53 protein-coding genes, 1 tRNA gene, 1 other RNA gene and 2 pseudogenes (2 of these 57 cut by a window edge) are annotated in these 57020 nt (G+C 66.7%); 28 read left to right on the top strand and 29 right to left on the bottom strand.

Annotated features, from left to right (window positions below; genetic code table 11):
- On the top strand, positions 1–1725 hold the 3' portion of the coding sequence (locus MNAB215_RS10565) for an MMPL family transporter (RefSeq protein WP_077078821.1). The gene continues 534 nt to the left of window position 1, outside the view; only the last 1725 of its 2259 coding nucleotides appear in the window; its start codon lies off the left edge, out of view; its stop codon occupies positions 1723–1725.
- A gap of 162 nt (positions 1726–1887) precedes the next feature.
- Here MNAB215_RS10565 and MNAB215_RS10560 read toward each other — a convergent pair whose 3' ends face one another.
- From MNAB215_RS10560 to MNAB215_RS10540, 5 genes are all read right to left on the bottom strand, one after another.
- Complete coding sequence (locus MNAB215_RS10560; RefSeq protein ID WP_077078820.1) at positions 1888–3039, bottom strand: DUF4185 domain-containing protein; 1152 nt, start codon at positions 3037–3039, stop codon at positions 1888–1890.
- Positions 3040–3046: 7 nt separating this feature from the next.
- On the bottom strand, positions 3047–4081 hold the full coding sequence (locus MNAB215_RS10555; RefSeq protein ID WP_077078819.1) for an aspartate-semialdehyde dehydrogenase: 1035 nt from the start codon (positions 4079–4081) through the stop codon (positions 3047–3049).
- Complete coding sequence (locus MNAB215_RS10550) at positions 4082–5347, bottom strand: aspartate kinase (RefSeq protein ID WP_077078818.1); 1266 nt, start codon at positions 5345–5347, stop codon at positions 4082–4084.
- A gap of 169 nt (positions 5348–5516) precedes the next feature.
- Complete coding sequence (locus MNAB215_RS10545; protein WP_077078817.1) at positions 5517–6530, bottom strand: hypothetical protein; 1014 nt, start codon at positions 6528–6530, stop codon at positions 5517–5519.
- 41 nt (positions 6531–6571) lie between these two features.
- Positions 6572–7414, bottom strand: a complete 843-nt coding sequence (locus tag MNAB215_RS10540; RefSeq protein WP_083746091.1) for a C1 family peptidase — start codon at positions 7412–7414, stop codon at positions 6572–6574.
- 249 nt (positions 7415–7663) lie between these two features.
- Here MNAB215_RS10540 and leuA point away from each other — a divergent pair, with 249 nt between their 5' ends.
- Positions 7664–9526: a 2-isopropylmalate synthase gene (gene leuA / locus MNAB215_RS10535; RefSeq protein WP_165691563.1), complete on the top strand. Its 1863-nt coding sequence runs from the start codon at positions 7664–7666 to the stop codon at positions 9524–9526.
- Here leuA and MNAB215_RS10530 read toward each other — a convergent pair.
- Together MNAB215_RS10530 and MNAB215_RS10525 are read right to left on the bottom strand one after the other, a co-directional pair.
- Positions 9523–11172 carry a chloride channel protein gene (locus MNAB215_RS10530; RefSeq protein ID WP_217348926.1) on the bottom strand — a complete coding sequence of 550 codons (1650 nt, stop codon included), beginning with the start codon at positions 11170–11172 and terminating at the stop codon, positions 9523–9525. The two genes, leuA and MNAB215_RS10530, sit on opposite strands and share 4 nt — an antisense overlap.
- 197 nt (positions 11173–11369) lie before the next feature.
- Positions 11370–12362, bottom strand: a complete 993-nt coding sequence (locus MNAB215_RS10525) for a DEDDh family exonuclease (RefSeq protein WP_077078815.1) — start codon at positions 12360–12362, stop codon at positions 11370–11372.
- 72 nt (positions 12363–12434) lie between these two features.
- On the opposite strand from MNAB215_RS10525, the gene MNAB215_RS10520 reads away from it, so the two are divergent.
- The 4 genes and pseudogenes from MNAB215_RS10520 (at position 12435) to MNAB215_RS10505 (ending at position 16599) form a co-directional block, all read left to right on the top strand.
- The gene (locus tag MNAB215_RS10520) at positions 12435–13664 is read left to right on the top strand and encodes a Mur ligase family protein (RefSeq protein ID WP_077078814.1); all 1230 of its coding nucleotides are present in this window, start codon (positions 12435–12437) and stop codon (positions 13662–13664) included.
- Positions 13657–14364: a type 1 glutamine amidotransferase gene (locus tag MNAB215_RS10515; RefSeq protein ID WP_077078813.1), complete on the top strand. Its 708-nt coding sequence runs from the start codon at positions 13657–13659 to the stop codon at positions 14362–14364. Before MNAB215_RS10520 ends, MNAB215_RS10515 begins: the two co-directional genes overlap by 8 nt.
- Positions 14365–14493: 129 nt before the next feature.
- Positions 14494–15812: pseudogene (locus tag MNAB215_RS10510) on the top strand (MFS transporter).
- Between the two features lie 118 nt (positions 15813–15930).
- Positions 15931–16599 (top strand): C39 family peptidase, encoded by a 669-nt coding sequence (locus tag MNAB215_RS10505; RefSeq protein ID WP_077078812.1) that lies wholly within the window; start codon positions 15931–15933, stop codon positions 16597–16599.
- Positions 16600–16615: 16 nt separating this feature from the next.
- On the opposite strand, the gene recR is transcribed toward MNAB215_RS10505, so the two are convergent.
- Together recR and MNAB215_RS10495 are read right to left on the bottom strand one after the other, a co-directional pair.
- Positions 16616–17227, bottom strand: a complete 612-nt coding sequence (gene recR, locus MNAB215_RS10500; RefSeq protein WP_077078811.1) for a recombination mediator RecR — start codon at positions 17225–17227, stop codon at positions 16616–16618.
- Positions 17228–17235: 8 nt separating this feature from the next.
- Entirely contained in the window at positions 17236–17589 is a 354-nt protein-coding gene (locus MNAB215_RS10495) for a YbaB/EbfC family nucleoid-associated protein (protein ID WP_077078810.1), read from the bottom strand.
- A gap of 97 nt (positions 17590–17686) precedes the next feature.
- Between MNAB215_RS10495 and MNAB215_RS10490 the strand changes: the two genes are divergently transcribed.
- On the top strand, positions 17687–18448 hold the full coding sequence (locus MNAB215_RS10490) for an Rv3717 family N-acetylmuramoyl-L-alanine amidase (protein ID WP_077078809.1): 762 nt from the start codon (positions 17687–17689) through the stop codon (positions 18446–18448).
- Here the strand turns inward: MNAB215_RS10490 and MNAB215_RS10485 are convergent.
- Positions 18445–18882 (bottom strand): SRPBCC family protein, encoded by a 438-nt coding sequence (locus tag MNAB215_RS10485; RefSeq protein ID WP_077078808.1) that lies wholly within the window; start codon positions 18880–18882, stop codon positions 18445–18447. The two genes, MNAB215_RS10490 and MNAB215_RS10485, sit on opposite strands and share 4 nt — an antisense overlap.
- 128 nt (positions 18883–19010) lie before the next feature.
- On the opposite strand from MNAB215_RS10485, the gene MNAB215_RS10480 reads away from it, so the two are divergent.
- Together MNAB215_RS10480 and MNAB215_RS10475 are read left to right on the top strand one after the other, a co-directional pair.
- The gene (locus MNAB215_RS10480) at positions 19011–20351 is read left to right on the top strand and encodes an FAD-binding oxidoreductase (protein WP_245830245.1); all 1341 of its coding nucleotides are present in this window, start codon (positions 19011–19013) and stop codon (positions 20349–20351) included.
- Positions 20348–21658, top strand: coding sequence for a class I SAM-dependent methyltransferase (locus MNAB215_RS10475; protein ID WP_217348925.1), 1311 nt, complete (start codon positions 20348–20350; stop codon positions 21656–21658). Before MNAB215_RS10480 ends, MNAB215_RS10475 begins: the two co-directional genes overlap by 4 nt.
- 6 nt (positions 21659–21664) lie before the next feature.
- On the opposite strand, the gene MNAB215_RS10470 is transcribed toward MNAB215_RS10475, so the two are convergent.
- From MNAB215_RS10470 to ffs, 3 genes are all read right to left on the bottom strand, one after another.
- Positions 21665–23596, bottom strand: coding sequence for a DNA polymerase III subunits gamma/tau (locus tag MNAB215_RS10470; protein WP_077078806.1), 1932 nt, complete (start codon positions 23594–23596; stop codon positions 21665–21667).
- 162 nt (positions 23597–23758) lie between these two features.
- Positions 23759–25051 carry an aspartate aminotransferase type Ic gene (locus MNAB215_RS10465; protein WP_108637743.1) on the bottom strand — a complete coding sequence of 431 codons (1293 nt, stop codon included), beginning with the start codon at positions 25049–25051 and terminating at the stop codon, positions 23759–23761.
- Between the two features lie 52 nt (positions 25052–25103).
- Positions 25104–25200: signal recognition particle sRNA small type (gene ffs, locus MNAB215_RS10460), an RNA gene on the bottom strand.
- A 78-nt stretch (positions 25201–25278) separates the two neighbouring features.
- Here ffs and MNAB215_RS10455 point away from each other — a divergent pair.
- Together MNAB215_RS10455 and lucA are read left to right on the top strand one after the other, a co-directional pair.
- Positions 25279–25367, top strand: a tRNA-Ser gene (locus MNAB215_RS10455).
- A gap of 95 nt (positions 25368–25462) precedes the next feature.
- Positions 25463–26299 (top strand): lipid uptake coordinator LucA, encoded by an 837-nt coding sequence (gene lucA, locus MNAB215_RS10450; RefSeq protein WP_077078805.1) that lies wholly within the window; start codon positions 25463–25465, stop codon positions 26297–26299.
- On the opposite strand, the gene MNAB215_RS10445 is transcribed toward lucA, so the two are convergent.
- Together MNAB215_RS10445 and MNAB215_RS10440 are read right to left on the bottom strand one after the other, a co-directional pair.
- The gene (locus tag MNAB215_RS10445; protein WP_083746090.1) at positions 26300–27043 is read right to left on the bottom strand and encodes an enoyl-CoA hydratase/isomerase family protein; all 744 of its coding nucleotides are present in this window, start codon (positions 27041–27043) and stop codon (positions 26300–26302) included. It lies immediately after the preceding gene.
- A 28-nt stretch (positions 27044–27071) separates the two neighbouring features.
- Positions 27072–27458, bottom strand: coding sequence for a hypothetical protein (locus MNAB215_RS10440; RefSeq protein WP_077078803.1), 387 nt, complete (start codon positions 27456–27458; stop codon positions 27072–27074).
- 137 nt (positions 27459–27595) lie between these two features.
- On the opposite strand from MNAB215_RS10440, the gene MNAB215_RS10435 reads away from it, so the two are divergent.
- The 3 genes from MNAB215_RS10435 (at position 27596) to MNAB215_RS10425 (ending at position 31219) form a co-directional block, all read left to right on the top strand.
- Complete coding sequence (locus tag MNAB215_RS10435) at positions 27596–28093, top strand: lipoprotein LpqH (RefSeq protein ID WP_077078802.1); 498 nt, start codon at positions 27596–27598, stop codon at positions 28091–28093.
- 73 nt (positions 28094–28166) lie between these two features.
- Positions 28167–29852 carry a hypothetical protein gene (locus tag MNAB215_RS10430; protein WP_077078801.1) on the top strand — a complete coding sequence of 562 codons (1686 nt, stop codon included), beginning with the start codon at positions 28167–28169 and terminating at the stop codon, positions 29850–29852.
- Entirely contained in the window at positions 29849–31219 is a 1371-nt protein-coding gene (locus MNAB215_RS10425; RefSeq protein WP_077078800.1) for a CHAT domain-containing protein, read from the top strand. Before MNAB215_RS10430 ends, MNAB215_RS10425 begins: the two co-directional genes overlap by 4 nt.
- A 13-nt stretch (positions 31220–31232) precedes the next feature.
- Here MNAB215_RS10425 and MNAB215_RS30670 read toward each other — a convergent pair whose 3' ends face one another.
- Positions 31233–31547, bottom strand: a complete 315-nt coding sequence (locus MNAB215_RS30670; RefSeq protein WP_077081910.1) for a hypothetical protein — start codon at positions 31545–31547, stop codon at positions 31233–31235.
- A 206-nt stretch (positions 31548–31753) separates the two neighbouring features.
- Here MNAB215_RS30670 and MNAB215_RS10415 point away from each other — a divergent pair, with 206 nt between their 5' ends.
- From MNAB215_RS10415 to MNAB215_RS10405, 3 genes are read left to right on the top strand one after another with little or no spacing between them, the layout of a single operon-like run.
- The gene (locus MNAB215_RS10415; RefSeq protein ID WP_077078799.1) at positions 31754–33079 is read left to right on the top strand and encodes a hypothetical protein; all 1326 of its coding nucleotides are present in this window, start codon (positions 31754–31756) and stop codon (positions 33077–33079) included.
- A complete protein-coding gene (locus MNAB215_RS10410) occupies positions 33076–34224 on the top strand; it encodes a hypothetical protein (protein ID WP_077078798.1) in 1149 nt (382 codons plus the stop codon). Before MNAB215_RS10415 ends, MNAB215_RS10410 begins: the two co-directional genes overlap by 4 nt.
- A gap of 29 nt (positions 34225–34253) precedes the next feature.
- Entirely contained in the window at positions 34254–35312 is a 1059-nt protein-coding gene (locus tag MNAB215_RS10405) for an NAD(P)H-dependent amine dehydrogenase family protein (RefSeq protein ID WP_077078797.1), read from the top strand.
- Positions 35313–35315: 3 nt separating this feature from the next.
- Here the strand turns inward: MNAB215_RS10405 and MNAB215_RS10400 are convergent, their stop codons facing one another.
- The 4 genes from MNAB215_RS10400 to MNAB215_RS29715 form a co-directional block, all read right to left on the bottom strand.
- A complete protein-coding gene (locus tag MNAB215_RS10400) occupies positions 35316–35651 on the bottom strand; it encodes a DUF732 domain-containing protein (protein WP_165691562.1) in 336 nt (111 codons plus the stop codon).
- Between the two features lie 60 nt (positions 35652–35711).
- A complete protein-coding gene (locus MNAB215_RS10395) occupies positions 35712–36395 on the bottom strand; it encodes a GAP family protein (RefSeq protein ID WP_077078795.1) in 684 nt (227 codons plus the stop codon).
- Between the two features lie 92 nt (positions 36396–36487).
- Positions 36488–37792, bottom strand: a complete 1305-nt coding sequence (gene lipL, locus MNAB215_RS10390; protein WP_077078794.1) for an esterase/beta-lactamase LipL — start codon at positions 37790–37792, stop codon at positions 36488–36490.
- Between the two features lie 112 nt (positions 37793–37904).
- Positions 37905–38060 carry a hypothetical protein gene (locus MNAB215_RS29715; RefSeq protein ID WP_165691561.1) on the bottom strand — a complete coding sequence of 52 codons (156 nt, stop codon included), beginning with the start codon at positions 38058–38060 and terminating at the stop codon, positions 37905–37907.
- A gap of 94 nt (positions 38061–38154) precedes the next feature.
- On the opposite strand from MNAB215_RS29715, the gene MNAB215_RS10385 reads away from it, so the two are divergent.
- The 3 genes from MNAB215_RS10385 to MNAB215_RS10375 all read left to right on the top strand — a co-directional run bounded on the left by MNAB215_RS10385 (position 38155) and on the right by MNAB215_RS10375 (position 40218).
- Positions 38155–38328: a CsbD family protein gene (locus MNAB215_RS10385; protein ID WP_077078793.1), complete on the top strand. Its 174-nt coding sequence runs from the start codon at positions 38155–38157 to the stop codon at positions 38326–38328.
- Between the two features lie 170 nt (positions 38329–38498).
- The gene (locus MNAB215_RS10380) at positions 38499–39179 is read left to right on the top strand and encodes a cutinase family protein (RefSeq protein ID WP_245830431.1); all 681 of its coding nucleotides are present in this window, start codon (positions 38499–38501) and stop codon (positions 39177–39179) included.
- 52 nt (positions 39180–39231) lie between these two features.
- The gene (locus tag MNAB215_RS10375) at positions 39232–40218 is read left to right on the top strand and encodes an SDR family NAD(P)-dependent oxidoreductase (protein ID WP_077078791.1); all 987 of its coding nucleotides are present in this window, start codon (positions 39232–39234) and stop codon (positions 40216–40218) included.
- Here MNAB215_RS10375 and MNAB215_RS10370 read toward each other — a convergent pair.
- From MNAB215_RS10370 to MNAB215_RS10360, 3 genes are read right to left on the bottom strand one after another with little or no spacing between them, the layout of a single operon-like run.
- Positions 40215–40604: a hypothetical protein gene (locus MNAB215_RS10370; protein WP_083746088.1), complete on the bottom strand. Its 390-nt coding sequence runs from the start codon at positions 40602–40604 to the stop codon at positions 40215–40217. The two genes, MNAB215_RS10375 and MNAB215_RS10370, sit on opposite strands and share 4 nt — an antisense overlap.
- Before the next feature lie 9 nt (positions 40605–40613).
- Positions 40614–41012 (bottom strand): nuclear transport factor 2 family protein, encoded by a 399-nt coding sequence (locus MNAB215_RS10365; protein ID WP_077078790.1) that lies wholly within the window; start codon positions 41010–41012, stop codon positions 40614–40616.
- A gap of 55 nt (positions 41013–41067) precedes the next feature.
- Complete coding sequence (locus MNAB215_RS10360; RefSeq protein WP_077078789.1) at positions 41068–42210, bottom strand: LLM class flavin-dependent oxidoreductase; 1143 nt, start codon at positions 42208–42210, stop codon at positions 41068–41070.
- Positions 42211–42360: 150 nt separating this feature from the next.
- Here MNAB215_RS10360 and MNAB215_RS10355 point away from each other — a divergent pair, with 150 nt between their 5' ends.
- Positions 42361–42966 (top strand): TetR/AcrR family transcriptional regulator, encoded by a 606-nt coding sequence (locus MNAB215_RS10355; RefSeq protein ID WP_077078788.1) that lies wholly within the window; start codon positions 42361–42363, stop codon positions 42964–42966.
- A gap of 20 nt (positions 42967–42986) precedes the next feature.
- Here MNAB215_RS10355 and MNAB215_RS10350 read toward each other — a convergent pair whose 3' ends face one another.
- Complete coding sequence (locus tag MNAB215_RS10350; RefSeq protein WP_077078787.1) at positions 42987–43373, bottom strand: PPOX class F420-dependent oxidoreductase; 387 nt, start codon at positions 43371–43373, stop codon at positions 42987–42989.
- A gap of 133 nt (positions 43374–43506) precedes the next feature.
- On the opposite strand from MNAB215_RS10350, the gene MNAB215_RS10345 reads away from it, so the two are divergent.
- Positions 43507–44652: an LLM class flavin-dependent oxidoreductase gene (locus MNAB215_RS10345; RefSeq protein ID WP_077078786.1), complete on the top strand. Its 1146-nt coding sequence runs from the start codon at positions 43507–43509 to the stop codon at positions 44650–44652.
- On the opposite strand, the gene MNAB215_RS10340 is transcribed toward MNAB215_RS10345, so the two are convergent.
- Together MNAB215_RS10340 and MNAB215_RS10335 are read right to left on the bottom strand one after the other, a co-directional pair.
- Positions 44653–46107: an aldehyde dehydrogenase gene (locus MNAB215_RS10340; protein WP_077078785.1), complete on the bottom strand. Its 1455-nt coding sequence runs from the start codon at positions 46105–46107 to the stop codon at positions 44653–44655.
- Positions 46108–46116: 9 nt separating this feature from the next.
- On the bottom strand, positions 46117–46875 hold the full coding sequence (locus tag MNAB215_RS10335; RefSeq protein ID WP_077078784.1) for an SDR family NAD(P)-dependent oxidoreductase: 759 nt from the start codon (positions 46873–46875) through the stop codon (positions 46117–46119).
- A gap of 75 nt (positions 46876–46950) precedes the next feature.
- Here MNAB215_RS10335 and MNAB215_RS10330 point away from each other — a divergent pair, with 75 nt between their 5' ends.
- The 5 genes from MNAB215_RS10330 (at position 46951) to MNAB215_RS10310 (ending at position 51228) form a co-directional block, all read left to right on the top strand.
- Positions 46951–47916, top strand: coding sequence for a TIGR03621 family F420-dependent LLM class oxidoreductase (locus tag MNAB215_RS10330; RefSeq protein WP_077078783.1), 966 nt, complete (start codon positions 46951–46953; stop codon positions 47914–47916).
- A 129-nt stretch (positions 47917–48045) separates the two neighbouring features.
- The gene (locus MNAB215_RS10325; protein WP_077078782.1) at positions 48046–48942 is read left to right on the top strand and encodes an enoyl-CoA hydratase/isomerase family protein; all 897 of its coding nucleotides are present in this window, start codon (positions 48046–48048) and stop codon (positions 48940–48942) included.
- Complete coding sequence (locus MNAB215_RS10320; RefSeq protein WP_077078781.1) at positions 48939–50264, top strand: aromatic ring-hydroxylating oxygenase subunit alpha; 1326 nt, start codon at positions 48939–48941, stop codon at positions 50262–50264. The genes MNAB215_RS10325 and MNAB215_RS10320 overlap by 4 nt, the downstream gene beginning before the upstream one ends.
- Complete coding sequence (locus MNAB215_RS10315; RefSeq protein WP_077078780.1) at positions 50257–50592, top strand: hypothetical protein; 336 nt, start codon at positions 50257–50259, stop codon at positions 50590–50592. The genes MNAB215_RS10320 and MNAB215_RS10315 overlap by 8 nt, the downstream gene beginning before the upstream one ends.
- Positions 50593–50664: 72 nt before the next feature.
- Positions 50665–51228, top strand: a complete 564-nt coding sequence (locus MNAB215_RS10310) for a TetR/AcrR family transcriptional regulator (RefSeq protein ID WP_077081908.1) — start codon at positions 50665–50667, stop codon at positions 51226–51228.
- A gap of 18 nt (positions 51229–51246) precedes the next feature.
- On the opposite strand, the gene MNAB215_RS10305 is transcribed toward MNAB215_RS10310, so the two are convergent.
- From MNAB215_RS10305 to MNAB215_RS10295, 3 genes and pseudogenes are all read right to left on the bottom strand, one after another.
- Positions 51247–52449, bottom strand: a complete 1203-nt coding sequence (locus tag MNAB215_RS10305; RefSeq protein ID WP_077078779.1) for a cytochrome P450 — start codon at positions 52447–52449, stop codon at positions 51247–51249.
- 24 nt (positions 52450–52473) lie between these two features.
- Positions 52474–52630, bottom strand: a pseudogene (locus MNAB215_RS10300) (SDR family mycofactocin-dependent oxidoreductase); the annotation flags it as partial.
- Positions 52631–52739: 109 nt separating this feature from the next.
- Positions 52740–56003, bottom strand: coding sequence for a helix-turn-helix transcriptional regulator (locus MNAB215_RS10295; protein ID WP_077081907.1), 3264 nt, complete (start codon positions 56001–56003; stop codon positions 52740–52742).
- A gap of 234 nt (positions 56004–56237) precedes the next feature.
- Here MNAB215_RS10295 and lysA point away from each other — a divergent pair, with 234 nt between their 5' ends.
- Positions 56238–57020: the 5' portion of a diaminopimelate decarboxylase gene (gene lysA / locus MNAB215_RS10290; protein WP_077078778.1), read on the top strand. It continues 612 nt past the right edge of the window; 783 of the gene's 1395 nt are visible here — the first part of the coding sequence; it begins with the start codon at positions 56238–56240; the stop codon falls past the right edge of the window.

The following is a 57020-nucleotide window of genomic DNA, read 5'->3' as shown; positions in this document are numbered from 1 at the left end:
CGAATGGAACTCATCGCGGTACCGGTGAGTTTCCTTGCGCTGGTGTGGGTTTTCGGCGGGCTGCTGGCAGCGGCACTGCCGATGGCCGTGGGCGGATTCGCGATCCTGGGTGCACTCGCGGTAATGCGCGCGCTCGCGTTGGTCACCGACGTGTCAATCTTCGCGTTGAACGTCACGGTCGCGCTGGGGCTGGCCTTGGCCATCGACTACACACTGCTGATCGTCAGTCGGTACCGCGAAGAACTGGCCGTAGGGGTGGACCGCGACGAAGCTCTCGTGCGTACCCTGACGACTGCAGGGCGCACCGTGCTGTTTTCGGCGATGACGGTGGCCCTCGCGCTGGCCGCGATGGTGTTTTTCCCGATGTACTTCCTGAAGTCCTTCGCGTATGCGGGCGTTGCAGTGGTGGCGTTTTCCGCCTTGGCGGCTGTGGTGGTGGCGCCGACCGTGATTGTGTTGCTGGGTGACCGGCTCGACGCGCTGAACGTCTGGCAACTAGGTCGGCAACTGTTCCGGCGCCCCGAACCACCACAGCGGCCCGTTGAACGGAGCTTCTGGTACCGAACCGCCAAACTGGTCACGCGGCACGCGATCCGCGTCGGCCTGGCGATCATCGCTCTGTTGCTGGCGCTGGGCGCTCCGTTCCTCGGTATCAGGTGGGGCTATCCCGACGACCGAGTACTGCCCACGTCATCGTCGGCACGGGTCGTCGGCGATCGAATCCGCGACGGCTTCAACGCGAACGCTGAAACCAGGGTGACGATCGTCCTTCCCGAAACCGCCGGCCTGACGCAGCCGGACCTCGACAGGTATGCCGCGCAGCTATCCCGGGTGACCGACGTATCAGCGGTGTCCTCGCCGACCGGAACCTTCGTCGCCGGTGCGCCCAAAGGGCCGCCATCCGCTCCTGCCGCATTGGCCAATGGCAGCGCTTACCTGACCGTCGAAAGCACTGCGCCGCTGTATACGCAAGCATCCGAGAACCAGTTGGCTCGCCTGCACGCAATTGCGCTGCCGGGCCATCAGGCGGTGCTGATGACTGGCATCGCGCAGATGAATCGAGACTGTGTCAACGGGATTACGTCGCGGTTGCCCTCGGTGTTTGGTTTCATAGCCGTCGTCACGCTGGTGCTACTTTTCCTATTTACGGGCAGTGTGGTGCTGCCGATCAAGGCAGTTCTACTCAATATGCTTTCGCTGACAGCGGCGTTCGGCGCTCTGGTCTGGATCTTCCAAGACGGGCATCTGGGTGCGCTGGGCACCACACCAACCGGAACGTTGGTCGCGAACATCCCCGTGCTGATGTTTTGCATCGCATTCGGATTGTCGATGGACTATGAGGTCTTCCTGCTCTCACGCATCCGCGAATACTGGCTGGACTCGCCCCAAACACACGCCGACAACGACGAAAGCATCGCGCTAGGCCTTGCGCGCACAGGCCGGGTAATCACTGCCGCAGCGCTGTTGATGTCGATCTCGTTCGCCGCTCTCATCTCCGCCGAGGTGTCGTTCATGCGTATGTTCGGGGTGGGGCTGACCATTGCGGTGTTGGCCGACGCGACGTTGGTGCGGGTGCTGTTGGTGCCTGCGTTCATGCACGTGTTCGGCGGCCTGAACTGGTGGGCGCCAAAGCCTTTGGCACGATTGCGCAATCGGACCTCCATTAGCGAATCGGGGCCCGCCAGGACGACCCCACCGGGCGACGCCGTCACCGCAGCGCGCTGACTCAAGCAGCGCCGGCGTCGGGCCTTCCGGGTGGTCGCGCCGAACGCCTCCCCGCCTGAATACGGCCACATACCAGCTGACGGTCAATTGACGCCGTGGGATGTCATGCGCTCGGATCTCGGGCGGACGTACTCGGACCGAAAGCCAAGATATAGCAACCGATCAGGGCTTGAACGGGTTGACCGCGAATTGGATCACCCGGTAGGGGGCGCTCACCCGCGCGCGAGTGTCCCACTGGCTCACGAAGATTCGCAGCTCGTCCAGGGTCGAGCCGGGTGAGATGTACCCGCCGTACGGCTGCGCCAGCCGATTGTCGTTCGGCGGCGGCAGGCTTTCGGCCGGATCGGGCCACTCGTCGTGTTGGACCACGGTGGTCACCGGCGCGCTGCCCAGCGATGTGGGGTCATCGGCCACCCGGACCTCCATGTTGCCGGTGCTGGCATTGAAATAGGACAGCACCGTCTTGCCCTCGACCTGCCGCACGCACATCTCCCCCACCTGGTCGGGCCAGAGCGGCGTCGGGGCCTTGTTCCAGCCGCCGCCCGGCCCGGCCGCCCAGCCCTGCCAGCGGGACCGGTCGGTAAAGGTCTGCGGCGTGGCGCGATACAGCACCACCGACTGGCTGCGGGTGAAGCTGTTGGCCACGATGTACACCCACCCGCTCGGGGAATCGGGCGCGGGGATCGGGTCGTAGTACCCACTGATCTGCGTCTGCGAGCCGCCTTGGAAGGCCGCGTCGCGTTTCGAGCCCGGAACCGTCTGCCAGCCGGCGTGCGCCGGTTCGGCCGTCACCAACCGGGAGTATTGCGGCTTGAGGTCGTTGGTCGTGGTCACCATCAAGTAGTTGCGCCGATTGATCTGCACCACCCCGGCGGGCAGCTGTGAGTCTCCCGGGGGCGCGGCGTCCGCCAGCAGTGGCTTGCTGACTCCGGTCACCCCGGTGTAGCGCACCCCGTCCGGGTCATCGACCGACGCCGTGTCGACGTGCAACGCGACCGGCGAGTACCAGCCGCCGAATCCGACGCCCTGGCCAGCGAAACTGTCGCCGCAGACTTGCAACAGCTCGGCGGGGAACTCGAGGAATTCGCAGAGGTCGGTGGCACCGACGCCGTAATCCTTTGTGGGAGTACCGGTTCCGGCTGTCGGACCGAGCCGCAGCACCTGCCCGGGAGCCAGGGGGCCCAGGATGGGCTGCGGGACAGGCGCGGGCGGATCGGCATGCACAATCCAAACCGATTGCGAGACAAGCAAATACGCTACCGACGCGGCGATCAGCGAGCGGCGTAGAACCGGGCGGGTGCGGGCGGAACTCACCCGCGGGTCACAGTTCGGCGGCCAGCAGCTCGGCGATCTGGATCGTGTTCAGCGCCGCTCCCTTGCGCAGGTTGTCGCCCGAGATGAACAGCGCCAGCCCCCGCCCGTCCGGTACACCCTCGTCGCGCCGGATCCGGCCGACCAGTGACTCGTCGACTCCGGCGGCGGCCAACGGCGTGGGCACATCGACCAGTTTCACGCCCGGCGCCCCGGCGAGCAGTTCGCGGGCCCGCTCCGGTGAGAGCGGCCGGGCGAACTCGGCGTTGATCGACAGCGAGTGCCCGGTGAACACCGGAACCCGCACGCAGGTCCCACTGACCAGCAGGTCGGGAATGCCGAGAATCTTGCGGCTCTCGGAACGCAGCTTCTGATCCTCGTCGGTCTCCCCGGATCCGTCGTCCACCAGCGATCCGGCCAGCGGCAGCACATTGAACGCGATCGGCGCGACGTAGGCCTTGGGCGCCGGGAACTGCAGCGCACTGCCGTCATGCACCAGTTTTTCGACGTCGTCGATGACGGCACGCGCCTGGGTCGCCAACTCCTCCACGCCGGCCAGCCCGGTGCCGGACACCGCCTGGTAGCTCGACACCACCAGGCGCAGGAGTTGGGCTTCGTCGTGCAGCGGCTTGAGCACCGGCATCGCGGCCATCGTGGTGCAGTTCGGGTTGGCGATGATGCCCTTGGGTCGGTGGGCAGCGTCGCGGGAGAAGTTGACCTCCGAGACCACCAGCGGCACGTCGGGGTCTTTGCGCCACGCCGACGAGTTGTCGATCACCGTGACTCCGGCCGCCGCGAATCGCGGCGCCTGCACCAGCGACATCGTCTTGCCCGCGGAGAACACCGCGATGTCCAGGCCGGTGGGGTCAGCGGTCGCGGCGTCCTCCACCTCGATCTCCTGCCCACGGAACGGCAGTTTGCGGCCCTGCGAGCGAGCGGACGCGAAGAACCGGACGCTGGTCGCCGGGAAGTCGCGCTCGTCGAGCAGCCTGCGCATGACCTGACCGACCTGGCCGGTGGCCCCTACAACACCGATGGCAACCATTTATCGACCCGTCCCCGCATACACCGTGGCCTCCTCCTCGCCGCCGAGCCCGAACGCCTCGTGCAACGCCACGACGGCCTTGTCTAGTTCGGTGTCGCGGCACAGCACCGAGATGCGGATCTCGGAGGTGGAGATCAGCTCGATGTTGACGCCGACGTTGGCGAGCGCCTCGCAGAAGGTCGCCGTGACTCCGGGATGGCTGCGCATGCCCGCTCCGATCAGCGACACCTTGCCGATGTGGTCGTCGTAGAGCAGCTGGGTGAAGCCGATCTCGTCTTTGAGGGAGTCCAGCTTGGCGACCGCGGTGGGCCCGCTGTCGCGCGAGCAGGTGAAGGTGATGTCGGTCTTGCCGTCCTCGATCTTGGAGACGTTCTGCAGCACCATGTCGATGTTGACGTCGGCCTCGGCGATGGCCCGGAAGACCCGCGCCGCGTACCCGGGGATGTCCGGGATCCCGACGACGGTCACCTTTGCCTCGCTGCGGTCGTGCGCGACTCCGGTCAGAAGGGGGCTTTCCATGGGTGTGTCCTTGATCGATCCGACGACGATGGTGCCTAGTTTGTCCGAGTACGACGACCTGACGTGCACCGGCAGGTCGTAGCGGCGGGCGTACTCCACGCAGCGCAGCATCAGCACCTTGGCGCCGCAGGCGGCCAGCTCGAGCATCTCCTCGAACGTCACGGTGTCGAGCTTGCGGGCGTTGTGCACGATCCGCGGGTCGGCGCTGAAGATGCCGTCCACATCGGTGTAGATCTCGCAGACGTCCGCGTGCAGGGCGGCGGCCAGCGCGACCGCCGTGGTGTCCGAGCCGCCGCGGCCCAGCGTGGTGACGTCCCTGCTGTCCTGGCTGACCCCCTGGAAGCCGGCGACCAGCACGATGTCTCCCTGCTCGAGCGCGGACTGCAACCGGGTCGGCGTGACGTCGATGATCTTCGCGTTGCCGTGGGTGCCGGTGGTGATCACGCCGGCCTGCGAGCCGGTGAACGAGCGGGCGCGGGCGCCAAGAGATTCGACCGCCATGGCCACGAGGGCATTGGAGATCCGCTCGCCGGCGGTCAAGAGCATGTCCAGCTCACGGGCCGGGGGCACCGGGCACACCTGCTGAGCCAGGTCCAGCAGGTCGTCGGTGGTGTCACCCATCGCCGAGACCACCACCACGACGTCGTTGCCCTGCTTTTTGGTCTCCACGATGCGTTCGGCGACGCGACGGATGCGGTCGGCGTCGGCCACCGACGATCCGCCGTATTTCTGCACGACAAGCGCCACTGTCGCTCTTTCGGTCCGGAGGGAATTGGTCCATCACAGAATACGTGTGACGTCTTCCCTTGATTTGCCGCCCGCCTCGGCTTGCGGGCAGCTTACCGGCGCATTAGCTCGCCCGAAAATCGATTATCCGGGCTTGGCGGACCGAATCTCGACCGGCGCGCGGCGCTGTTCAGTTGAGGTTGGCTACCACGGCCCACGTGGCTATGGCCGACCCGACGGACGTCCAGTAGCCGTAGCGCTTGTAGATCTCGTTGGCCCAGCGCCCTTGGGCTTCGGAATCACCGATACTCGAGGCGACCTGGGGGTCGCTGGCATTGCGGATCGAGCACCACTGCGGCGGGTCCGCGAGGTCGGCCAGGGCCAGCGGCAGCGTGGCGTCGTCCATCTCCTCCGTTCTGGCGTCGGGGTAGTCGCTGACGATCCCGTACGAGTCGTCGGTGTTCGCGAAGCCGAAGTAGTCGACGGTTTCCACGCCGCCCAGGGGTCCGCCGAACGTCAACGCCGGCGGGCGGGTGGCCAGCGGATCGAGCCTTGAGGCGTTGGGCGCGACCAGGGTGTCGAAGGCGGCCGCGTGCCCGCCGCCTCCGATTCCCGGCCCGGTGAACAGCCGTTGGGCCCAGGGCTTGTTCTTGAACTCCTTGGTGCAGTTGAACTTGGCGTTGGTGACGACGAAGACATCGCCCAGTTGGGTGGCCGCCCCGATGCCTCCGGCCGTCCCGGTGGTGATGACGAGCTTCGGCCGGACCTCGCTGACTATCTGCTGCCACAGCTGCACGATCGGTGCCGTGACGCCGTCGGTGGCCAGGTGCAGCTCCGACTTCAGCGCCAGCACCTCGACGTCGCCGATCCTGAACTGGGCCACCTGACCCATGCAGCCGGCCTCGCGGGCCGGCGAGCGTCCCGTGAGCTGAGTCTCGTAGCTCGCCCATCGGTGGGCGTAGGGCTTCCAGCTCGTGCTTGGCATGCCCGGGGTCAGCACGTCGGCAAGGGCCTGTCCCTCCGCCACCGTCCAGGTCACCACCACCACGTCGGACGATGGCAGCGGCGCGTCCGCCGCCCCGCCGTAGGCGACACCGCGGGGCGCCAGCCCGTTCGGCCACGGGATGGGGGCCGGCGCCTGATGCGGCACTTGGTATGTGATGCGTTCGAGGAGCAGATCGTTATTGACCTGTGCTAGCGACATCGTAGTATCCATTCAGCCAATTATGTTGTACGGCAACATTTTTAAGACGCCACCATCTGGATGGCCCAGAAGTCGCTGGCTAGGTGCGCCCCGTTGATGGGCGAATCGTTCGGGCTGGTTTTGGTTCCGGTCAGATACTCGTAGGGCATGTAGAAGTAGCCTTTGTCGCCCCACGACGGCCCCCACGAGTTCCGAACGATCAAGTGGCCCTCAGCATCTGAGTAGCCGACGGCGAGGACGGCGTGCCCGCCGACGGTAGCCTCACCCTTTTTGGGCATCGGCATCACGCCCGTTTGAGCGACCATCGGGGATTCGAAGCTCGCGTACACGGTGAACCCGAAGACGACGGCCAGGTTCGAGGCGATCGCGTCCTTCAGAGCCACCAGCGTCTGGATACCCTCGTACTGCACGGCCTTATCCGTCTCGGCCTCGACATAGCAACGCTTCGGCGGCTTGACGGTGAACACCCCGATGTCATAGGGCCACAACGCCTCTGGGCAAACGCCGTCGCGGTTGACCACCTTGATGCCGTCCCTGATGACGGCGCCCGAGTCGCTGGACACGGTGCCTTCGAGCGCGCGTTCGTTGTAGTAGATGAACAACCGCGACGGGACGAAATCGGACAAGCCCTGCCGATCCCGCTCGTACTCCATGGCGGCGGCGATGGCGTTTCCGGTGCACGACCCGAGCTGGCCCTGGTCGTAGACCGGCGGCATCGACGGACGCAGGTCATACTCGGCGGGCGGCAGGCCCTTAAGCCTGATCGCATACAGCCTGTCCCGGACGTCCGGGAGCTGCGGGCGCCAGCCGAAACCGCGGACGTGGCTCCAGTCGTCTGCTTTCTTATCGGTCTTGACGTGGATGGACTCTCGCAATGCGGTCATTGCAACCTCCCAAAACTTGTGTGATGCGTCGAACGTAGGGCGGTGACCACACTGCTGGCATGCGTAATGGACCACCCCATTTCTGCGCGAGTGGCAACGAGTAGCGGTGTTAGACGGACGCCGCGAAGGTGCACCAGTTTTGGCGCCCAGCGCCCCGAGCGGTAGAGTTCAGCTCGTGCAGCGGGTGCTCCTCCTCAGGCGCCGCGGCGGGGTCTGATCCAGACTGGCTTCCCGTCGCGGGTCTTCGCGATGCGCCGGTCTGAGGTTCCTTCTGAAACCCCCGGAGTAACTACCGTGACAAGCACTTCCCAATCTTCCAGCCCTGACGCATACACCTCGTCGGCAGCCCGAGCCATCGTCAAGCCCGCGGGTCCGCCCGCGCCCGGCCAGCCCGCCTGGAATCCTCAGCGCGGCTCCGCAATGCCGGTCAGCCGATACCGACCCTTCGCCGCCGAAGTCGAGTCCATCCGGCTCGCCGACCGCAGCTGGCCCGACCGCGTCATCACCGATGCGCCCATGTGGTGCGCGGTGGATCTGCGTGACGGCAACCAAGCGCTGATCGACCCGATGAGCCCGGCCCGCAAGCGCCGCATGTTCGACCTGCTGGTCCGCATGGGCTACAAGGAGATCGAAGTCGGATTCCCGGCCGCCAGCCAGACCGACTTCGACTTCGTCCGCGAGATCATCACCGACGGCGCCATTCCCGACGACGTCACCATCCAGGTGCTGACCCAGTGCCGCCCGGAACTGATCGAGCGGACCTTCCAGGCGTGCGAAGGCTCGTCGCGGGCGATCGTGCACTTCTACAACTCGACGTCAATCCTGCAGCGCCGCGTGGTCTTTCGCGCGGACCGGGCCGCGGTGCAGGCCATCGCGACCGAGGGTGCCCGCAAGTGCGTCGAGCAGGCCGCGAAGTACCCGGGCACGCAGTGGCGGTTCGAATATTCGCCGGAGTCCTATACCGGCACCGAACTCGAGTACGCCAAGCAGGTGTGCGATGCCGTAGGCGAGATCATCGCGCCGACGCCGGACAACCCAATCATCTTCAACCTGCCCGCCACCGTGGAGATGGCCACCCCGAACGTCTACGCCGACTCGATCGAGTGGATGAGCCGCAACCTGGCCAACCGGGAATCGGTCATCCTGAGCCTGCATCCGCACAACGACCGCGGAACTGCCGTTGCCGCAGCCGAATTGGGCTACCAGGCCGGGGCCGACCGGATCGAGGGCTGCCTGTTCGGCAACGGGGAACGCACCGGCAACGTCTGCCTGGTGACGCTGGGGCTGAACCTGTTCTCCCGCGGCGTGGACCCGCAGATCGACTTCTCCAACATCGACGAGATCCGGCGCACGGTGGAGTACTGCAACCAGTTGCCGGTGCACGAACGTCACCCCTACGGCGGCGACCTGGTCTACACCGCGTTCTCCGGCAGCCACCAGGACGCGATCAACAAAGGCCTGGATCAGATGAAGGTCGACGCCGACGACGCCGACTCCGATGTCGACGACATGCTGTGGCAGGTGCCGTATCTGCCGATCGATCCGCGCGATGTCGGGCGCACCTACGAGGCCGTGATCCGGGTCAACTCGCAGTCCGGCAAAGGCGGGGTGGCCTACATCATGAAGGCCGACCACGGGCTGGCGCTGCCGCGACGGCTGCAGATCGAGTTCTCCCAGGTGATCCAGAAGATCACCGACGGCGAAGGCGGCGAAGTCTCACCCAAGGCGATGTGGGACGCGTTCTCCGAGGAGTACCTCGCCCCGGTGCTGCCGCTGGAACGGATCAAGCAGCGGGTCGAGGCCCCCGAGGAAGACGATGGCACGACTACCGTCGTCGCGACCGTCAAGATCAACGGGGCCGACACCGAGATCAGCGGCGTCGGCAACGGCCCGCTGGCCGCGTTCGTCCACGCGCTGGGCGACGTCGGGTTCGATGTGGCCGTGCTGGACTACTCGGAACACGCGATGAGCGCCGGTGACGACGCGCAGGCCGCCGCCTATGTCGAGGCGTCGGTGGGCGGGCGAACCGTGTGGGGCGTCGGAATTGCCCCGTCAATCACGACCGCGTCGCTGCGCGCCGTGGTGTCGGCGGTCAACCGAGCGTCCCGCTAGGGCTGGCTGTCGCTGCGTTCGACACGATTGCGGGCCCGCATTGCTGTCCAGCGGCGCAATACACTTCGCGGCGGCTTGGGGAAATACGGCATCAGGTGCCTTGTCCGTTCGGTGTCTTCATTGAAATCGTGCAGGTGAGCGGTCAGCAAATCCTTCAGCAACAGGTGGCCCTGGTCGGAGCCCTCCGGCGATACCACGCGCAACGGCAGGCCGTCCGTTTCGGCGAAAACATTCGCGGCGTGCCGCAATGTGGCCTGGGAGCTCACCGTGCCGCCCGTCGGCGTGGGTGACGATCCGGCGCGCATCACCTCGGAGACCAGGAATGCCTCCAGCGGATCGGTTGTGTAATCACGGGTCAGATGCATACCGGTCCGGGTGATCTTCTCGGTGAGCACCGAGCGGGACAGCAGCAAAACGGATACGACGTAGGCGGTTATCGTGGCAATGATCACTGGAAGCATCGCAGGCCAGGCACGAGTGAGTTCGAGGGTGAACACGATGGCGGCCAACGGCGCCCGCATGAGGCCGCACACCACGGCGGCCAAGCCCAACATCGCCCAGAAGCCCGGAAACACGTGCGGAAACCAGTGCCCGGCGAAGGCTCCGAGCGCACTGCCGATCATGAACACGGGAGCGAATACACCCCCCGACGTTCCCGAGCCAAGAGACAGCGCCCAGATTGCTGTTTTCACCACAAGAATGCCGATGATCAGTGACAGGCTGGCATTCCCGGTCAGAAACGCGCGGATCACGTTGTAGCCGACACCGAGAGCGCGCGGTTCAATCAACCCACCCACCCCGATTATCAGGCCGCCGATCGCCGGCCACCACATCCAATGGATCGGGAGACGCGGAAAAGCATTCTCGGCCCAGAAAACCAGGTGCGACGCGGCGATGGCCACCGTGGCGCCGGCCAGCCCCACGACTACCGCCAAGACATCGATAGGCCAGTGGATTTCGGTTATCCGCACCTCGACCGGGAAGACGGGCGCGGCACCCAGGATGAACGTACGCATCACGGTGGCCATTGCGACTGCGCTGGCGACCGGAACCAGGCTTCGCGGCCGAAATTCGAAGAGCAGCAACTCGACTGCCAGTACGACAGATGCCAGCGGAGCGTTGAAGGTGGCGGCAATCCCACCGGCGGCGCCGGAGGCGAGCAGGATCTTTCGCTCATCTGCGGTCAAGTGCAGGAATTGGGCGACCACGGAACCCATCGCGCCGCCGGTCATGACGATCGGACCCTCGGCCCCGAACGGGCCGCCGGTGCCGATGCTAATGGCCGCCGAAATCGGCTTCAGAACAGCAACTTTGGGTTCGACGCGGCTGCTGCCGGTGAGGATCACCTCGATCGTCTCGGGCATGCCGTGGCCGCGGACCTGGTCCGACCCGTAACGGGCCATCAGACCGACCACCACACCGCCGGCGGTCGGTGCGCCCAGAATCAGCCACCAGGGGTGATGATGCGCGGCGGGCGACACCAGGGAATCCGAAATGCGCTGGTAAAAAACAAGATTAGTCACCAAACCGATCAGCTGAAGCAGGCACCACGCCACCACCGCTGACAGGGCGCCGATGAACAGCGCGATGCCCGTGATGAGCAACACCCGCCGATCGACAGCGAAATCCGCCAATCGTCCACTCACAAAACGATTTCCTCACTGATTCGATCGGCGATGCCCCAATGCGGTCGCCGCGATCGGTCCCCCAGAGCGCCACGCGGAGAACGCGTTCGCGCTCCGCCGTGGCCCGCTGATAGTAACAACGAGCCTCAGCGCAAAAGCTGGGGAGTTACCGGGTGCCAGCTGAGAAGTTGCTGGAATTCGGCACGACCGGGTCGAAGTCAGAAAAGTGCGAGCTGCTGGTCGACCGGGGCGGCGGCGATGAATTCCTCCATGCCGGTGCCACCGACCACCCCGCCGACGGAGTCCATGAATTGGGCGTCCGACACCACCGGAACGCCCAGCTGCCGGGCCTGATAGCCCTTGCCCTGCTCGGGCGCGGCTTCGTTGCAGACCACCAACGAGGTCTCCCGGTCGACGGCGTCGGTGTAGGCCAGCCCGGCGTGCAGGATCCGCTCGACCAGTTCTTCGTGGGTGCGTCGCACCTCGGCGGCCAGGGCCACCCGCATGCCCTGGACCAGCGGCCTGCCGCGGACGTAGGGCCCCGGGTTCAGATACGGGCAGGGCATCCGGGACGCCAGCGCCTTCAGCGGCCGCAGCTCGTCGTGGGTCACCCGGCCGTTGGGCCACCGGCGGCGTGTCACCGGGCGTACCGGCAGCCAGATGTCGTGCTCGCGGGCCCGTTCCAGCGCCGAGGCGAGCACACCGGTCAACACCAACGCGTCGTCGAAGGCGTCGTGCGGCCGTTGCTGGGTCACACCCCAGTGCGCGGCGAGCGTTTCCAGCCGCAGATTGTCGATACCGAGGTCTAGGCGGCGGGCCAGCTCAACGGTGCACATGACGGAGTCGACGGGTAGCGCCGCATCGGCGAGCTCGGCCTCCGCGGCGAGGAACGCGTAGTCGAACGCGACGTTGTGTGCCACCAGCGTGCGGCCGCGCAGCACCTCGACCACGTCGCCGACGACGTCGCCGAACTGCGGCTGGTCCTCGAGCATCGCGGTGGTCAGGCCGTGCACGTGAGTGGGGCCCGGATCGACCCCGGGGTTGAGCAGGCTGACGACGGATTGCTCGACCCGGCCGTCGGCGTCGAGTCCGAGCACGGCGAGGCTGATGACGCGCGCCTGACCAGGCCGAAAGCCCGAGGTCTCGACGTCGATGACGGCCCAGCCCGCGTCCGGATCTCTCGCCGGCCGCCCCCAGCACACCCGGTTCATGGACTGAGGATGGCACGTCTGACCGACATCACTGGGTCGCTGACGCGACGTGTCGGCCCTTAACCTTTACAGGTGGTAACCACCCGGGCTCGTCTGGCGCTGGCCGCAGGAGCGAGCGCGCGATGGGCGTCGCGGGTCACCGGGCGCGGGGCGGGCGCGATGATCGGCGGACTGGTCGCGATGACGTTGGACCCCTCGATCCTGCGTCAGCTCGGGGCCGGCCGGCGCACCGTCGTCGTCACGGGTACGAACGGGAAATCGACGACCACCCGGATGACCGCGGCCGCGCTGGGGATGCTCGGGCCGGTGGCCACCAACGCCGAGGGCGCGAACATGGACGCCGGTCTGGTGGCCGCGCTGGCCGCTGACCGTGCCGCCGGGCTGGCGGCCCTGGAAGTCGACGAGATGCACGTGCCGCACGTCCTGGATGCGGTAGAAGCCGCCGTCGTCACTTTGCTCAACCTGTCGCGCGACCAGCTGGACCGCGTTGGCGAAATCAACGTCATCGAACGCACGCTGCGAGCCGGCCTGGCCCGGCACCCCGACGCGGTCGTCGTCGCCAACTGCGACGACGTGCTGATGACCTCGGCGGCCTACGACAGCCCGAACGTGGTGTGGGTGGCCGCCGGCGGCTCCTGGTCGAACGACTCGGTCAGCTGCCCGCGCAGTGGCGAGGTCATCGTCCGCGACACCGGCCATTGGTATTCCACCGGCGCCGACTTCAAGCGGCCCAGCCCGCAGTGGTGGTTCGACGACGAGACCCTGTACGGACCCGACGGGCTGGCGCTGCCGATGCGCCTGGCGCTACCGGGCGCGGTGAACCGCGGCAACGCGGCCCAGGCCGTCGCCGCCGCCGTCGCGCTCGGCGCCGACCCGGCCAAAGCCGTCGCAGCCGTCTCCGCCGTCGACGAAGTCGCCGGGCGCTACCGGACCGTGCGGATCGGCCGGCACGAGGTGCGCATCCTGCTGGCCAAGAACCCGGCCGGTTGGCAAGAAGCGCTGTCGATGGTCAACAAGCAGGCGGCCGGGGTCGTCATCTCGGTCAACGGACAGGTGCCCGACGGGGAGGATCTGTCCTGGCTGTGGGACGTGCGCTTCGAGCACTTCGAGGAGACCGCCGTCGTCGCCGCCGGCGAGCGCGGCACCGACCTGGCCGTGCGGCTGGGGTACGCGGGCGTCGAGCACACATTGGTGCACGACACCCTCGCCGCGGTCGCCTCCTGCCCGCCGGGGTCCGTCGAGGTGGTTGCCAACTACACCGCGTTCCTGCAGCTCAATCGGGCCTTGGAGCGGCATGGCTGACTCAGACGTGCGGATCGGGCTGGTGTTGCCCGACGTGATGGGCACCTACGGCGACGGCGGCAACGCCCTGGTGCTGCGGCAACGGCTGCGGCTGCGTGATATCCCCGCCGAGATCGTCGAGATCACGCTGGACGACCCGGTACCGGAATCCCTGGACCTGTACACGCTGGGTGGCGCGGAGGACTACGCGCAGCGGCTGGCCACCCGGCACCTGATCAAGTACCCGGGGTTGCAGCGCGCGGCCGAGCGGGGCGCGCCCGTGCTGGCGATCTGCGCGGCGATCCAGGTGCTGGGTCACTGGTACGAGACGTCGTCGGGGGAACGGGTCGACGGCGTGGGCATGCTCGACGTGACGACCTCGCCGCAGCGGGCACGCACCATCGGCGAGCTGGTCAGCAAACCGTTGCTCGCCGGTTTGAGCGTGCAGCTAACCGGCTTCGAAAACCACCGCGGTGGCACCGTGCTGGGCCCCGCCGCGTCGCCGTTGGGGGCGGTGGTCAAGGGCGCGGGCAACCGCGCGGGCGACGGCTTCGACGGCGCGATCCAGGGCAGCGTGGTCGCCACCTACATGCACGGACCCTGCCTGGCCCGCAACCCGGAGCTCGCCGACCTGCTGCTGAGCAAGGTGGTGGGTGGACTGTCCCCGCTCGAGCTTCCCGAGGTCGAGCTGTTGCGCTCGGAGCGGTTAGCTGCCCGCTGACGTGAAACGGGTGCTTGCGGGCACAACCGGTTCCGTGCAGCAAAGTAATGGGTACGTGACCAGTCGATGAGCATCCGACGCCGCCGGCCCAGCTGCGCCCGCAACGACACCCGGGACATCGATTCGGCGATGCGGCGGGACACCGCGGGTACGGCCATCGGCAACTTCATGGAGTGGTACGACTTCGGCGTCTACGGCTACATCGCGACGACCATCGCGCAGGTGTTTTATCCGGGCGACAGCGTCAGCGCGGTCCATCTCATCGCCACCTTCAGCACGCTCGCGGCGGCGTACGTGGTGCGGCCGCTTGGCGGTTCGTCCTTGGTCCGCTCGGCGACCGCATCGGGCGCAAGCGGATTTTGGTGATCACGATCCTGCTGATGACGGTGGGAACGACCATGACCGGCCTGATTCCTGGCTACAGCTCCATCGGCGTGTGGGCGCCGATCCTGCTTCTGATCGCCAGGATCTTTCAAGGCTTGTCGACCGGCGGCGAGTTTGTCGGTGCGATGACCTATCTCGTCGAGCGGGCCCCGGACCACAAACGCGGCAGGATGGTCGGCTTCCTGCCGCTGGGGAACCTGGTGGGGTTCGTGTTCGCCGGGTTGCTGGTGACCGCGTTACAGGCCTGGCTGCCGGCCCACGACATGCTGGCCTGGGGCTGGCGGATTCCGCTGTTGCTGGGAGCGCCGTTCGGCGTGTTCGCTCTCTATCTGCGCCTGCACATCGAGGAGTCGCCCGCCTACGCACAGGTGAGCAGTAGCGCGGACGCGCCGGTCGAGCGCGGCTGGCAGCAATTTCGGCGCACAGTGGTGGAGCAGTGGCGGCCGATGGCCATCTGCGCGGCCCTTGTGGTGACCTCCCAGGTCCCCGATTTCATGCTCACCGGATACTTGCCGACGTACCTCAAAGTGGTTGTGCACGTTGGTAATACGGCCGGACCGGTGATGATCGTGGCGACGTTGGCGATCCTGATGGCCACCGTGGTGTTCGTCGCCGCGTTGTCCGACCGTATCGGCGTCAAACCGATCATGTGGACGGGCTGCGGACTGCTCGTCGTGGCGTCGGTCCCGGCCTTCTTGCTGATGCGCTTCGGCGCTGTCTTTCCGTTGGCCTTCCTCGGTGTGCTGCTGATCGGGCTGATGGAACTGTGTTTCGACAGCACCACGCCCGCCGCGCTGCCGGCACTGTTCCCGACCAGGGTGCGCAACGGAGCGCTGGCCATCTCGTACAACATCGCGCTGTCGACCGTCGGCGGAACCACCCCGTTGATCGCCCAGGCGCTGATATCGAGCACCGGCAACTCCCTGGTGCCGGCCTTCATGCTGGTCTTTGCGGGCCTGGTGGGGACGATCACCCTTCGATTCATGCCGGAAGTCGCGGGCAAGCCGCTGCCGGGGTCTGAGCCTTCGGTCGAACGTGAGGCCGGCGAGCTGGCCGGCAGCTAGCCGCACGCCCACGCCCAGCTGCACGCCAAGTTTTCTTTGAGGATCCCGGTAGGCCCGTCAACCAGCCTTTTCTCGAGACACCCGGACGCCACACATCGGCTCGAGAAAAGGGGCCACCATGACCAACACCTCGACGAACCGCATCGCCACGACGGCGAGCCTCGGCCTGACCGCGGCCCTCGTGACCGCGGCGGTCGCCGCCGGGGTCATCGGCTCGGCAGGTACGGCCCACTCCCTGCCAAGGGCTCCTACCCCGAACAGCGACTCCGGCATGCACGGCGACCCGGCGGCCGCGGCGTCCTATTGGCGGTATCAGCAGCAAGACTTCGACTGCGCGGAGATGGCGGTCGCGGACGTGGTCGGCGAGATCAGCGGGCACTCGCCCAGTGAGGACGAGGTCACCGGCGCTGCCGCAAACATCCCGAGCGCGGCCCACCCCGGGCCGATCTACAGCGGCGGCAGGACAAGCAACAAGGACCTGGTGCCGCTGCTGGCCCACTACGGCATCCCCGCCGATGTGGTGCACCCCGGCATCGACACGCTGATCCGGCGCCTGGACCAGGGCCGCAAGATGATCGTCGGGGTCAACGACAAGATCCTGTGGAACGCGCCCGGCAATCGTTCCCGGGAAAACCACTTTGTGGTCGTCATCGGCATCGACACCAGGGCCAACGTGGTCCACGTCAACGACAGTGGCGTCGAGGCCGGCCGCGACGAGCAGGTTCGGATCGCCACCTTCGAAGACGCATGGAGCAAGAGCGACAACTTCACCGTCGTGACCCGGTGACGCGGCGGGCTCAGGTTCAGACCATGGCCCGGCGGCCGGTGAGCGCACGACCCAGCGTCAACTCGTCGGCGAACTCCAAATCGCCGCCCATCGGCAGCCCGGACGCGATCCGCGTCACGGTCAGCCCCGGGATGTCGCGCAGCATCCGGACCAGGTAGGTGGCCGTTGCCTCGCCCTCGGTATTCGGGTCGGTCGCGATGATCACCTCGGTGATGTCGACACCATCGACGCGTTCACCGATGCGGCTCAGCAGCTCGCGGATCCGCAGTTGATCGGGACCGACGCCGGACAGCGGATCAAGGGCGCCGCCCAGGACGTGGTAGCGACCGCGGAATTCGCGGGTGCGCTCGACGGCCTGGACATCCTTCGGCTCCTCCACGACGCACACCTGCGAACCGTCCCGCCGGGGGTCCGCACAGATGCGGCACCGCTCGTCGTCGGAGACGTTGCCGCACACCGCGCAGAATCGCACCCCGTCGCGGACCTTCGCCAGCACCGCGGTCAGCCGGTCGATATCGGGCGGTTCGACCGACAAGAGGTGAAAGGCGATGCGCTGTGCGCTCTTTGGCCCGATGCCCGGCAGCTTGCCGAGCTCGTCGATCAGATCCTGGACGGGTCCCTCGAACATCGGGAAGCTCAGAGACCCGGCGGCGGAACAGACGGCGGCGCCGGCGGTGTGAGTGGGCCACCAAGGCCACCAGCCAACGCGCCCAGCCGCTCCTGCGCCAGCTGGGTGACCTTCGCCGATGCGTCGGCCATGGCGCCGACGATCAAGTCCTGCAGGGTTTCGATGTCACCCGGGTCGACCACCTTGGGATCGATCGTCACCCCGACCAGCTCGCCGCTGCCTTTGACCACGACCTTGACCAGGCCTCCGCCCGCCTGACCATCGATCTCCGCGTTCGCGAGCTGATGCTGAGCTTCCATGAGCTTCTGCTGCATCTGCTGCGCCTGAGCAAGCAGCGCCGACATATCGCCACCCGGTTGCATGACAATCACCTCGCATCTTGGTCTCGACTTGGTTGCGCCTGTGGATTCGGGCGATTCGAAACACCCAGCGTAGACCGCGCGCCGTTACCTTTGCCCCGTGGACCTTCCAGTGAGCACGCGTGTCGGGATCAGAACACTGCTCGGTGTACTGGTCGCTGCTGCGGCAGTCATCATCCCGACTGCGACCGCGGCCCCCTCCAACATCGCCGGCATGGTCGTCGTCATCGACCCCGGCCACAACGGTTCCAACGACGCGTCCATCGGCCGTCAGGTTCCTACCGGCCGCGGCGGCACCAAGGACTGCCAAACCAGCGGAACCGCGACCAACGCCGGCTACATGGAGCACACCTTCACCTGGGACACCGCGCTTCGGCTGCGCGCTGAGCTGAACGCGCTGGGCGTGCGGACCGCGATGACACGCGACAACGACACCGGACTGGGACCGTGTGTCGACGCGCGGGCCAATATGGAAAATTCGTTGCACCCCAACGCAATCGTGAGCATCCACGCCGACGGCGGCCCACCGTCGGGGCGCGGATTCCACGTCAACTATTCAGCCCCGCCGCTCAACCAGGCGCAGGCCGGGCCGTCGGTCCAGTTCGCCCGCATCATGCGCGATCAAATGCAGACCGCGGGCATTCCACCGTCGACCTACATCGGCCAGGAAGGCCTGTACGGCCGCTCAGATCTGGCCGGGCTGAACCTGGCGCAGTATCCGTCGATCCTGGTCGAGTGCGGCAACATGAAGAACCCGGTGGATTCGGCGCTGATGCAGTCCGCCGACGGGAGACAGAAGTACGCCGACGCGCTGACCCGCGGCGTGGCGGGCTTCCTGGCCAGCCAGGCGCAGTCGCGCTAGCTCTCCAGTTCGTTCTTCAGGTTGGCCAGCACTTCGCCTTGAATCTTCTTCAGACCTAGTGGCGCGAAGGTCTTTTCGAAGAAACCCTTGACACCGCCGGCACCCGTCCAGGTGGTCTTCACGGTGACGCTGGATCCGGGTCCGGCGGGCGCCACCGTCCAATTGATGACCATCGACGAGTTCGCGTCCTTCTCGATGACGGTGCGACCGGCGACGTCGACGTTGACCTGTACGTCGCGCACCCGTGATTTGGTGGCCTGCAGCTTCCATTTGGCGACGGTGCCTGCCCCCTGCCCACCCTCGAGTACCTGGTAGTCGCTGTACTGCGGAGACAGAATTTTCGGGCGAACCGTCTGATAGTCGGCCACCGCAGCAAGCGTGGCCGCGGGCTCGACGTTGATCAGGATCGTGCTTGCCGCGCTCACCTGGCCCATCAGGGCAACTCCTCTGGTCTAATGGCGCCCGCGCGCGGATGCACGGGCTGTGTCCGAAGACTAGGGTATATGTGGTGCTCGGTCCTGGATCCGCACTCGGTACGCACAGGTCGGGCGTTGAGAAGCTGATGGCCAGTTATCGGTCCATCCCACCAACGTCCGCCGTTCGGCTCGCCAAACCGACGTCAAACCTGTTCCGCGCCCGTACTAAACGCGAGTCGAAGGGCTTGGACACCTCCGGGCTGACTAGAGTCCTGTCCGTCGATCCCGACACCCGCACCGCCGACGTCGCCGGCATGTGCACCTACGAAGACCTGGTGGCAGCGACTCTGCCATATGGCCTTTCGCCACTGGTCGTCCCGCAATTGAAGACCATCACACTGGGCGGTGCGGTGAGCGGCCTGGGCATCGAATCGGCGTCGTTTCGCAATGGCCTGCCACACGAGTCGGTGCTGGAAATGGACATCCTCACCGGCGCTGGCGAATTGCTCACCACATCGCGCAGCCAGCACCCCGACCTGTTTCGCGCCTTCCCCAATTCCTATGGAACACTTGGATATTCGACCCGACTTCGGATCGAGCTGGAGCCCATCACGCCGTTCGTGGCGCTGCGGCACCTGCGTTTCGGATCACTGACCGCGATGATCGCCGCGGCCGAACGCATCATCGACACCGGCGGCCACTCCGGCACCCCGGTCGACTATCTCGACGGGGTGGTGTTCGGCGCCGCCGAAAGCTACCTCTGCCTGGGCCGGCGGACCACCACCCCGGGACCGGTCAGCGACTACACCGGGAAGGACATCTACTACCAGTCGATGCAGCACGACGGTGTGGACGCCGCCAAAGACGACCGGCTGACCATGCACGACTACTTCTGGCGCTGGGACACCGATTGGTTCTGGTGCTCAAGGGCATTCGGCGCGCAGAACCCGCGCCTACGGCGCTGGTGGCCGCGCCGCTACCGGCGCAGCAGCGTCTACTCGAAACTGGTGGCCATCGATCGGCGATTCGGGCTGTCCGACCGGGTCGAGGCGCGCAGTGTTCGCTCGCCGGGCCGTCCTCCGCGGGAGCGGGTGGTCCAGGACGTCGAGGTACCGATCGGTCGGGCCTGCGAATTCCTGGAATGGTTCTTGGCTAGCGTGCCGATCACGCCGATCTGGTTGTGCCCGTTACGGATTCGCGATCATGACGGCTGGCCGCTGTACCCCATACGGCCAGACCAAACCTACGTCAACATCGGATTCTGGTCTTCGGTGCCGACGGGCGTCACAGCGGACGTCACCAACCGGAGCATCGAGGCGAGGGTCAGTGAGCTCGACGGACACAAGTCGTTGTACTCCGATTCCTTCTACACCCGTGAGCAGTTCGACGAGCTCTACGGCGGGGAGGCGTACAAGACGGTCAAGAAGTCCTACGACCCCGATTCTCGTCTACTTGATCTCTACGCGAAGGCGGTGCAACGGCGATGACGACGACCAGAGAGCCTTACCGCGCGACGACCGGGAAGCTGAACATGGCCGAGGTACTGGCCCTGTTCACCGCGACCGGGCGACAGCCCCTCAAGTTCACCGCGTACGACGGCAGCACGGCCGGCAGTGAAGACGCCGAGCTGGGCCTGGACCTTCGCTCCCCTCGCGGCGCGACGTATCTGGCGACGGCCCCCGGCGAGCTCGGCATCGCCCGGGCCTATATCTCGGGTGAACTGCAGGCATACGGCGTGCACCCCGGCGATCCCTACGAGCTGCTCAAGACGCTTGCCGACCGGGTCAACTTCAAACGCCCATCGGCGCGCGAGATGGCTACTGTCGTGCGCTCGATCGGCGTCGAGCATTTCGTGCCGATCCCCCCGCCGCCGCAGGAGACACCGCCGCGCTGGCGCCGGGTCGCTGATGGCTTGCTGCACAGCAAGACTCGTGACGCAGAAGCCATCCACCACCACTACGACGTGTCCAACACGTTCTACGAATGGCTGCTCGGGCCGTCGATGACCTATACGTGTGCGGTCTATCCCGACGTCGACGCGACGCTGGAGGAGGCGCAGGAGAACAAGTACCGGCTGATCTTCGACAAGCTTGCGCTACAGCCCGGCGATCGGCTGCTCGACGTCGGCTGCGGCTGGGGTGGCATGGTGCGTTACGCCGCCAGCAGGGGCGTCCGGGTCATCGGTGCCACGCTGTCGGCCGAGCAGGCGAAGTGGGCGCAGCAGGCCGTCGCCGACGACGGGCTCGCCGATCTGGCCGAGGTGCGGTTCTCCGATTACCGGGATGTGGGTGAGACGGAGTTCGACGCCGTGTCGTCGATCGGTCTGACCGAGCACATCGGCGTCCGGAATTACCCGGCCTATTTCGGCTTCCTCAAGTCGAAGCTGCGGGTCGGCGGCCTGCTGCTCAATCACTGCATCACCCGGCACGACAACGAGCAGCACTCGTTTGCCGGCGGATTCACCGACCGCTATGTTTTCCCGGACGGGGAGCTGACCGGGTCCGGACGCATCATCAGCGAGGTCCAGGAGGCCGGCTTCGAGGTGCTGCACACCGAGAACTTCCGGCATCACTACGCGATGACGCTACGAGACTGGTGCCACAACCTGGTCGAGCATTGGGACTCCGCGGTCGACGAGGTCGGTCTGCCGATCGCCAAGGTGTGGGGCCTGTACATGGCGGGCTCGCGGGTGGCGTTCGAGCAGAACAATCTGCAGCTCCATCACGTGCTGGCCGCCAATGTCGAGCGGCGTGGCGCCGACAGCCTGCCGCTGCGGCCCTGGTGGCAGCCGTAGCTCTGGCTAGCCGCCGTCGATGCGCCGGGCGCCGAGTTCGGTCTGCAGCAGTTCGAGTGCTACCTCTTCCGGGTCGCGCCGCGGGGCGGACGGATCCGTGCGCCCGGCCTCGGCGAGCATGATTTCCTCGTCGTCCTGCTCCGACGAATCAGGCTCCGGCACAGGCGTTTCCGCCTCGACGGTCGGGGGCGGCGCCACACGGCGGGCGGGTGGCGCCGCCCTCCCACTCGCGGGTGGCGGCGCAGCCGCTGCGGGCGACGGGGAGCCGGTATCGCAGCGCACCCGCCAGTTCACACCCAGCGCGTCTTTGAGCGCTTCGGCGATGACGTCCGCATTGCGCTGCTCGGACAGCCGCTTGGCCAGCGGGGCCGATTCGTGCGTGAGCACCAGCGTGTTGTCCTCCACGGCGCGGACCGTGGCGCCGGCCAGCATCACCTCGGTGGTGCGGCTGCGCTGACGTACCTTGTCGCGGACGGTCGGCCACATGGATCGGACGGCTGCGGCGTTGAGTTCGCCTGGGGCAGAGGCTTTTTCGGGCTCCGGAGCTGGATGGTGTTCCGGATTCGGCACCGGATCGGGGGATGCCGCAACTGGATCGGGTGCCGGCGTCGGTTCGGGTGCCGGCGGCGGTTCGGGGGGTGGCGCCGCGACCGGATCGGCGACCGGCTGGGGTTTCGGCTCGGCGGGCTTGGCCTCAACCGATCGGCGCGCAACCGGCCGGGCAACGGGCGCAGCCGGCGCGGCGGGTGTGGTCTCGGCCGTGGGGATGGACATGGCCAGCCGGGTCTCGATCCGCTCAACCCGTTGCAGCAGCGCCGATTCGGCGTCGCTGGCCGAGGGCAGCAGCAGGCGCGCGCAGACCACTTCGAGCAGCAGGCGCGGCGCTGTCGCACCGCGCATCTCGCCGAGTCCCGCCTGCACCACTTCGGCATAGCGGGTCAGGGTTGCCGGGCCGATGCGGACGGCCTGCTCACGCATCCGGTCCAGCACATCCTCTGGCGCATCCACCACGCCCCGGCTCGCTGCATCCGGAACCGCTTGCAGCACAATGAGATCGCGGAAGCGCTCCAGCAGATCGGTGGCGAAGCGGCGCGGATCGTGACCGGCATCGATCACCGCTTCGACCGCGCCGAACATCGCGGCGGCATCACCGGCCGCCAGAGCGTCCACGGCGTCGTCGATCAGCGCCACGTCGGTCGCACCCAGCAAGCCCAGCGCACGCGGGTACGTCACCCGGGGACCGTTCGGGCCGTCTTCGGAGCCGGCCACCAACTGGTCCAGCACCGAGAGAGTGTCACGCGGCGAGCCGCCGCCGGCGCGGATCACCAGCGGGTACACCGCGTCGTCGACGACCACACTCTCTTGCTCACAGATCCGTTCGATCAGCGCCCGCATGGTTTTCGGCGGGAGCAGCCGGAAAGGGTAGTGATGGGTCCGCGACCGAATCGTCGGGAGCACCTTCTCCGGTTCGGTGGTGGCGAAGATGAAAATGAGGTGTTCGGGCGGCTCCTCGACGATCTTGAGCAGCGCGTTGAACCCCGCCGTGGTCACCATGTGGGCCTCGTCGACGATGAACACCCGATAGCGCGACTGCGCGGGCGCATAGAAGGCGCGGTCGCGCAGCTCGCGGGTGTCGTCCACGCCGCCGTGACTGGCGGCGTCCAGCTCCACCACGTCGATACTGCCCGGCGCGTTGGGCGCCAACCCCTGACACGAGTCGCAGACCCCGCACGGGTTGGCGGTCGGGCCCTGCACACAGTTCAGCGAGCGGGCCAAAATGCGGGCCGACGACGTCTTTCCGCAGCCGCGCGGCCCGGAAAACAGGTACGCGTGGTTGATCCGGCCCGCTTCCAATGCAATGGACAACGGCTCGGTGACGTGTTCCTGCCCTACTACTTCGGCGAAGGTTGCCGGTCGGTATTTGCGGTAGAGGGCCACGCTCAGCAGGCTACCGGCGCGCGCTGACGAGAGCCCGGCTGGCACCGGGCCGGGCGCGACGCCGTGAGTCCGGCCAGCGTCGGGTGTGCATCAGCGGCTTCCGGTGTGCGGGTGGGGCGGAATTCTGCTGGATTTCTCCCCCTCAAAGCACACTCGACGCCCTCAGCGCACACTCGATGCGGGCGAGGCCACCAGGGACTCGGAGGCCGCGAGCAGCGCACAGGTGGCCAGCCCGTCGACGGCGTCGCGCAGGTCCGGCAACGACGGGAAGGTCGGCGCGATGCGGATGTTCGTATCGTCGGGGTCCCTGCGATACGGGAAGGACGCACCGGCCTCGGTCACCGCGATGCCGGCGTCCTTGGCCAGGGCCACGGTCCGGCGCGCGGTCCCCGGCAACACGTCGAGGCTGATGAAGTAGCCGCCCTTGGGCTCGGTCCACGAGGCGATCTTGGAATCGCTGAGCCGCTTGTCCAGGATTTCGAGCGCCAGCGCGAACTTCGGCGCCAGTATCTGCTGGTGGCGCTGCATGTGCAGGCGGACACCATCGGCGTCGCCGAAGAAACGCAGGTGCCGCAGCTGGTTGATCTTGTCCGGGCCGATCGACTTCTTCCCGGCGTACTGCAGGTACCACGCGATGTTGCCCAGCGATCCGCCCAGGAAGCTCACGCCGGCGCCGGCGAAGGTGATCTTCGAGGTGGACGCGAAGACGTAGGGCCGGTTCGGATTGCCGGCCTTGGCGGCCAGCCCCAGCACATCGATCTGGGAGAGGAAGTCGTGCGTCAGGGTGTGCACCGCGTAGGCGTTGTCCCAGAACAGCCGAAAGTCCGGTGCCGCCGTCCGCATCTGCACGAGCCGGCGAACGACTTCCCAGGAGTAGGTGATGCCGGTGGGGTTGCCGAACACCGGCACCACCCACATCCCCTTGATCGCGGGGTCGGCGGCCACCAGCTCTTCGATCAGGTCGACGTCGGGCCCGTCGTCGCGCATCGGGATCGCGACCATCTCGATGCCCATGGTCTCGGTGATGGCGAAGTGCCGGTCATAGCCGGGCACCGGGCAGAGGAACTTGACGCTCGGCTCGTCCTTCCAGGGCCGCTGTGAGTCCACGCCGCCGTACAACATCGAGAAGGCGACGAGATCGTGCATCAGCTCCAGGCTGGAGTTGTTGCCGGCGATCAGGTTGGGCACCGGGATCCCGAGCAGCTCGCCGAAGATGGCGCGCAGCCCGGGCAGGCCGTGCAGGCCGCCGTAGTTGCGGGTGTCGGTGCCCTCGGCGTCGCGGTATTCGTCTCCGGGCATGCTCAACAGCTGGTTGGACAGGTCGAGTTGCTCCGCGGACGGCTTGCCGCGGGTCAGGTCCAGGGACAGCTTCTTGGCCTGCAGCTCCGCGTAATCCTGCTGGTGGCGCCCATGCAGTGCGGCCAGGTCTTCGGGGCTGAGGGAATCGAACGCCACTATGGGCCCTTTCACTGTCGAGCGCAGGAGGGACGGGTGATACCGATCCCCGACATAGGGGACCCCGCGCACCCGACAGAGCCCATTGACCCTTGCTGCCTTCCGGCCCTGGGGGAGTTCACAGGATAGACGCCGCGCGGGGTCCTTGGGCGAGTGTAGTCCTTGGTTCACCGCGGTCCGCCATGACCGCGAGGCAGCCCGCGACGCCCAGCCGCTACCATTGCCACGGAGGATTCGCCTAGTGGCCTATGGCGCTCGCCTGGAACGCGGGTTGGGTTAACAGCCCTCAGGGGTTCAAATCCCCTATCCTCCGCCATCGGCCCGCGCAGGTAGACAAGCGCGGTCAATGCTTGGATTCGGTTTGAGCTGGCTCTAGGCTGGCGTGGGCTCAGCAACGGTGCGAGGAGGGGTATGGGGCGCAGGATCGCCATCCTGTGGCACGCGTCGTTCTTCGTCGGTGCCGGCGTCCTCTACTTCTTTTTTGTGGTTCCCCGCTGGCCTGAGCTGACGGGCGAAACCACGCATTCGCTGGGGACGGCGATGCGGATCGTGACGGGTGTCTTGATCGCGCTGGCCGCGCTGCCGGTGGTGTTCACGCTGCTGCGCACCCGAAAGCCGGAGTTCGGCACCCCGCAAATGGCCCTGTCCCTGCGGGTCAGGTCGATCGTGGCCCACGTGCTGGCCGGGGTGCTGATCGTCGGCACCGCGATCAGCGAGATCTGGCTCAGCCTGGGCAAGGCCGGGCAGTATCTGTTCGCGATTTATGGTGCCGCCGCCGCGATCGCGCTACTCGGGTTCTTCGCGTTCTATCTGTCGTTTGTCGCCGAGCTGCCGCCGCCTCCGCCAAAGCCCATCAAGGCCAAGAAACCCAAGCAGCGTCGGGTTCGCCGCAAGAAGGGCGACGACGAGGCGCAGGACGAGGCCGACGAAGACAGCGACACCGACGACGCCGAGGCCGACGAGACCGAAGAAGCCGCCAAAGCTGAGGAGACCGAGGCAGCCGACAAGCCGGCCGAGGTCACCGCCGAAACCGCCGAGACGCCGGAACCCACCGAGACCGTCGCGGCCCCGGAAAAACCCGAAACGACGGACGAGGACGAAGCGCCCGGCGAGGACGCCGACGACGCGACGGACGAGGACACCGACGACGCCAAGCCCGGGCTGCGCAACCGCCGCCCGACCGGCAAGGGCTCGCACCGGATGCGACGCAGGCGTACCCGCGGCGGCGTTGCGGTCGAGGAAGAGTAGTCAGTCGCGGCGTCGAAGACTTTCGACGTAGTCGCCCAGGCGCTGCAGCGTCTCGTCGGAGCCCCAGAGCTGGCGGACTCCCTCGTCAATGTCGGCATTCGCGCGGATCCGCGCCACGGTTGGTGCTCTTAACTGCTCTTTCGTGTGGCGATACGCCGCTGCCGGGATGCCGCCGAGGTCTGCGGCCTCGGCGACCGCCGCGTCGACCAGGTCGTCACTGACGATGCGGTGGGCGAGCCCGTTGGTGACCGCCTCGTCGGCCTTGAAGACGCGACCGCCGAGCAGCACCTCCTCAGCGTGGTCGCCGCAGGCGTAGCGCATCACCTCGAGCGCGGCCACCGGAAACGCCACACCGACACGCACCTCGGACGCCCCGATCTGCGCATTCAGGCTGATCAGGCGGCGGTCGCAGGCGCACGCGAGCACACATCCGCCCGCGATGGCGGCGCCGTTGATCGCGGCCACGGTCGGCCGGGGAAACTCGAACACCGCGTTGAATGCGTTCGACAGCGCCGGGACCAGCCGATCGGTGTAGTCAGACCTGCCCTCGACCACCCGGTTGAGGTCAACCCCGGCGCTGAACGCCCGGCCCGCGCCGGTGATCACCAGCGGCCCCTCGCCCGACCGTTGCTGATCGCGCACTACGTCGGTGAGTTCATCCAGCAGCTCCACGTCCTGGGCGTTGACGCGACCCGACGACAGGGTCAACACCCGGACCGCTCCGATGCTCGCAATCTCAATCACAGTGACACTCAAGCACCCACCGGCGGCGTCACTGTCCGCGGGTCAGCTTCACCAGGACGACGGGAATGTCGGTGTTCTCGTCGGTGTGATAGCTCGCGCACACCCGGTGATATCCGTCCGCGATCTGCAGCGGAACACCGGTCTTGATGTCGCCGCGGACAAGCAGGATGGGCGACAGCGCGACGCCCTGCTCGATCTTGGTGAGATCGGCAGCGACGTGCGGGTTCTCCACCGGCAGCAGACTCAGCTGCGCGGACCGCAGGATGTCCTTGGCCTTCTTGTGCACGACGGTTCCGGCTTGCAGCCGCTTGGTCAGCTTCTTGACGATCGCTGGCTCGGCGAGCAGATCCAGGTAGTCGGCTGCTGCTGGAAAGTCATGTACTGCAGGCTTTTCCAGCCATTTCACGCTTGCCATCGGGCACTTCCCTTCGGTGGATCGTCTCGGCTCGGCCCGTCGATTGCACCAGGAACTTGGGATCGGTAGCAAGGCGGGCGTTCTGTACTTGCCGCAAGACGACGCCAACGTGGCGACGCATTAAGGAAGGAAACCCAGTGAAACGTCTTCTCGTGGCAGGAATTGGAACCCTCAGCCTCGCAACGGTGCTGGTGGCCTGCTCGGACAACGGCCACTCTGCGGCCCCGGGGTCGAGCAGCGCAGCCCCGGGCTCGAGTGGTGCATCGATCGCGTCAGGCACGCAGGCCCAGGTCAAGGTGGGCGGCAGCGACCTTGCCGGGTTGAACCCGGCCTCGGTGACCTGCGTCAGGCAGGGCGGCAAGATCGACATCGGCAGCGGGTCCACCGGCGGTCCGCAGCAGGCGTTGGCTGTGGTGATGACCGACGAGGCCAACCCCAAGGTCGACTCGCTGGCCCTGGTGGTCGACGGCAATGCGTTGTCGGTCAGCAACATGGGCGCGAAGGTCGGCTCGGCCAACGTGGCGGTGGATGGTAAGACCTACACCATCACGGGCCAGGCGGCCGGCGCCGACCTGAAGAATCCGATGGCCGGGATGGTCACCAAGGACTTCAGCATCAAGGTGACCTGCGGTTAGTCGGCTCGACACCGGGCGGCAGACGTGCCTCACTCACACGTCTGCCGCACCGGGCTTGACTTATGATGCAGCCGTGTCGATCCCCGGCGAGTTAGCCCGCGCCCGTCGACTGGCGTTCGCCTCCGACGAGGCATCTGCTCGCGACCTGCTGCTGTCCCTGGTGCCGCAGGTCGAGGAGCAGGATCGAGACGATCTAATGCTGGAAGTGCTTGCGCAGCTGGGCGAAATCTACCTGGCGCGCGGTGCTCATGACGGGGTGCAGTCCTCGATCCGGCGTATCGAAGACTGTGTGGCGATCTACACCGAAATCGGCGACGACGCCAACGCCCGCATGATTTGTCGGTACGCGCGGCGAGCCCAATTTCTGCGCGTCGGCCTGGCAGCGGCACAGGGGGATCACGACGGCGCCGCGACGGGGCTGGCGACGTTGGACACCCGCGGCGCCGACGGCGATTTCGCCGATCTCGCGGACGAACATTCGTATCTGCTCACGTATGCGCGCGTGCTGTGCGCGACCGCGCTCTGCGACGACGATCTGCATGCGCGATCGGTTCCGGTGTGGGAGCAGGTGCGCGATGCCGTGGATCAGCCGCGGGGCGACGGCGAGTTCACCGACCACCTGTTGGTGACGGCGGCAACCGCGTACGGCAGGTTCTGCGTCGCAACCGGGCGGCTGGCCGAAGCCGAGCCCTGGCTGCGTCGCGCCGGAGCCCGGGCGCAGCAGAAAGAATGGGAATTAGCGACGGCCAGAACGCAATTGGAGCGGGCCGCGGCATGCTGGTCGGTCGGCGATCACGTATCCACCGAGCAGCTTGTCTCGCAGGCCCACCCGGTGATCACGCGCTACGCCCGCGCTCACGACGTCGCGCGGTGCTGGCTGTATCTGGGCCTGACCAGGATGGCATCGGGCGCACTGGAAGCGGCCGACGAGTGCTTCGAACAGGCCGAACAACAGTGGCGCGAACTGGGAAAGCCACTACCCCTACACCGTATTCTGCTGCAACGCAGCTGGATACCCATCTTCTGTAGCCGCTTCGGCGAGGCGGTCGAGCTGATCGCCCAGGCCCGCGAACTGCTCGACTCCTCGCCGCGCAGCAGTTGGCTGCAGTACGCCCAACTCGACAATCATCTGGGCACCGTGTGGCGTGCGGATGCGTTGGCGGACCTCGGTTTCGACAGCTCGGGTGACCCCGACGAGACGTTGGAGGAGACCGAGGCGCGCCAGGCCGAGGGGCTCGGCATCCTGCGCGGCGAGGTCGGCACCCCGGCATACTTCCGCGGCCTGACAAAGCTCGAGCAGGCCGCGGAGCTCAAGATCCCCGCGGCCTTGGCCGTGGACTCGGTGCGCTATTCGATCACCGACGCCGACGCGCGGTCCCGCTGGGCGTCCCGTATTTCGGCTCCCATCCTGGCCGGCGCCTTCGCCGTCGCATGGGAGTGGGAGAACACCGGACTGATCAGTGAACTGGTCGAATATCACAGCGCACGAGGCACTTTCAACGCGGAGCCGCAACGGTCACCGGTCGGCGAATGGGGCTCGGCGGCCACCGCACCGGTGCTCCTCGACGCCGGCGAGGCACTAGCCGCGGCCGGCCCGCCGGCGCAGGGCGCCGGCTCGCTGACCCGACTCGGACCGCTGCCACCGTTGCAGATGCAGCCCGACGCCGCGCCGATCATGAGCCACTATCGCGCACTGGCGCTGGCACGCTACGGCCGCGACGTCACCGCGGCCGAGCCCGCCTGGTCGACCTGGCCATGAGCGACCCCGACCGGCATACCCTCGTCCTGCGGTACGCCGACGTCGGCATCGCCACCTACGCCAGCCTGCGGATCGTCGGGCAGCCGTCGAGAACCGTCGCCTGGGTGATCGAGGAACCGATCCTGCTCACGGCGCTCGAAGAGCTGACAGACGCCCTGCCCGAACCGCACGGCGCCGAGACCCGGCGCGACGCCATCGAGCGCGCCCTCACCACAGGCCCCTGGGCGACAACGGAAACCGAGCTCACACTGGCCTACATCCTGGGCGTGCTGCTGATCGGCTCGCCCGGGTGGCAGCTGTTGGTTGCGTGCCTCGCGTCGCCGCGCGCGGTGCTGTTCGTCTCGCCCAGTGCGCGGCTGGCCCGGGTGCCCTGGGGCCTGCTGGCCGTGCCGAAATCGGGTCCAAGCAACGAGGAATTGGTGCGCGCCCGCCAGGACGCCATCACCGCGAGCGGCCGCAAGGCCGCCCGGATCCCTTGGCAATTGGCCGATATCGACGAGCACACCGATGGCCATCGGCTCATCGAACTGGTCGACGTGCTGATGGCGGTGCCGCCGAACATCGTGCACGCGCCGCGCACCCCGGCCGGGTGGAACCGCAGGAGGGACGGTCCGGCACTGCTGGTCCTCGACCCCCGGGTGCCCGGACAGCGGCCCGACTCCGCACTGGGATCGGTACTCGGAAGACCCTCGGCGCAAACACCATTGGCACAGCACTTCGCCGAGACCACGACACAACGCACGGTGCTTCCGGCGACCGGGGAGGTGGTCGAGCTGTTCCGCCGCCAGGATGCCGATCGCGGCTGGCTGGCCACGCAGCTGGCGCAGCATCCGAGCCGGCTGTTCTATGTCGGGCACGCGAGTTCGGCGGACATCGATTCCGGGCAGGCCAGCCGGGCGGACCGTGCGGCGATCCACCTGGCATGTACGGCGAAAAGCCACGGCGACGCCGACCCGATCGGCGACCACCGCCCGCTGACCGCGTCGGACCTGATGTCGCTGCGATTGCCGATGCCGCCGCGAGTGGCCTTGCTGGCCTGCGGATCGGGTGGGGACTACCAGTTCGACGAAGCCACCGGCCTGGTCGCAGCGATGATCCTGAGCGGCGCGCAGTTGGTCACCGCCACTTTGTGGTCCCTGCCCACCACGGCGGCCTACCGCAGATTCGCCGCCGCCGGCGATGACAAGGCCGATCCGATGGCCGACGTCGTCATCGCCGTCGACCGCGCCCACGAAGACACCGAAGCCGGCTGTGCGGTGAACCGATGGCAGCGGGCCCAGTTGCGGCGCTGGCGCGAGGGCGACCTTGCCGCCAGCCCGCTCTATTGGGGTGCGCTGGTCACGTTCGCGGTCGACGGCGCACGCTGACTGGGCGCACAGCTCAGATCGCGGCCAGCCACGACGCCCGCACCGCCAGGACGTCATCGGGCAGCGAAAGTTCTTCGCGGGCATCGGGATCGAACGCCACCAGCACGACAAGCCCGGGGCGCAAGACCGACATGTCCGGGCCGTCGCCGCAGCGCGCCAGCTTACCGATGAACGTCTCCCCCGACACGGCGACCACCTCGATGAAGACGTGGTGGACGTCGGCAGCGGCGGTCAATTCGGTGCACGACGCGCACACGGTGCCGACTCCTAAGGCGCGGCCGGCCGCGTGCCGGCGTCGTGCCAGCTCGATCCGGACGATGAGCACCACCGCGACGGCAGCGGCAACGACGCCGACGAACGTCGTCCAGACTTGGTGAAACGCCAGGTACAGCAGAGCGCTTGTGATGAGTGCGATTTCGGCGCCGGTCAACAGCATCGTGAGCCTTTTCATGCGATAAGGCTCTAGGTCGCCACCGGCTACCGAACCCAACTTTTTCGCTGCCGCTCTTTTCGGAATGCCCCTATCCTGTGCAGATGAGTGCGGAGTCGCAGCTGGCTGTCGCCGTCGGCCATCCACGCCGGTCGGTGATCGACGCGGCATGGCGCGCGATCGGTCCCGGCGTCGAGGTGCTCAGCAGCGGTGACGGCGGCCCGTTGACCCGAACGGTCAAACGCATTCTCGACCCGCTGGTGCTGCGGTTGCGCTCCAACCCGCAGTATTCGGCCCCGGTGGTCGACGCCGCCACGGCCGCGGCGATGCGCGACTTGATCGTCGGCAACGCTGCCGAATTACGTTCCGCCGCAGCATGGTTCGAGGCGCTGAAGCTCGAGCGGCGCAGGCAGCGGATTCGCTCCGGCAATGCCCAGGAACTGTACTTCCCGGTGTGCTTCGAGCTTGCGGTGACGAAAGGTCCACCGGCGCAACATGATCACGAGACGGCGGCGACGGCGCTGCGCGAGGTTCACCACAGCCGGGATCGCACCGCGATGGAACTGCTGCACCAATACGTGGCAAGTCCCGATGTCGTACCCGCGTTGGCGGCTCAACTCGACCGCAGTTGGCGCGACGTGCGGGCCTCGGAATCGGGTCAGGACATCGTCACCGCCGGTTTCATGGCCGAGCTCGCCACGGTGCTCGGCGCCGCCACCGGCCATCGCGCCGCAATCGCTCGCCAGCGGGTCTGGTCGGCGATCATTGCCGATGCCACACCATACAACCTGGGCGCCGCGGCCCATCTCGAATCTGCCCGGCTGCCGTGGTCGATCGTCGAACTCGGCTTGAGTTCGGCTGTGCCACAACAACCACCGGCGGTATCCGGCGGTGCGGACGGTGATCGCCCACTGGATCGCAGTGTGGTGAACCGGGTGCGGGCGACTTTGCGGCGCGCGCTGGACCGCGACGCATTACCCGACATTCCGTTGCTGTGCGAGGAGGAAGTCGACCGGGCCTGCGCGCCGTGGGGGCTGCTGTCGGAGGACAAACAGGCCACACTCGTCGCCGGCATCGAGGTGTCGGTGGAGCTGGCTCCACTGGATCGATCGCTCGCCAGTCGATACGCGCTGGCCGCGCAGATCCAGGCTCGGTTGCGCAAGGAGGCGTACGTCTTACACGCGCGGCGCTATCTCGCCGAGGGCGGACCGATCCATCCCCGCCAGCAGCAAGTGGTCGAAGACCTGGCGGCCTACGCACAGCCGTACCTGAGCCGGCTGTGGGCGCGACTGCACGGCCGCGACGTATGGCAGGAGCCCTGCGACGACGTCGACGACGTCCGCTCCCTGCTCGAAGGAGTCGCACGCTCGGTCAGCCTCGATCACCGCCAGCGGATCAAGGCGATGCTGGAATTGCAGGTGGCCGGATGAGATTGGTTGCCGATTCCGGTCTTTGGCGGACCGGACCCATCACCCCCGACACGCCCCTGGCCGCGGTTCTGGAGGTCAGTGGCGCGGTGCTGTCGTGGACGGTCGACGATCCGCCCGACGACACCGGAGTCGAGATCACCTTCACCGATGTGGCCCGCGCCGACTGGCTTTGGCGTGTTCTCGGTGAATCCGGCCACGTCGCACTGGCATCCGCATTCGATGCAGTCGAAGGCGCGGCAACGCAGGGCATCGAGCTCGCCGGCGTCGACATCGTCCCGGGATCGGTCGACCCACTGCGCAGGCTGGCCATCGGCCATTGGCTGCGCAGATGGTGGCCCGCCAGCAGACTGGACGGCATCGCCGGCCTGGACCGGGCCCTGCTCGACGTCGAGGTGGCGCTGCTGACCGTCGGTGCGCAGGGCTTCTTCACCGATGACACACTGGATTCGGACGTCGCCCAGCTGCTGGCTCCGCATGCCACTGCGTTGATCGGCCATGTCGCCGACAACGATCCGCGGGTCGTGGATCTGGTGCGCGCGGGCGCGGGACTTGCCGACGACATCGGCGTCGACGACGCGCAGTGGCCTGAACTGTTTGCGGCACTTGATGATTCGAGCATGATTTTGACGCTGCCCAGCGATCGCCGCGGCGACTACGCGCTGGCCGCGGGTTCGGACGCCGACTCGCGGGGCGGGGCCGCCATCGCCCACGGCGTCGCCTCGATCCGATGGACCGGGGTTCCGCCGGCGATCTTCGATGCGGCCGAAGACACCGTTCAGTGGAGCGTGCAGGCCACCGGTGCGACGCCCGTCGCCGCCGTCCGGGCGGCCATCATCGGGCCCGACCCTGGCACGGGCATCGCGGTACAACTGCAGTCCGGTGCCGTCACCGGCACCGGCGTCCTGGACGGCGACGGCCGCGCCACCCTGCCGCTGCTCGACGCCCAGCAGCGACCGCTCACCGAGGCGGTGGCCTGGGACCACGATTGGCCGGCGACGGTGGTGATCGTCGGCGCCCGGCTCTCGGACACCGCGGAGACCCGCGAGACGCGGGAGCGGGTCCGCCGTTGGGCGCGGGCCCGGTTGGACGCTCCGCCGCCGGACGCCTTTCTGGCCGAAATATTGGCCGCCGAATCCGCCTACTAAGGCAGCCTAAGATTCCCTATGCTGAGCGAGTGCCAAACAACTATCGAGTGGTTCAGTGGAACACCGGAAACGTCGGCAAAAGTTCACTGAAATCCATCGTCACCAACCCCACGCTGGAATTGGTTGGGCTCTACGCCTGGTCACCCGAGAAGGCGGGCCGCGACGCCGGCGACCTCGTCGGGATCGCACCGGTGGGTATAGCGGCCACCAACGACGTCGATGCGCTGCTCGCGCTGAAACCCGACTGCGTGGTCTACAACCCGATGTGGATCGACGTCGACGAGCTGGTCCGCATCCTGTCCGCGGGCGTCAACGTGGTGACGACGGCGTCGTTCATCACCGGACACAACCTCGGCGCCGGCCGCGACCGGCTCCTGGAAGCCTGCGAAAAAGGCGGCTCCACCATTTTCGGGTCCGGCGTCAGCCCGGGCTTCGCCGAGTTGTTGGCCATCGTCTCGGCGATGGTGTGCAACCGCATCGACAAGGTCACCGTCAACGAGGCCGCCGACACCACCTTCTACGACTCCCCCGAGACCGAGAAGCCGGTCGGCTTCGGCCAGCCCATCGACCACCCCGAGCTGCAGGCGATGGCCGCCAAGGGGACGGCTATCTTCGGCGAGGCGGTCCGCCTGGTGGGCGACGCGCTCGGTGTCGAACTCGACGAGGTGAAGTGTGTCGCCGAATTCGCCCAGACCACGGCCGATTTGGAGATGGCGTCCTGGACCATCCCGGCGGGATGCGTCGCGGGTGTCTACATCAGCTGGCAGGGCATCGTCGGTGGCAACACCGTGATCGATCTGAATGTGCGGTGGAAAAAGGGCCAGACGCTGGAGCCCGACTGGCAGATCGAACAGGACGGGTGGGTCATCCAGATCGACGGACAGCCGACGGTGACGACCAAGGTCGGCTTCCTGCCGCCGCCCTACTTCGAGGCCACGACGCTCGAGGAGTTCATGGACCTCGGTCACATCATGACGGCTATGCCGGCCATCAACGCCATCCCCGCGGTCGTCGCCGCGGCGCCGGGCATCGCCACCTACGCCGACCTCCCGCTGACGCTGCCCCGCGGCAACGTGCCGACGGTCTGACCGTCAGGAGCTGGAAGGCTTCTTGGGCGCGTCAAGGTCCATGTCCGGGCAGAACGCCAACACCGCGCTGGCCGCGATCACATTCGCCTGTTTGTCCGTGAAGCCGGAGCTTTGAATCTTGCTCACGGCTGCCTGCGGCGGACCGTCGGCATGGCGCAGATCGTGGCAGAGCGTGGTCCCGATCTGGACCATCTGCACCGGGTCCTTGTAGGAGATGCTGTGCTGCTCAAGGGTGGCCAGGTACTTCGACGTGGCGTCCGGGTCGGCGCTGGCGACCGCCGGAGCGGCGCACAGGGACAACGCCACCACTGACATCAGTACTGCTTTGAAGCGGCTCATAGTAGGAGCCATACCCGTCCTGTCGCGGGCGGGCCTGAACGATCGGTGAACTCTGGCTTATCACCACAGCGCGCTGTGGTTGACGAGCGCATCGGCCACCAGCCCCACACCGAACACCAGGAACAGCAGCCGGACCGAAAGCGGGCCGTAGCGGGTCAGCGCGCGGACCAGGGCGCGCTGGATGCGCGCGGCTCGTACCGTTCGCCGCATCGACAGGCCAAGGATCAGCAGGGAGGGCGACAGGGCGATGCCCCAGTAGCAGACGATGATCGCCGGCCAGATCGCCGGTCGCGGGTGCAGCGAGGCCAGCATTGCCAAGGCCGTCAGGTACGGCACGTCGGTGGGCGCCTGCCCGGTCCCCACCGCCAGCCCGAGCAGGCCGAGCAGCCACGGACGGTCCCGCATGGCGGCCATCGCCCAACCGGGCGCCGACGACTGCGCCGTCAGGGGGAAAAACGCCAGGCCGACCAGCAGGACCCCGAGGATCAGCTCTCCCCGGAACCTGATCGCCGGTGTCACGTGGAAGTCGAGAAGGCTGGTCAAAAAGCTCAGGCCGAGCACTGTGCACACGCCGAAGGTGGTGGTCACCACGAACACCCCACCGATGAAGCTCAGGGCTCCCGGAATCGGGGACCGGCGATCGAGCCGGCTGGTGAAGATCACCGCCGAGACAACGCCCGCGTTCAGGACATTCAGCGAGTCCAGCAGCGCCAAGCCGACAAGTGCAAGCACCAGAGCTGCCACAGGCTGATACCGGCCTACAGCGCTAGCCCGGCGGCGATCATGCCTGCAGACGATATTCGATAAGGGCGTGTCGCCGGCGACTCACCGATGGGCTAAGCGCTCCCCGACGCGGCCGTAGCGGGGACGCTCGCCCGGCGTCGGGTGGCCTTGGGGTAGGCCGCGCCGAGCTTGGGCACCTCGAGAGGACCCTGATGACGGGCCGCCTCGATGGCATTGCGCAGCGGACCGGCCAACCCGGCGAACGATCCCATATCGAACACCATCGGGGTCAGCAGCCGGTTGTGGACGAAGCCGAATGAGCTGCCGAATTCGGGATCGGCCCAGCCGAGTGTTCCGCCCAGTCCGACGTGACCAAAGCCCTTGAGCAGGCCGGGAACCGGCGACTCGTGGTAACCCAGATGAAAAGGCATGGGCACCACCATGTTTGCGTCCGGCCACTTGACCCGTGCTGCTTGCCCCGTCAGCTCGCGCGCCAACTCCTTGGACAGGTACTTCTTGCCGTCGATGCGGCCGTCGTTGGCCAGCGCGGCATACATCTTGGCCAGGCCGCGGCCCGTCACGACGCCGTTGGCCGCGGGCACCTCACCGTCCAGGAACGGTGTGTCGCCCTGCATCAGAGACTTGATGCCGGGGAAATACATCGCGCCAAGCGCACCCGAATATTTCAGGCCGGCGACTCGTGGGGCGATGAAATTGAACAGCGGGTTCTGCAGCCCGCCCTGCGGCATCAAAATCTGCGCCGGCGTGGTCGGCGAGCCTTTCGGAGGGCGACCGAGATGCAATCCGTCGGTGTTGAGCGGACGCGCGACCTCCTGGCGGATCAGCTCGCGCATGCCTTTGCCGGTGATTGCGCGGGCCAGGCCGGACAGCAGCCATCCGTAGGTCAGCGCGTGATAGGCCTGCACACCGCGCAAGTGGTCGACGGGCGCCGCGGCCAGCCGCGCCTCCATGGCCAGATGATCCATCAACTCGGTCCTGGTGACGCCCCGCAGGTGCGACAGCCCGGCACGATGCCGCAACACGTCGCTGACCGTGATGTCGGCTTTCCCGTTGGCCGCGAACTCGGGCCAGTATTCGGCGACCGGATCCTCGTAGGACAGCAGGCCCCGATCGGCGAGCCGGTGGATCACCGTCGACGCGACGCCTTTGGTCGCCGAGAAGACCATTGCGCCGGTGTCGGCGGTCCAGCGGTTCGTTCCGGCCCGGTCGGACCACCCCGTCCAGACGTCGACCACGGGCGCCCCGTCGATGTACACGCACAGCGCCCCGCCGCCGAACCGGCGACCCGGGAACAGCTGCGAAAAGATCTTGACGACGTTGACGAACCGCGGATCGGCGGCCCCCGAAACACCGCGGGGCAGGCCGTCGTCGGTGGCGAGCAGCGTTGCGGGTCTCACGGTGCCGCGAATCCTCGCGGGCCTGCCGCTGAAGCAACCGCGGCGGCATCACCCCGATGTGGCGCCATCACCAGAAGCTATCAGTCGGCAACCGCCCGCAACACCAGCCGTTCTAGCCGTCCGGTTCCGCAGGGCCGTCGCCACCAGGCGGCGGTTCGGGAGGGGCTTGTTTCAAGAACTTTTTGAGCCGCAGCAGCTGGTTGGTCACCATGCCGATGCCCAGAAGCATCAGCACCGCCACTATCCCCACCACCACCGCGGTGCTCACGACCCCATGGTGACAGATCGTGCCCGGGTTTCGGGATCGCGCTGCGGGGTAGCCGAAACGGGAACCGAAAATCGAACGAGGGAGAAGCGAAGACATGAGCACCGAAGACAAGATCAAGAACAAGATCGAGAACCTGGGCGGCAAGGCGAAGGAAGCGATCGGCAAGGCGACCGGTGACAATGACACCAAGAACGAAGGCCGCGGCGATCAGGCCAAGTCCAGCCTGAAGGATGCCGGCGAGAAGGTGAAGGACGTCTTCAAGAAGTAACTTCCCGACTAAGACCAGCAGGTTTACTGAAGACGTGGGTAAACCTGCTGGTCGCTTTTTTTCTGCAGGCGATTGAGAAGCGATGGTGCGGGCAATCCTTTTCGGCGTCAGCATCGAATACCGGTAACAGCTACGGAAAGATGGACGTCGTGAAGTTGATCATGAAGCGGATGGGCCGAGTCGCGACGGCCGTTGGTATCGGCGCACTGCTGGCCGGTGGCCTCGGGCTGTCCACGCCGGCCCCGTCGGCCAACGCGGACTGCCCCGATGTCGATCTGGTGTTCGCCCGCGGCACGAGTGAGCCCCCGGGTGTCGGCGGCATTGGCGGGTCGTTCGTCGACGCGCTGCGCGGTGCGATCGGCGGTCGCTCGCTTGCCGTGTACCCGGTCAACTACCAGGCCAGCAGCGACTTTGGCAGTCCCGATTTCGTACCGACGTTCATCGACGGGATTCGTGACGCGAGTTCGCACATCGAGTCGATGGCGGCGAGTTGTCCCAAGACCCGCGAAGTGCTGGGCGGTTTCTCGCAAGGTGCTGCCGTGGCCGGTTTCGTAACCTCGTCGGCCGTGCCGAAGGGCGTGCCCGTCTCCTCGGTACCGGCCCCGATGGCGCCAGACATCGCCAACCACGTCGCCGCGGTCACTCTGTTCGGCACACCGTCGGATCAGTTCCTGGAGAAGTACGGCGCACCGGACATCGCCATCGGCCCGCTGTATCAGTCCAAGACGCTGCAGCTGTGCGCTCCCGGCGATCCGATCTGCGGCGGCGGCGCCGATCCCGCGGCCCACGCTTCCTATGGCATGAACGGTATGACGAACCAAGCCGCGAACTTCGTCGCCAGTCACCTGTAGCCGCCCTCGCCCCGCTGCCGCCCCGACACGGCGGCGCTGAGAGGATCGCACCATGCGCGTTCTGGTCACGGGCGGTACCGGATTTGTGGGCGGCTGGACGGCCAAGGCCGTCGCGGACGCGGGGCATTCGGTTCGATTCCTGGTGCGAAACACCGATCGGCTGCAGACTTCGGTCGCCCAGCTGGGCGTCGACGTGTCGGACTTCTCGGTGGGTGACATCGTCGATCGCGTCTCGGTGCGCGAGGCGTTGCAGGGCTGCGATGCCGTCGTGCACAGTGCCGCCCTGGTGGCCACCGACCCGCGGCAGACCAACGAGATGCTGACCACCAACATGCAGGGCGCGCAAAACGTGCTCGGCCAGGCGGTCGAACTCGGCCTGGATCCGATCGTGCACGTGTCGAGCTTCACCGCGCTGTTTCATCCCAACCTGGAGACGATGACGGCCGACCTGCCGGTGGTCGGCGGGGCCGACGGCTACGGAACGTCCAAGGCGCAGGTGGACATCTATGCCCGCGGCCTGCAAGACGCCGGTGCGCCGGTGAACATCACCTATCCCGGCATGGTCCTGGGTCCGCCCGTCGGCAACCAATACGGCGAGGTCGGCGAGGGCGTCAAGGCGGCGCTGCAGATGCACGTGATCCCCGGGCGCGGCGGCGGGGGGCTGATTGTCGACGTCCGCGACCTGGCCCCGTTGCACGCCGCGCTGCTGGAGCCCGGCCGTGCCCCCCGCCGCTACACCGCCGGCGGACACCGGGTTCCCCCAACCGAACTCGCGTCGTTGCTCGGCAGGGCCGCCGACACCACGATGCTTCCCGTACCGATTCCCGACACCGCGCTGCGCGTCGCGGGGGCAGTTCTGGATGCGGCGGGGCGATTCCTTCCCTTCGAGACGCCGTTCACCTCGGCAGGCATGCAGTACTACACGCAGATACCCGCGTCGGATGATTCGCCCAGCGAACGCGAACTCGGCATCACCTACCGGGATCCCTACGAAACCATCGCCGACACCATCGACGCCCTGCGCAGCGCCAGCGGCTAAGGCTGCCGCTCCCGCCGAAGGCCGCGCGCGAAGCCGTGCAGTCCCGCGCCGATGAACGGCACCGGAGCCAGGATCGCGATCAGCGCGCTCTTATTGCCCACGAGGGCGGTGCTGCGCAGGCCCAGCAGCAGATCCGCGCTATCGCTGACCAAACCGAAAGCGGCCCAGCGGCGGAATTCGCCGCCGCCCCGCAGCCAGGCGACGCACCCGCCGGATCCGAGGACCAGGTCGCGGATCCCGATCGTCTGCATCAGCAGCGTCTCGGTTCCCGATTCGGGCTTGAAGAACCGGTCCGGCGCGAGCAACATCGCGGCTCCCACGCCGAGGCGGGCGGCCGCGACCAACCCCAAGATCGGGGGTGTTCTGCGAGTTCCGTCCTGCGTCACGCGTCCACCCTAGCCTGCGATATGAATGCGGTAGGTCCTCTTGCAGAACAACCAGTCACCTTCGACGCTCTTCAGTTCGTCGTCGTAGGCGCCGACGAGCTGGTGTGTCTGACCATTTCGAAAGCGAAGCGTCTCTTGGCAATACGAACGGGCGTGCGCATCCTGGCCGCTGATCTCGATGGCGCCGATCTGCGTGACGAACGCCATTGTTTCCACCGCGCGCCAGATGCCGTCCCAGTGCGCGCGCAGCTCGTCCAGGCCGTGGAATTCACCGCCCGTGCCGAGCCGGATCGGGTCGTCGGTCCAGCACGCCACGTAGTCGTCGAGCGCGACCCTGGATACCGCGTCGCTGTAGCTGTCGAATCGCTCACGGATCTTGAGTCGATCCTCAATGGGGCCGGTGAACATCGCCTCTGTCCCTTCGACGGTACATGGAAATCCATTGGGCCGCTTGGCCTTCGCGTCAGAGCTTCTTCAGCCGACGCAGGACTTTGACATACGGCGTGGTGGCTGCCGCGCTTTTGGAGAGCTTGGGGTGCAGCGCGCCCATGTTGCCGACGACCAGACAGCGCAGGCCGTTGTCGCGGAACTCGGCCAGCTGGTCGACGATGTCGTCGGGCATCCCGACAACGAAGAGTTCCTTGACGAGTTCGCGCGGAACCTTGGACACAAAGGACAGCGCGGTCTGCTCGTCGATCAGTTGCGGGACAAGGTCTTGCACGCCTTTGAAATCCGCGCCCATCGGGTGCTCGGCACCGTGTCGCGCCCAGTCCGTGGCCGGGGAGTTCAGCGTGAACAGGCGGACCAGTTCCGAGTCGACGATCTCGTCGATCTCGTCTTGGGATCGCCCGGTGAGGATGAACCGAATTCCCGCTGGGGTGATCGCCATCGGGTCGCGTCCCGCGTCCGAGGCGGCCGTGCGTAAATCGTTGAGCTGTTTGCCGTATTCGCTGGCCCGGGTGGTACCGGGAAACCAGCCGTCGGCATACCGGCCTGCCGCCCGGATCATTCGGGGCCCGTGGGCGGCGATCCATATCTCGGGCCACTTGCCCTTGTACGGGGTAAGAGCGAAGGTGGCGTTGTGTAGGGGGAAGTAGGCCGATTCACGGCTGACGAGTTCGCCGCCCGAGTCCCAGAGCGCCCGGATGGTGGCCATCGCCTCCTCGAAGCGCGCCACGGGTTTTGACCACTCGACGCCGTAGGGTTCGTTGCCCTCGCGCTCTCCTGTCCCGATGCCCAAAATGGCTCGCCCGCGGGTGAGGTGGTGCAGCGTGACGGCCGCCTGCGCGGTGACGGCCGGGTTGCGACGCCCGGTGTCGGTGACCGCAACGCCCAGCGTCATGCGGCCCAGTTTGTTGTGCCCGGCGAGGTAACCCAGCATCGTCCACGGTTCGACGTGCGCGTCCATCTTGGGGATAATCTTGGCGGCGCCAACGTATTTGGGCTTCCACATCGACGATGGCAGCACGGAGTTCAAATGGTCGGCCACCCAGAACGAGTCGGCGCCTGCGGCCAACCCGGTGAGGTAGTCGGCCTGGATCAACGGCTTGGGACCGTATTTGGAATTAATGGTGTTGTGCATGACGCCTATGCGCAGACCAGGCATGGGGGCTCCTTTACCGCTGACCCAGGCTCGCTACTTCATCAGGCGATCGCCTAACAATATGTTGGGCATATGCTTAGCATCCCGGCGCGACGAGGGTCAAGAGACGAGAGACCGGGTCCAGACCGAGCCCAAACAGGACAGGACGGGCACGTGGCTACACCGAACCGAGCCGGCAATCGCGACACCGGCACCCGCGAGAAGATCCTCGACGCGACCGCCGAGATCATGCTCGAAGAGGGCTATGCCGCGGCGACGTCGCGCAGGGTGGCCGAGAAGGTCGGCGTGCAACGTGCCGTGGTCTACTACTACTTCCCGACGATGGACGACCTGTACCTGGCCGTGCTGCGTCGCGGCACCGAGATCAACCTGGACGTGCAGCGTCGCGCACTCGCATCCGACAATCCGCTACATGCATTGTGGGACATGACAATTGATTCCCGCGATTCGCGATTGACGATGGAGTTCATGGCGTTGGGAAACCATCGCAAGGCCATCCGCGCGGAATTGGCGGCCGGCGCGCAGCGATCCCGCGAGGCCCAGATCGCCGCACTGACCTTCATCCTGCGCGACCATGCCTCCGGCGACGCCATGCCACCCGAGGTCGTGGCGGTCCTCATCGCCAGCATCGGCCGCACCATCAGCATCGAAAATCGGCTGGGCATCACCACCGGGCACCACAAGACGCTGCGGCTGATCGAGGAGTACTTGCTGCGCTACGAGTCCCCCCACCCGCGCACCGCCGAGACAGCTGACTAGGCGATCGCCTAACGCCGAGCCTAGGCGGCCGGCTTGATCTCCAGGCCGACGTGCACCTTGTCGATGCCACCGCGCACGATCGAGTGCACGTAGAACCACGGGGCGTGGTACCAGTACCGCTTGAGCACTGCGTTGTACACCCGCCGCGTCTCGGACTTCGGCAGCACCCGGGCGACGCCCTCGACCTCTTCGCTCTTGAGCTTGCCCAGCGCCCCACTCTTGGCGATCGTCACCCGGGGAGTGTTGTTGATTCGCTTGGTCTTCCACGACCCGTCGTCGGTGATGACGAGAAGAGTGTCACCCTCCGGCACTCCCCATATCGTCGTCGGCTTGGGACGTCCGTCCTTGGTGAAGGTCGTCAACAGCAGGTACTTGGACTTGATGACGTCCTGGAAACTTTCAGCCACGCTCTTAGCCTCCGATAGCTGGGGATGAAGAGCAAGTCCCCAACCTGCTGGTTTCCTAAACCTGGCGACCAGCACGCCGCCCTCTGGCCGGTTAGGCTGAGACGCCCGTAACCGCGGCCGGAAGGGGCAAACCGTGACCGGATTTCGGGTGGGCGTGGTGGACCCGATTCTTGCTGCGCGGCCCGCCGCCGACGCCTTCACCCGGGCCAACTATCTGACTGCAGTCACGCGGGGAGTCGACTCGTTTTGGGTTCCTGACCACCTGAATCAGTTGTTCCCACGCTCGTTGTGGAAGCAAAAGTATTGCGGCCTGACGAAGCTCGTACCGAAGATTGACGCGGCACTGGAGCCATGGACCATGCTCGGCCACATCGCTGCCCGCAACCGGGTCGGTCGCCTGCGCCTCGGCGTCGGTGTGACCGACAGCGGTCGGCGCAACCCTGCCGTCACTGCGCAGGCCGCCGCGACGTTGCACTTGCTCACCCGCGGGCGGGCGATCTTGGGCATCGGCCCCGGCGAACGGGAAGGAAACGAGCCGTACGGGGTCGACTGGTCCAAACCCGTCGCGCGATTTGAGGAAGCGATGGCCACCATCCGCGCCCTCTGGGATTCGGGCGGCGAACTCGTCAACCGGGACTCGCCCTACTTCCCGCTGCGCGACGCCGTCTTCGAGCTGCCGCCCTACCGCGGCAGGTGGCCCGAGATCTGGATCGCAGGCCACGGCCCGCGAATGCTGCGCGCCGCGGGGCGCTATGGCGACGCCTACTTTCCGTCCTTCCCACACCGGCCGGTGGACTACAAACAACGTCTCGACGCCGTTCGGTCGGCCGCGTCCGACGCCGGGCGCGACCCCATGTCCATCCTCCCGGCGCTGCAGATCTTCGTCGTCACGGGCCGCAGTCACGAAGACGTCGACGAGGCACTCGATTCCGAACTAATCCGGGCTTTTGGGCTGAACGCGTCCGATGAGGTTTTCGGCCGCCACGGTGCACAGCACCCGCTCGGAGCCGGCTTCGCGGGAGCGCAGGACATACTCCCGCACGGCATGGACGAACATACGGCGCTGTCCCACGTCGCTAATGTCCCGGCGGCCGTGCTGAAGGACGCAGCGCTTACCGGAACGCCAGACGAAATCGTCGAGCAGGTCGCGCAGTGGCGTGATTACGGAGTCCGCTACCTGGTACTGGGCAATTTGAGCTTCATGCAGCGCAGCTTGCGCAAGGGGGTCGCGTCGGGCCTATCGTTCAGCCGGATAGTTAACGCGGTCAAGAAGTTCTAGTCAGTTCGGCGCTGCCGCAACCGAAATCGATTGGCTCACGGTGTAACTGTCGATGCCCTCGGTGCCGAGTTCGCGGCCGTAGCCGCTGTTCTTGACGCCGCCGAACGGTGCCGCCGGGTCCATGATGTAGCCCTCGTTGACGCCGAAGGTGCCTGACCGCACCCGAGCCGCGACGCCGTATCCACGCTCGGTGTCGGCGGTGAACACCGAGCCGGCCAGCCCGTATTCGGAATCGTTGGCGATCCGGATCGCCTCGTCCTCGTCACGGTAGGAAATCACGGTCAGCACCGGACCGAAGATCTCCTCGCGCGCGATCCGCATGTCGTTGGTGGCATCACTGAACACCGTCGGCCTTACGTACCAACCGGTTTCGAGCCCATCCGGCATCTCGCTGCCGCCGACCACCAGGCGGGCCCCTTCGTCGCGGCCCGACTCGATGTAGCCGCGGACCCGCTCCTGCTGGCGCTGCGCCACCAGTGGACCGATCTGGGTGTTGGGATCCGCCGGGTCGCCCACCGTCATCGATCGCACGGCGGCCGCCAAGGCGTCGACGAACTCGCCCTTGCGCGCCTCCGGCACCAGGATCCGGCTCAGCGCGTTGCACACCTGGCCGCTGTTGGCCAGGCTGGCCATCTGTATCCCGGTGGCGGTCGCGCCGGGATCGGCGTCGTCGAGCACGATCGCCGCCGACTTGCCGCCCAGCTCGAGGCTTACCGGCTTCGGGCCCTCGGCGCACGCGCGAGCCACCTGCCGGCCGGCGGCCGTCGAACCGGTGAACGACACCTTGTCGACACCGGCATGGCCGACGAGAAGTTCGCCGACATCGCGACCGCCGGGCACCACATTCAGCACGCCGGGCGGCAACCCCGCGGCCTCGACCATTTCCGCGAGCAATTGCGCGTCGAGCACCGACTCGGGCGCGGGCTTGAGCACCACCGAGCAGCCCGCCAGCAGCGCGGGCACCACCTTGGTGACGGTAAGGAATTGCGGCATGTTCCACGGCACCACCGCGGCGACGACGCCGACCGGTTGCTTGGCGATCCGAATGTTCTTGCCGTACAAGCCCGGACGGTCGAGCTGCCATTCGTAATTGGCCGCCAGACCGCAGAAGGCGGAGATCATGGTCAGCGGGAGCCGGACCTGTGCCATCTTGGCGAAGCTGATGGGTGCGCCGATTTCGGCCGATATCAGCGCGGCCATATCGGCGCGGCGCTCCTTGTAGATGTCGGCCAGCCGGCCCAGCGCGTCGATTCGTTCAGCGGGTTGCATGCGCGGCCACGGACCCGCGTCGAACGCGACCCGGGCGGCCTCGACGGCCCGATTCACATCCGCCGGTCCCGCGCAGGCCGCGTGGCCGATGGCCGCTTCGCTGTGCGGCGAGATCACCTCGATGACCGATCCGGATTCCGGCGCTGCCCACTTGCCGTCGATGAAGAGTTCGTCTCGCTGATACATGCGTCCCTCTCAGGTGTTGCGACCGCCGTTGACGCCCAGAATCTGGCCGGTGACGTAGCCGGCCTCTTCGGACACGAAGAAGGCGCACGCGGCGGCGATGTCCTCCGGCCGGCCGACCCGCCGTACCGGTGTGCGTGCGATGTGGTCTTCCACGGTGCCACCGAGCAGGTGGCGCTTCTCGGCGCTGCGCAGCATCGGTGTGTCGATGAACCCGGGCGGTACGGCGTTGACGGTGATGCCGCTCGGGCCGTATTCGAGGGCCAGTGATTTGGTCAGCCCGTTGACGGCCGACTTGGCCGCCACGTAGTGAGCCATGAACGGTTGTCCGGAGTGGGTGCTGGACGACGAGATGTTGACGATGCGTCCCCATCCCGCCTCGACCATGTCGGGGAGCACGGCCTGGATGGTGTGGAACACACCGTTCAGATTGACGTTGATCACCCGGGTCCAGTCGTCGAATCCCATGTCGAGAAACTTCTTGAAACCTTCGACCCCGGCCGCGTTGACCAACACCTGAATCGGGCCGAACGCTTCGCGGATCGCCGATACGGCGGCGTCTACCTGGCCTCGGTCGGTGACGTCGGCGACGTAGCCGGCTCCGTCGTCGGTGGCATCGAGATCGATGACGGCCACGCGAAAGCCGTCGCCGCGCAATCGCTCCGCAACGGCGCGGCCAATTCCGGATGCACCACCGGTTACCACAGCCGTCTTCGCGCTCAAGCGCGCACCCACCTTCCTGAGCGATCGCCCAACTGATTGGCTTCCCATGCCTATCACCCCGCGTCGACGGCGGTCAAGTAACGGGCCTTGAATATCGAACAGCGCCCAATCTAGGGTCCGTGGATGGACAGGCCACCGTTTCGTTTCGCAGTGCAAGCGACCAACGCCGCCGGCGGCCGGCAGTGGCGCGATACCGTTCGCAAGGTCGAAGACCTCGGCTATACAACGCTTTTCCTCGCGGACCACTATCTTGGCCCGGGCCCCGCGCAGCGAGCGGCCCGCACACCCCGACAGGACCTTGCCCCTATCGCGGCGATGGCTGCGGCGGCCGCGGTGACCGAGACGCTGCGCGTTGGGTGCCGGGTGTTTTGCATCGACTATCACGTGCCCGCCGTGCTGGCCAAGGAAGCGGCGACGCTCGATCTGCTCTCCGACGGCCGCCTGGAATTGGGCATCGGAGCCGGCTGGAGCGGCGTCGAATACGACGCGCTGGGCGTCGAGTTCGACCGTCCGGGTAGGCGCATCGCCAAGCTGGCCGAGGTCGTCGCCCTCATCAAGGCACACTGGCAGGGCGACGAGCTGAACTACGCCGGCGACTTCGTCCGTGTGCACGGATACGCGGGGAGGCCACGACCGGTGCAACAACCGCATCCGCCGATCATGATCGGCGGTGGTGGCCAGCGCGTCCTGTCGCTGGCCGGCCGCGAAGCCGACATCGTGAGCATTTCCAGCGTGCCGTTCGTGGCCCGCGACGCCGATGGCCTGGATCCACAAGCCGTCGCGCAGCGCAGGATCGAGTACGTCCGCGCGGCCGCCGGCGAGCGCTACGGCGGGCTTGACGTCGAGAGTTCCCCCTACTTCACCGCGATCACCGACGATCCCGAAACCGTGCTGGCAGAACTGGCGAAGTCGACGGGCCTGGAGGCCGACCTGCTGCGCGACCATCCCAACGTTCTCATCGGCTCGTCGGAAAGCGTTGTGGAACAGCTGCATTCAAGCCGGGAGACACTGGGCGTCAACTACGTCACGGTGCAGCAGACCCAAATCGAGTCCTTCGCCCCCGTGGTGGCCCTGCTGCACGGCCAGTGAGCGTTGCCCGCGGCTTGTCAATGCCTTGACCACCGCGGCCTGAGGTGCGAGCATGGCACCTGGCAGCATTTGGGCGATCGCTCAAATTGCGCAGAGATCAGCTCAGCACTGCGGGAATGAGGCAGCTCTATGGCGAAGCGAACCAGATACAGCGAGTATCAGAACAGCTATGCCAACTACAGGTTCGAACTCACCGACGACGGAATCCTGTTCATGCAGTGCCACACCGATGGTGACAGCCTGGTGTGGAGCTGGAAGGCACACGACGAGATGTCGGACGCGTTCGCCGACATCGCGGGCGATCGCGAGATCAAGGTGCTCATCCACACCGGCACGGGGGAGAACTACAACGCCAACTGGGGTCGCCTACCCAACGGCGAACCGCCGGAGCACCCCATCTACCAAGCCATGCCCGATATCCGCGGAACGAACAAGCTCGACGAGAAGGCCTGGTACGCAAGGCATCTGATCTTCAATGTGCTCGATGTCGACGTGCCGATGATCAGTGCGGTCAACGGCCCGTGCAACATGCACTCAGAGGTGCCAATCATGGGCGACATCGTGCTGGCCTCCGAGGACGCCTACTTCCAGGACGCGTCGCACTTTCCGCGCGGGCAGGTGCCCGGCGACGGTCAGCACGTGATCTGGAGCGTCCTGGCCGGGCACAACCGCGCGCGCTACTTCCTGCTCACCGGCCAGAAGCTCAGCGCCCAAGAAGCCAAGGACTGGGGCGTGGTCAACGAGGTACTCCCTAAGGACAAGCTGCTGGACCGGGCCTGGGAGCATGCCCGGGAACTGATCAAGCGGCCACCGCTGACGCTGCGCTACACGCGCCAGCTCTTCACCAACCCGCTCAAGCGCGCGTTCGTCAACGAGCTCGGCCACGGGCTGGGGCGCGAAACCTATGCCCAGCGCGTGTTCTTCCCGTTCGGTGGCGAGATGGCCCCACTGGATCGGGCATGGGACCAAGAGCCCTGGTCCACTACGGCAAACGGTGGCCAGCACAGTGAAGGAGTCCCCTCGTGACTAGCATCCAGCAGCGGCTCTCGACGGGCCGTGGCAAGTTCACCACCGACTATCCCGAACTCGGCACCGCACCCGTCAACTACGAGGACTCGATCTCCGAGGAGTTCTTCGCCGACGAACGCAAGGCGGTGTTCGAGCGAAACTGGTTGTGCGTCGGGCGAATCGAGCGGCTGCCGCGCAAGGGGTCCTACTTCACCCGCGACCTGCCGGGGCGTCTTGCCTCGATCGTGATCGCCCGCGATCGGGACGACACCGTGCACGCGTTCCACAATGTCTGCGCCCACCGGGGCAACAAGGTGGTGTGGCAGGAGCATCCCGGCCGGGAAAGCTCGGGAAGCTGCCGCGCGTTCTCCTGCAAGTACCACGGTTGGCGCTACGGTCTGGACGGCAAGGTCAACCACATCACCAACGAGGGCGAGTTTTTCAACCTGGACAAGAGCACCCTGCGGATGCCGCCGGTGCACTGCGAAGTCTGGGCGGGTTTCATCTTCATCAATCTCGCCGACGACCCGGTCCCGCTGCGCAGTTTCCTCGGCGACGGACTGCTGCCGATCGAGGCCTACCCGTTCGAGAAGATGACGCAGCACTACGGCTTTTCCACCCGGATCAACGGGAACTGGAAGCTGGCCGTCGACTCGGTCTGCGAGTGGTATCACCCGCCGTATGTGCACGGTCGCTTCATCGATCCCGATGTCGCCAAGGCCGAGAAGATGGTGCCGCCCGTCGACTCCTATCATTACGATCTATTCCGGCCGCACATGCTGACCTCGGTTCCCGGACCGCCGCCGCTGCCGGCCCGCGAGCCCGGTACCGCCGGACCCGCCCGCCAAGACCAACGCTGGGTCTACAAGCTCTTCCGCGCAGGGCTTTTCGGGCCCGACGACATTCCCGATATCGGCCTGGAGAACGGGGGCCTGGGCGAGTCCGGGTTCCTCAACCGCGGCGGCATCGCGTCCTGGGGCAACGACCAGTTCTGGGTCTTCCCGAACATCTCCATCCAGCTGTGGGCCCGCAATTACTACATCACCTATACCTACTGGCCCGAGACCGTCGATACGCACATCTACGAGATCGACATGTATTTCGTACCGCCGGCCAACGCGACCGACCGCCTGGCGCAGGAATTGGTGGTGGACAGCACGATCGAGTTCGCGATGCAAGACGTGAACACCATCGAGGCCACCCATTCCGCGCTGAAAACCCGGGCGCAGAACACTTTTCACCTCAGCGACCAGGAGCTGCTGATCCGCCAGTTCCACACCGTCATCCGCGACACGGTGGACGGCTATCGCGCCGCCAACACGAAGAGGCAAGATGTCTGATTCAGGATTGCCCGATGGGTTCGCCGATCTCGATCCCTTTGTCGCCGACTGGGCGCTGCCGACCCGGGCTCAGCGCTACGAGGCGCGACTTTCCAAGCCCTACGACGATCTGGTCTCGTTCTACGACGCCGTGGCGCCCAGGGCCGAAGAAGCCATCGCCTACCTGAATGGGCTCGACATCAATGACCTGCCGGACGACGCCGAAAAGCTGCTGCAGCTGCTGTATTCGATGATCCTGGTCTCCTACGCCGTCAACGTGTTCAAGCAGAATCGGATCCCGGATTCGGGTGCCGCGTTCTTCGACATGGTCGCCGAACCGGCCGTGTAACAGAACATGTGATAGGACCACAATGTGACGGCATCCGAACGGCCAAAGGCCCGCGACTCGAGCACGCGCGACATGCTGGTCGACGCGACCAGCCAGATCATGCTCGAGGAGGGCTACGCCGCGGCCACCTCGCGCCGCGTCGCCGCCAAGGCCGGCGTCAAGCCGGCGCTGGTGCATTACTACTTCCCCACGATGGACGACCTGTATCTGGCCGTCTTCCGCCGCGGTGCGGCGGGATACTTGGAGAGCCAGCAGAAGGCGTTGTCGTCGGACCGCCCACTGCATTCCTTCTGGGATACCCTCATCGCCCCGAAGGACACCAGGTTGCTGCTGGAGTTCATGGGGCTTGCCAACCACCGCAAGGAGATCCGGGCCGAGATCGCGGCCTGGTCGGAGCGGTGGCGCGAAATGCAGATCACCGCGCTGAACTTCATCGTCCGCGAACATGACCTCGATGCAAGCGAATTCCCGCCTGCCGGCCTCGCCGTCATCATCGCGGCGATCGGCCGGACCCTGATCCTCGAGGAGGGGCTGGGCTCCTCCGGCGGTCACACCGAGGCCGTCGCACTGGTCAACAGATTCCTGGACCGCTTCGAGATGCCCGAACCCAAGACTCGCCGGGGCCGCGGCGCATAGGGTTGACCGAAAGCACTTTCAGGGCAGTATGATTCGCAGCTTTTCCCAGCCCCGGACGGTGGACGTCGGCGCCAATTCCGCCGTGCCGTAGTCGATATCCCATTCCGGCCAGCGGTTGAGGATCTCGTCCAGCGCTACGCTGCCCTCCAGTCGGGCCAGGTTGGCGCCCAGGCAGTAGTGCACGCCCTTCCCGAAGGTGATGTGCGAGATGTTGTCGCGGTGGATGTTGAAGGTGTCCGGGTCCTGGTACCGAGCCGGGTCACGATTGGCGGCGCCGAACAGCAGCAGCATTGCGCTGCCGGCGGGGACGGTGGTGCCGTAGCACTCGAAATCCCTTGCCATCCAACGGGCCACATGCGGGCCGGTGGGCTCAAACCGCAAGGTCTCATCGACGGTGCGAATCAGCAGCGACCGGTCCTGATGGATTTCCCGGCGCTGATCGGGATGCTCGGCGAGCACCTTGGCGAGCCAGCCGATCAGCCGGCCCGTCGTCTCGTTGCCCGCACCGGCCACCACCTGCGTGTAGTGCAGCACCTCCTTGCGGGTCAGCTTGCGGTGCACCCCGTTCTCATCGTCGAACTCCACGTTGAGCAGCGTCGTCATCAGGTCGTCGGACGGGTTCTTGGATCGCCACTCGACGTAGTCGGCGTAAATCCGGCCGTCGGCGATGGAGTCGGCGTTGGCGATCTTCAGCGGCGCGCCGGGCTTGGTCCGCAGGTTGGCGTCGTTGGCATCGCGCACCGAAATCTGCTCTGACTCCGGGATTCCCAGCAGCATCCCGATCACCCGCATCGGCATCATCGACGCCAGCTCGGCAATGATGTCGAATCCGCCCGACCCAACAAGGGGATCCAGGCACCGCACACAATACGCGCGGATCTGGTCCTCGATGGCGGCCATCCGGCGCGGCGTGAACACGCGCGACATCAGCCCGCGCAGCATCGTGTGTTCGGGTGGGTCTTGGAACATCATGACGCCGCCGGGCATCTCGAATTTCGACTTCACCAATTCCAGGATGTCGCTGCGGCGGCTGGAGAAAGCCTGCCAGTTCGCCAGCGCCTTCTCGACATCGGAATGCCGTGATATCGCCCAGAAGTCGTACTTCTCGTTATAGTAGACGGGCGCCTCCTCGCGCAGCCGCGCGTAGGTGGGGTAGGGGTCGGCATTGATGCCGACATCGTAGGGGTCGTAGTAGACGTCCGTCTGGTTGGCGACAGTCATCAGCGCTTCCTTACTTCAGGCAGCTTCCGGCATCGCACCGTCGGCCGGTGACGCTTCGAATTTGCGGCAGATGTCGACGGCGATGATGTCGGCGCCTTCCTGCGCCAGGCGGACCGGGGCTTCTGCCCTGTCCGCGTGCCGCACCGGTGACGAATGCGACCTTGCCATCCATCCGGCCCATTGCCACCTCCCGCCGGCTATTGGGCGATCGCCCAATTTTGTGGCGCAGGCCATGTTTAGCAGCATCGAGATGAGCGCGTCAAGGCCCTGACTAGGTCGCGAGTGCGGCATCAATCAGGGTGGCCGTCGCGGCCGGCCGCTTGCTGGGCGAGCTGGACGCGAGAGCTCAGTCCCAGCTTGGTGTAGACGTGCGTGAGATGCGACTGCACGGTACGTGGTGAGACGAAAAGCCTTGTGGCGATGTCGTTGTTGCCGAGTCCTTCGCTGACCAGCCGAACTACGTCCAGCTCGGTTGGCGTGAGTGAACCCCAGCCGCTGGCCGGACGTTTGCGTTGGCCGCGGCCGCGCTGCGCATAGGCAATCGCCTCCTCGGTCGACAGGCCGGCGCCCTCTGCCCATGCGGAGTTAAACTCCTTGTCGCCCAGCGCCTCTCGCAATGCCGCTACCGAGGCTTCGTAGGCGGCGTCCCACACCTTGAACCGCACTGCGCCGATACGTTCCCGGATGGCGTATGCCGCACCGAACAGCCGGGCCGCCTCGCGCTGACCGCCCGCCTCGTCGGCTAGAGCGCCGAGGCACTCCAGGTTGTCGGGAACGTACACGTACGCGGACAAGCTGACGGCAATCGCGAGCGCGTCGTGAGCGTCGCGCTCGGCCTGCTCTGACTCACCCTGTGCGGCCGCCACCCGCGCACGGGTGGCCAGCGCCGACGTCATCACCCGGCCCGGCGCCGTCGCGACCGCTTCGTCGGCCCAGCGCCGAGCCGCGATCAGATCCCCGCTCGCCAGCGCGGCCTGCGCGATGGCGGGGCGCAGGTGCGCCGCATATCCGGGAAGAACACTCCCGTGCTCCCAGGCCGCCGCGGTCGCGTCGCGCGCCGTCCCGACGTCGCCGGCGGCCAGGGCCGCGCTTGCCAACGCGAAGTACCCAATGCTCACGGCGAGCGCGCCAAATTCAGCTGCGGACTCGAGGCTGGCGTCGGCCGCGGCTCGGGCCGCGTCCGTCTCACCCGTTAAGGCCAGGGCGGTGCCCTGATGCGCGCGGCTCACCACCGCATGGATCCCATCGTGAGCGGCCTCAGCCTCGGTGGCCACCGCGGCGAATTGTGCAACCGCTGCGGCCAGGTCGCCCTGCCAGAGTTGCGCCACTCCGAGGCACACACGGCAGTGGCGCGAGTTGGCCCCGTCGCCAATCGCGTTGGCGAGGTCGCGTCCTTCTTCCGCGGTCGCGACCGCGACCGGGTTACCGGTGGCGATCGCCGCGCTTGCCTGCCAGGTCAAGATCTGGCTGAGCCGCCACCTATCGTCCAACTCCCGGGCGAGTTCGGCCGCCTCGGCGAAGAACTCCTCTGCCAGCTCGGCGTTGTAGGCGGCCGCCAGTCCGCAGGCGGTGAGTGCCCTGGCGAGCGCCGCAGCATCGTCGATGTCGCGCGCGAGCACCAGGGCTTGCTGTGCCCGATTCAGGCCGTCGGCGGTGGCAGAGATCGTGTCAAGCACCGCTATGTCAGCCAGCGACCTGGCACGTACCGCGGCCGCCACTTCGGGGTCTTGCGCGACCTCGTCGGTGAGAACAGTGTCGAACCACGTCAGCCCTTCCAGGATGCGTCCTCGCGCTAACCAAAGCGGCAGCAGAGACGACGCCAGCGCCAGTGCCAGTTCGATGTCCGAGTTCTCGCAACTCCACCCAAACGCGGCCCGCAGATTGTCGATGTCGATCTCGGCCCGCTCGAGACGCTGCTCGTAGTCACTGCCTGCCGGCGCATCGACCGCGGCGGCCAGCGCCGTGTAATGGTCGCGGTGGCGTGACCGCACGGCGTCGGCGTCGCCGGATTCGCCGAGCTTTTCCAGGGCGTATTGGCGCACCGTCTCCAACAGGCGATACCGAGTTCGACCCCGGCTGTCCTCGGCGACCACCAATGACTTGTCGACGAGCAGGGTGAGCTGGTCGAGCACCTGGTAGCGCTCCACATCACCGCCGCCGGCGACCGCTTGGGCGGCCTCGAGGTCGAAACCACCCAGAAATGACGCCAGTCGGCGAAACAACACCCGTTCGGGTTCGGTCAACAGGGCGTGTGACCAGTCCACCGAGGCGCGCAACGTCTGCTGGCGGCGAACCGCAGTACGCGCACCGCCGGTCAGCAGCCGGAACCGGTCATGCAGGCTGTCGAGGATCTCGCCCAGCGACAAAGCCCGCACCCGTGCCGCCGCCAGCTCGATGGCCAGCGGCACCCCGTCGAGGCGCCGACAGATCTCCGTGATCGTCGCGACGTTGTCGTCGCCGACGGCGAAATCGGGCCGGGCATGGCGTGCCCGGTCGGCGAACAACTCGATGGCGTCATCGGCCAGCGACAGCGACGGCACCCGCCAGCCCACCTCACCGGCCACTCCGATCGCCTCACGGCTGGTGGCGAGCAAGGTCAGCCCCGGACCGGCACCCAGGAGAGCGACGACCAGCTCGGTGCTTGCGTCCAGCAGATGCTCGCAGTTATCCAGCACCACCAGCATCTGGCGATCGGCGACAAAACGGGCGATCGTGTCCGTCGTCGAGCGACCCGGCTGGTCGGGCAACCCGAATGCGCGGGCCACCGCCGTCGGGACAACAGCGGGATCGGTGATCGGCGCCAGATCCACATACCAAGCCCCGTCAGCGAACTCGCCGGCCAGTTGACCCGCGACCTGGGTCGCCAGCCGCGTTTTGCCCACCCCGCCGGCTCCAGTCAAAGTCACCAGCCGGTTGCCGGCCAGCAACTCCCCCACCTGGGTCAGGTCGGCGCTCCGGCCCACGAAGCTCGACAGTTGCACGGGAATACGTTGGGAGACAACCACTTTAGCTATGCGCAACGGTGGGAACTCGTTGACAAGATCGGGATGGCACAACTGGACCACGTGCTCGGGGCGGGGCAGATCACGAAGCGGATGACTACCCAGATCCGTCATCCACGCGTCGGCCGGAAGCCGGTCGATGACCAACTGCTCGGCGGCACCCGACAGCAGGGTCTGGCCGCCGTGGCCCAGATCGCGCAGCCGTGCGGTCCGGTTAATCGTCGGACCGATGTAGTTGCCTTCGTCGCGTAGCTGAATCTCGCCGCTGTGGATCCCGATGCGCAGCCGGATCGGGGCCAGGGGCGCACGCTGCAACTCCAATGCAGCCGCGACCGCGTCGGAGGTGCGGGCGAACGCCGCCACGAAGCTATCGCCCTCACCCTGTTCGACCGGCCGCACACCGTCGTGCGCGGCGAGGATGTCCGACACCGTCTGATTCAGGCGGGCGATGGCCGCGGTCATCTCCGCGGGCTGGGTTTCCCACAGCCGCGTCGAGCCCTCGACATCAGCCAGCAGCAAAGTGACCGTGCCGGTCGGCAAAAGCCCGCTCACGCCAAGTTCGCTCCAGTCGACAAGCGACGCGTCCGCACGTGGATCAATCTCGCTCATAGTAGCCAGCTTGCTGTGCGCCAGGTCACCAAAACATCAGCGCAAACGCGGAGATTGCGGCCCATCAAGGCGCAGATTCATGGTCTGCCGTACTTGATCCGTGAAGATTCATCACCTGCGTGTGAAAGCTTCGTTAAGAACGAGGCGCTCTGCCGATTCGGCCCGCATCTTGGAAGCATGACGCTGTTCGAGGTGCTGCCTTCAGTGCGGCAGGGTTCGATCGCGCGCCTGGACCCGGCGATTTGGCCGCTGGGCACCGATATCGACGAGTTCGGCCAGCTGCGCGTCGGCGGTGTGGCCCTCACCGAGGTCGCCGCCGAGTTCGGCACACCCAGCTATGTGATAGACGAAGATGACTTTCGGGCCCGGATCCGGTCCTATCGGGCCGCCCTGCCCGGAGTAGAGCTGGTCTACGCCGGTAAAGCGCTGTTGAGCACGGCGGTGGCCGAGTGGGCCGCCGCCGAAGGCGCCGGCGTCGAGGTCTGCTCGGGCGGCGAACTTGCCATCGCGCTGGCCGGCGAAGTCCCACCGGAACGCATCGTCCTGAGCGGCGACGCGAAAACCGCGAATGAACTGCACGACGCGGTGGCGGCCGGGGTGGGGCGCATTGTGGTCGACTCACCGAGCGAGATCGCGCTGCTCGCCACTCGGGTGGGCCGACGCCAGCGGGTGCTGGTCCGGGTGATTCCCGACATCGACATCGACGGGCATCACGCAGTCTGCGCCGGGGAGTGCGATCAGAAGTTCGGCTTCGCCGTGGCGGATGGCCAGGCGGCCGGCGCGGTGAAGCGTGTCCTGGACCAGCCGTGGCTGGACCTGGTGGGGCTGCACTGCCAACTCGGCTCGCAGCTCGCCGAGACCGGCCTCTACGGCGAGGCGATCCGGCAGATGATCGGCTTGATGGCCGAGGTTCGCGACAGGCATCAGGTCGTGCTGTCCGAACTTAACCTCGGCGGCGGA

Origin of the sequence: Mycobacterium numidiamassiliense, assembly GCF_900157365.1 — a bacterium.
Lineage (GTDB): Bacteria > Actinomycetota > Actinomycetes > Mycobacteriales > Mycobacteriaceae > Mycobacterium > Mycobacterium numidiamassiliense.
The sequence above is the reverse complement of the archived record's forward strand: the minus strand, read 5'-3'. Positions and strand labels throughout refer to the sequence as shown.

What these genes read in the sequence shown, in the direction of transcription:
- MNAB215_RS10365 (WP_077078790.1), bottom strand. Translation starts at nt 41,012, where the DNA reads ATGTTCACCGGCCCCATTGAGGATCGACTCAAGATCCGTGAGCGATTC.
- MNAB215_RS10425 (WP_077078800.1), top strand. Translation starts at nt 29,849, where the DNA reads ATGAGCGACCCCGACCGGCATACCCTCGTCCTGCGGTACGCCGACGTC.
- MNAB215_RS10330 (WP_077078783.1), top strand. Translation starts at nt 46,951, where the DNA reads ATGGACAGGCCACCGTTTCGTTTCGCAGTGCAAGCGACCAACGCCGCC.
- MNAB215_RS10340 (WP_077078785.1), bottom strand. Translation starts at nt 46,107, where the DNA reads ATGTATCAGCGAGACGAACTCTTCATCGACGGCAAGTGGGCAGCGCCG.
- MNAB215_RS10325 (WP_077078782.1), top strand. Translation starts at nt 48,046, where the DNA reads ATGGCGAAGCGAACCAGATACAGCGAGTATCAGAACAGCTATGCCAAC.
- MNAB215_RS10375 (WP_077078791.1), top strand. Translation starts at nt 39,232, where the DNA reads ATGCGCGTTCTGGTCACGGGCGGTACCGGATTTGTGGGCGGCTGGACG.
- MNAB215_RS10555 (WP_077078819.1), bottom strand. Translation starts at nt 4,081, where the DNA reads ATGGTTGCCATCGGTGTTGTAGGGGCCACCGGCCAGGTCGGTCAGGTC.
- MNAB215_RS10380 (WP_245830431.1), top strand. Translation starts at nt 38,499, where the DNA reads ATGGGCCGAGTCGCGACGGCCGTTGGTATCGGCGCACTGCTGGCCGGT.
- recR (WP_077078811.1), bottom strand. Translation starts at nt 17,227, where the DNA reads ATGTTCGAGGGACCCGTCCAGGATCTGATCGACGAGCTCGGCAAGCTG.
- MNAB215_RS10315 (WP_077078780.1), top strand. Translation starts at nt 50,257, where the DNA reads ATGTCTGATTCAGGATTGCCCGATGGGTTCGCCGATCTCGATCCCTTT.
- MNAB215_RS10480 (WP_245830245.1), top strand. Translation starts at nt 19,011, where the DNA reads ATGGCCAGTTATCGGTCCATCCCACCAACGTCCGCCGTTCGGCTCGCC.
- MNAB215_RS10525 (WP_077078815.1), bottom strand. Translation starts at nt 12,362, where the DNA reads ATGAACCGGGTGTGCTGGGGGCGGCCGGCGAGAGATCCGGACGCGGGC.
- MNAB215_RS10400 (WP_165691562.1), bottom strand. Translation starts at nt 35,651, where the DNA reads ATGAGCCGCTTCAAAGCAGTACTGATGTCAGTGGTGGCGTTGTCCCTG.
- MNAB215_RS10515 (WP_077078813.1), top strand. Translation starts at nt 13,657, where the DNA reads ATGGCTGACTCAGACGTGCGGATCGGGCTGGTGTTGCCCGACGTGATG.
- MNAB215_RS10540 (WP_083746091.1), bottom strand. Translation starts at nt 7,414, where the DNA reads ATGACCGCATTGCGAGAGTCCATCCACGTCAAGACCGATAAGAAAGCA.
- MNAB215_RS10415 (WP_077078799.1), top strand. Translation starts at nt 31,754, where the DNA reads ATGAGTGCGGAGTCGCAGCTGGCTGTCGCCGTCGGCCATCCACGCCGG.
- MNAB215_RS10545 (WP_077078817.1), bottom strand. Translation starts at nt 6,530, where the DNA reads ATGTCGCTAGCACAGGTCAATAACGATCTGCTCCTCGAACGCATCACA.
- MNAB215_RS10440 (WP_077078803.1), bottom strand. Translation starts at nt 27,458, where the DNA reads ATGGCAAGCGTGAAATGGCTGGAAAAGCCTGCAGTACATGACTTTCCA.
- leuA (WP_165691563.1), top strand. Translation starts at nt 7,664, where the DNA reads ATGCGCCGGTCTGAGGTTCCTTCTGAAACCCCCGGAGTAACTACCGTG.
- MNAB215_RS10335 (WP_077078784.1), bottom strand. Translation starts at nt 46,875, where the DNA reads ATGGGAAGCCAATCAGTTGGGCGATCGCTCAGGAAGGTGGGTGCGCGC.
- MNAB215_RS10475 (WP_217348925.1), top strand. Translation starts at nt 20,348, where the DNA reads ATGACGACGACCAGAGAGCCTTACCGCGCGACGACCGGGAAGCTGAAC.
- MNAB215_RS10310 (WP_077081908.1), top strand. Translation starts at nt 50,665, where the DNA reads ATGCTGGTCGACGCGACCAGCCAGATCATGCTCGAGGAGGGCTACGCC.
- MNAB215_RS10485 (WP_077078808.1), bottom strand. Translation starts at nt 18,882, where the DNA reads ATGGGCCAGGTGAGCGCGGCAAGCACGATCCTGATCAACGTCGAGCCC.
- lucA (WP_077078805.1), top strand. Translation starts at nt 25,463, where the DNA reads ATGGGGCGCAGGATCGCCATCCTGTGGCACGCGTCGTTCTTCGTCGGT.
- MNAB215_RS10495 (WP_077078810.1), bottom strand. Translation starts at nt 17,589, where the DNA reads ATGCAACCGGGTGGCGATATGTCGGCGCTGCTTGCTCAGGCGCAGCAG.
- MNAB215_RS10305 (WP_077078779.1), bottom strand. Translation starts at nt 52,449, where the DNA reads ATGACTGTCGCCAACCAGACGGACGTCTACTACGACCCCTACGATGTC.
- MNAB215_RS10410 (WP_077078798.1), top strand. Translation starts at nt 33,076, where the DNA reads ATGAGATTGGTTGCCGATTCCGGTCTTTGGCGGACCGGACCCATCACC.
- MNAB215_RS10505 (WP_077078812.1), top strand. Translation starts at nt 15,931, where the DNA reads ATGACCAACACCTCGACGAACCGCATCGCCACGACGGCGAGCCTCGGC.
- MNAB215_RS10360 (WP_077078789.1), bottom strand. Translation starts at nt 42,210, where the DNA reads ATGCCTGGTCTGCGCATAGGCGTCATGCACAACACCATTAATTCCAAA.
- MNAB215_RS10385 (WP_077078793.1), top strand. Translation starts at nt 38,155, where the DNA reads ATGAGCACCGAAGACAAGATCAAGAACAAGATCGAGAACCTGGGCGGC.